Genomic DNA, 57215 nt, shown 5'->3' with positions numbered 1-57215 from the left:
AGATTTCATTTCCCCACCCGCACGAAGCGGGCAAAAATGCGCAGATTGCGCGCAAAAATCGTGCAAAGGGGGATGCGGGGGGGAAATGGTGAGCCGTACAGGATTCGAACCTGTGACCCGCTGATTAAGAGTCAGCTGCTCTACCAACTGAGCTAACGGCCCGCCGAAGCGTGGGCCCTGCATGCGCCTCCGGGCGAGGGATGTCAACCGTCGATCGGCGCGATTGCCGGCCCCGCGTGCATTTGTCGAAAGCTCCCCGGCTTCGCTGCGGTCTCGCTGCGATTTCGCCCGATTTCGGTGCGAGCCTTGCGCCAAACCGAGGTGAGGTCGCCATGTTCAAAACTCTCGTCCTGGCGGGGCTCCTGCTGTGCCCCGGCCTGCTCTTCGCCGGCAAGGCGGGGATTGGCGCTTGGGAAAACCCTACGAAAACAACGCTCAACTGGATCGAGACCACGCCCGAGATCGGCTGGTATTACAACTGGCGCCCCGATCAGATCCGGCGCGGGGGGCGCCGGGGCGCTCGGTCGAATTCGTGCCGATGATCCATGGCCGCGCCGAGGAGGGCAAGCGGATCGTCTCCGACCTGCCGATCACGGCGCTTTTGGGCTTCAACGAGCCTGATCAGCGCAGTGCGGCGGGCGGCTCGAAGCTGTCGGTGGAGGAGGCGCTTGCGCTCTGGCCGCGGCTCGAGCGGCGCGGGCTGCGGGTCGATTTCATCGCGGTGCATTATTACTTGACCGACGGCGATGTCGCGCAGTTCGAGCGCTGGTTGCGGGCGGTTCATGCCGCCTATCGCCGGCCGATCTGGGTCACCGAATTCGCCTATATCGACCGGCGCCGCCCGCAGGCCGCAAGCTATGGGGCCAATGCCGAGTTTGCCGAGCGGGCGATGCGGATGATGGAGCGGCTGCCCTTCGTCGAGCGCCACGCCTGGTTCGCCGCCAACCCCTATGACTGGAACGGCACGCGGCCGAAGATCAATCTGGTGACCGACGAGATGCGGCCGACGCCGCTGGGCGAGGTATTTGCGCGGGTGCTGCGCGCGCTCGGCTCCTCGCGGCTCGCGGCGGAGTGAGCGCGGCGCCTCAGCGCCGCGAACAGCGCGATTTCGAGCCAAAGCCCGAGGGCGAGCAGATCCACTGACCGGTGCCGGGCGCGGAGATCTGGGCGATGCGGGTGGGGGCCGGGGCGGTGCCGGGGCGCAGCCAGTCAAAGCGGGCCTCGCCCTGGCCGGCGGCGGTTTTCACCACGCGCGCGGGGCTTGCGTTCTCTCATACGCCCCGCTTCGCAAATAAAGGGTTTACGCGTCAAGAGAAGCCTTCTCGAGGCAGAAGGATGGCATTCTCGCGGCGGCCGGGGCGCGCCGCACGGCAGGGCCGAAACCCGCAGTCTTTTCAGTGGCTTGGGCCGAAGCCCCGGCGCCATAGCCCCGGCGGCAGGATCTTGCCGGTCGCCGGGGCGCGCGGGCGCGCAGGGCCAGAGGCTCATTTCAGGATCTGGTTTTTCATCCGCCAATCGGGGGCGCCGAAGTTTTCCGGCCAGGGGTAGACTTCGCGCTGGTTGAAATAGGCCACGCCGACGAGCGCGGGGTATTGGGCCTTTTCGACGCGCACGCTTTGCTTCCACATCTCGACATAATCGGCGCTGCCGACATAGCCGAGCTCGGCCATCACGACCGGCTTTTCTCTGCCCTAGGGTCAGGACTCATAACCAATAGATGACGGTTGCTGCGAGGGCGATGGCAGACAGGAAGACCTTCGGACACCTGTCGTATCGTGTCGCAACGCGTCGCCAATCCTTTAGCCTGCCGAACATGATCTCGATCCGGTTCCGGCGTTTGTAGCGGCGCTTGTCGTATTTCACCGCCTTCTTGCGCTGCTTACGGCCAGGGATGCAGGCGCGTATCCCCTTGTCTTTCAATGCTTCTCTGAACCAGTCGGCATCATACCCCCGATCGCCGAGCAGCCAATCGACCTTCGGCAGGCTGCTGAGCAGCGCTCGCGCGCCGATGTAGTCGCTGACTTGTCCGGCGGTGGCGAAGAGGTTGAGCGGCCGGCCCTGGCTGTCGCAGATAGCGTGCAGTTTAGTGTTCATGCCGCCCTTCGTCCGACCGATCAGGCGTCCACGCCCCCCTTTTTCACGCCCAAACTGGTCGCTGTTCGGTGGGCCCTGAGGTAGGTCGCGTCGATCATCACGGTCTTCGTCTCGCTGTGCTCGGCAGCCAGACCGGCCATCATTCGCGCGAAGATGCCCTTGTCGCTCCATCGTTTCCAACGGTTGTAGAGCGTCTTGTGTGGACCGTAGGCGATGGGGGCATCCCGCCACCGCAAGCCGTTGCGATTGATGAAGATAATCCCACTCAGCACACGTCGGTCATCGACGCGTGGCCTGCCGTGTGACTTGGGAAAGAAGGGCTCAAGACGCGCCATCTGGGCGTCGGTCAGCCAAAACAGATCAGACATGTTCACCGCTCGTTTTCGAACCGTGAATCATGCCATCCCTAGGAAATCAATGGGTCCTGACCCTAGTTCACTGGGATTCTCGAACACTCGTCATGCGCTTGATTACCAACGACTTCCTTCCCTCTTGCTTCCACAGTGCTTCCACGTGTGTTGGAAACGCAAACGCCGCCCCGGAGGGCGGCGTTTAAGCGTTTGATAACGCGTAATTTTTTGGTTGCGGGGGTAGGATTTGAACCTACGACCTTCAGGTTATGAGCCACAACCTCATGATTCCATTGAATCATTTCCTTTCAACTACTTAGGAAGCAAGCATTTGAAATCGCGCGGCCTTTCGGCGACGCTTGCCGTTTTTCGACGATCCTCAACGGCTCGAAACGTGTCCAAGACCACAGTCGCGGGTTGACCAGGCGTTGACAAGGACACAATCTCGCAGCGTCTGAATGCAATCAGATCAGCCGGATGAAAAATTGCTTCTGCATTCGTATCACTCTCCTTACAGCGGAACACTTCTAACATCTCTTTTCAAACGGACTTCCCAATTGGTTGAAACCAAAAGTGGGGCGGGAGTGGAATTCGGTGGTGACGGCAAGCAGTCATCAACAACGGTACCAAACCGTGCTGAACGGCTTTCATTTGGTTAATCTGCTGTTGCTCCGAAACGATCGCGTCTATTTCTGCTGATAATGACACGCCAATTCCATCGCTGTCCCGAGTTGCAAGAGGGATCCCGAATCCAATCGTCTCGCCACTCCGCCATATGCAATCATCAGTTTGGTCGCTTGGCACCCACACCTGCTGCGTCATGTGGGGAAGTTCACCGCTCACAACTTCCAACAGCGCCGATAGTTCCTCAGACGCACCAAGACGCTCCAACCCGGCAAGCATGAATGGCACCAACACACTTCCGCATGTGGACTGCTGGAAGTATTCGTCACCGAGGTCAAGTGGATGGCGCGCCAACTGGCGGTAGTCCGTGTAGTGGGTTACCCAGTGCGATCGTCGCACGTACCGAAACAAAAGCCTATTCGCAACCTCTCGAAGATAGTGATCAACGTGCTGTAAGCGACCACAGCCTTGGGCAAGCAGCATCAACAAGCCAATCTCAATGTGATGGTCGTCTCTCATAGGCGCGAGCAATGTTGGATTGACGTTCACCATAGAAATTGCCAGGTCAAGCAGCCGATTGCGCGTCTTCAGGTGCTCTCGCTGACGTTCACCTTCGGTCGAACAGCCTATGTAATGATGCCACAACCCCAGCAGAGCAGCGCGCCCCATTGTCTCGAAAAGAGCGAGATTTACGTCCAGCGCCGACCTCGAACGGACCGCAGCAGAGAGTGCATGCTGCTGTGCCGCATGTGGTCCAATCTTTTCCAGCATGAACTTCTGGCCTACTTTGAAATAGAGCGAAAGAACGTGGTCAAGAATTTCCTTGCGTTCTGCATGTCTTGACTTTGCGCTTTCAGGGCAGCGCCGGAGTGCGTCCCAGGCATGCAACACTGCAAGTTCGCAAGCACGATAAGGTGCCTCAAAATTATCCGCATCGAGACCGTTGCCGACGAGAACCCAAAGGCAAATCATCATCTGCCTCAAGTGGGTCGTACCTCGCTGATCGTTTCCAATGTTCTCCGCCAAGGCGTCCAGCAACGCCCGGAAATTTCTGTAAGATTCCTCGGGCTCGCTCACCAGCGCGATCGCCTTCTGGAAATGCGACCGATGGTCCGGATCGAGCAGTTCCTTTCCGAGGATGCCTGAAAGTATCAAATTGGCGAGACGATCTCCGTTCCATTCGCGAAAGTTGAGCATTTCAGTTGATTGACGCTCAACAAACCCACGCCACTGTGCCCGAATACCCTCTTGAATCTCCCCACCCATACAGACGCATATCGCCACCGGCAGGTCGCGATACTGATGGGGCAATCGATTTGGAATGTAGTCGTCCAAAACCTCCCCCAAAGACGGGCGCACCGCTTGCAGCGTTCCGTCCCAATCGGCGCGGCCGACATCCCCGGACTTAATGACGAATAGCAAAATCGACCTTGTGCCATCTGCATCAGGGTCAGGCCCAACTGCGGCGACATCCACTCCAGCTTGTCGGCCGCCAACCCTTGGGTGATGAACAATCTCATAGCCCAACTCGCTGAGGAGTTGTGGAAGAAGAACATCAAGCTCTCCCCGCTCTTTCATGCCCTGCAAATGCTGCCTTACGAGGAGTTTCATCCGACGGCCCTCTGTTCGTGGCGGAAGGTCTCCAACAGCCACTCTGTGCCGATGGGGTCAAATATTATCCCCTTAGGAAGTTCGCTACTCACGGAAATCTCGGCCATTTTCACCACTTGTGTGCTGCGGTTTCCGTCGCGGTCCCTGCGGCTGAAGCTCGACTGATCGCCGTACAGCAAGGTCTGCGTGGTCACTAGCTGCGCGAAGATCGACTTCTCCCGTGCCCTAACCTGGATCTGATAGGCCTCCTCCGCCTCCTGAAAGCGAACTAGGGCGCGATGAGACGTAGGTGGTATTAGCTCAACTACCACCCGTGCGGCTTCGGCACCCTGCCAGACGGATTCTGCACGCTTCAAGGCACTGGCAATAGCGTCAGCGCCAGGCGCATCGGCCTTTACGACTTCCTCCAGCCAGTCCTTTAAGGCTCCTCCATAATTCAATAAAAGAGGATCAAACAGCAGGTCTGCAACTTCGCTTGCTGCTGCAGCATCATTTCTGCGCAGAGCTGCAACGCACCAGGAGGCGGCAGTCATAGGCGAAATAAACAAGTAGCCAATTGCTTTTCGGCATAAGAAAATCTGATCGATCGCATTCAAAGGAAGATCCTCTGGAAACACATCGACGCAGGGGGTTGACCTGTTGATTTCAGAGAAGAGTGAGGTGAGCGCAGAGCAAACATGGAACTCGCCGCCCATCAGCCAGTCAGTGGCCAATCTCGCAAGTTGTCTTCGATCACCATTCTCTATCGCGGCAAAGAAGCTGTTCAACTCCTCAGACCCTATCTCACCTTCTGAATGAGCAATCAAAGTCTTTGCGGCATGGCCTGCTCGGACTGGATCAGAATCCCAAAGCTGCGCTAGAGCCCAATCAATCTCGCGCACTGTTCCTTTGTTCTTCGGATCAACCAAAAGGATGCCCCTAAGGCAGCTTTGAACTTCAGAATCGGTCATCTCTTTAGAGTGGCCGTGCAAGGCAGTCGCCATAAAATGAACAGCAAGTGGGGTGTTGCTTTCGGAAATCTGATCGAGGGACTTAGCCAGCTCGCTACGGTCGAGACCTGGATGCTTTGCAGCGATATCAATCGCGGCGGTGAGAAATCCTGCACCCTCATCTGCTTCAGTGGCGTCTACCAATTTCAAGATGTGCGCCAACGCCCGTTCAGCCTCTTCTTGCGAAAGCAACATCCGAGAGAGAGCCAGCACGCCAGCAGTGCGCTCCGCACCGTTCGCCTCGGCTGAACGGAACGCCTCTTGGACATCACACTTGGCTTCCAAGGCGAACACCAGATGTCGAAGTGCTAGTGCATTGCCATCTCTTGCGGATCCGATGACGTCGTTGGCTCGACGGCTGTCTGACCCACACCACTTCCGGAACGCAGCATTTGGCTGATTTGCTGCAAGATCTTCGCCACCCTTCTCAACAAGTAGCTCGACCAAGCCCATAACTTCGCTTGGCGCTGATTGAAGCAATGGGATAACTTCGCAGATCAGAATCTGTAACGTAAAGAAATTTGTGCCGGAGACTCGATGTAAGACTTCCATGTCCTGTTCAGAAATGAGCGCATTACGGCTTGAAGCGGCTTCTGCAAACCTCCGAATCAACTCCTCATCCCGACGGTCGGATCGGCTAAGCATTAGCAGCGCGCCGAAAAATCCCTGCTCGGCCACAGCGTAGTGAACTTCATTCGGCTTCATACTTTGGGCACCTCAGTGGGTAGTTATCTACGGTTCGACCCAGACGCAAATTGCCACTAGCACTGTCGAGTGATGTAACTGGCGACTTGGCGGTGGAAAGGATCGATTGTCTGGATGTCAGTATACCCGCTTCCATAGCTTAGGCGTAGCTGTGTTCGGTCTTGCTTCATGTTTGCTGTCTGTGCCTGCATGCCGGAGCGGCCGCTGCAGTTAACACATTGATACTATTGGTCGGAATACCCCCACTCACGCCAATTCCACCTTCCACCTGTATTCCGGTCCCGGCCCTGTGGTCCGACTTGATAGTGGCGCGGGTCTACGCCTGTGTCGTCGGGCAAGGAGGCGTGATGGATGTTCAAACGACTGAAACTGAATGAGAAAACCCTGCGCGAAGCGGAGCCGAAGCCCGGCGTCAGCTATCAGATCTTCGACACGGAGGTGATCGGCTTCGCCGCGCGGGTGCAGGCATCGGGCGCGCGCACGTTCACAATCGACTACCGGCATGCCGGGCGGCAGCGGCGGATGACCATCGGGCGCTGGCCAGAGTGGAGCGTCACGGCCGCGCGGGAACGCGCCAAGGAACTGCGCCGCGCCATCGACGAGGGGCAGGATCCTCTGGCGGCGCGCGACGGGTGGCGCGGGGCCCCGCGCATCACGGACATGATCGACCGCTACATCGCCGAGCATCTGCCGAAACTGGCCAAGACCAACGCGGGCGACCAAGTCTCGATGCTGAAGAAGATGGTCGAACCCGCCTGGGGCAACCGGCTGGTGACGGAGATCACCAAGTCCGACGTCGCGAAGTTCCTCGATTTCGTGGCCGAGGGGCGGCCGCGTCCGTGCAAGGCAAAGCCGAACAACCGGGCCCGGAAGCTGCAGGGTCAAAAGCCCACCCCGATCCGCGCCAACCGCATGGGCGAGGTGCTGCGCAAGATGTTTACGCTGGCGGTGGAATGGGAATGGCGGGCAGACAACCCCGCGCAGGGGTTCCACCGTCGCATCGAACACGCCCGCGAACGGTTCTTGTCGCCCGAAGAACTGACCCGGCTGGCGGCCGTGCTGGATGAGGCCGAAGATCAGCGCGCCGCGGCGATCATCCGCATGTGCATGTTGACCGGCGCCCGGGTGGGCGAGGTCCGGACCGCGCGGTTTGAACAGTTCAACCTCGACTATGCCATCTGGTCGAAACCCGCCTCGACCACCAAGCAGCGCAAGATCCACCGCGTGCCGATCTCGCAAGACGTCGCTGCCATCGTGCGGCTGCGCCAGCAGGCGGTGCCGAGTGGCAATCCATGGCTGTTTCCCGGCGACACCATCGGCCAGCCCGTACGGGAAATCCGCCGCTTCTGGGCCAAGGTGCAGAAGGATGCCGGTTTGGCCGACGTCCGCATCCACGACCTGCGCCACACCTTTGCCTCGTTGCTGGTCAGCGGCGGCGCGTCGCTGGAAATGATCGGCAAGCTCTTGGGCCACAGCCAGGTGCAGACCACGCAGCGCTATGCACACCTGATGGATTCCCCCCTGCGCGCGGGCGTCGACACGGTGGCCAGCCTCCTGCGCCCGCGGCCGCGCCTTGTGCATGACGCGGCGCAGGACCAGGCCGACCTGCCGAAATCCGCCTGACCCTCACGCGGCATCCTCGCCGCGCAACCTGCGCCAGAGCGAAGACAGCCGCTTGCGGATGGTGCTTTCATCCGGCACCTCGCCCGACTTCGAGTTCTGGACGAACCAGTCCTGCACCAGCGTGACCAGCGCGGTCTGGGTGTCGGGCACGCCCTTTTCGAACAGGAACCACGTCAGCCAAGCGTACATCGCGTCCCAATCGTAGCGCGGGCTGGCCCCGATGGTGGAGGCCGGGCGCCGCAGCAGATCGCGCTCTTCCTCGAAGGCCTGCAGCGTTCCGGAATCCAGCAGCAGATCGGAGGACCGGACCAGCAAGCCCTCGGCCGGATCGGTGATCTTGAGCCAGGTCTTGCTGCCGAGCGGCATGACCCGCTTGAGCCTAGCCTGATCGTCGCTCGGCCCCATCCGCCGGAACATCCCCATCAGTTCCGCCATCGGCACCCGGACCATCCCGGCCACCGTCTCGTCACCGCAGAGGACCGGAGGAATGCCCGCCACCACATGCAGATGCCCCGCCGCTGCCCAGCCCGCAACATCGGCCGGAGGGCAACCCCAGCGCACGGCGATTTCGTAGATCGAGAAGAATGCGACAGGCGGCAGAGGCATTGGGAAACTCCTTTCGGGCATGCGACATCGTTCGGCCAGAGCCGTCGACGCGCGTGTTGAAAATCCCGCGGCACAAGGCACGCGGGAGGCTGCAGGTCAGAGCGCGTCGTCGAGGGAAATCGCCTGTAAGCCAGCGCTGCGCCCATTTGGACACAGGGTCTGGCGGTTTTCTTTTTTCGATTCTTTTGGACTGCTCAACCATGAATCTACGCAGCCGCAGAGCGAGTCTGCAACAGCAATCCCATGCGGTTCGACCTTCATCGGCGGGGTTCCCCAGGATATCGTCGAGCCCCTCCGGAACCCGACCGGAACGCCCGTTTTCGCCCATTCCGCACCCGGCAAATCCGTCCGATCTCCCTGTGTCCCGACCAATCAGCCCAGTCCGGAAGGATCAGGAACATCCGCACGAGGATTACCGCCAGGAAGCGGCGGCCAGAGGTTCAGACATCAGGCCTGGCAGTGACCGACTGAACGCTCCGCAATGGCAGAAACCCCAATGAAATAAGAGCGGAATTGATCGGCGACGCCCAATTCCACCTTCCGCCTGTCTTCCGGTCCTCGCCCTCTGCTTCGCTGACACCGCCCCCGGCCGAGGGGCGCCACGCGAATGGAGCAGCCCATGAAGGACATTCAGACCGAACTTGACGAGGACATCCCCGACCTGCTGGCTGACTGGATCAGCCGCGAGCAGTTGGCCTGGGCGCTGGGCCTGACCGCCGACACGTTGTCCCGGTGGGAAGCCCGCCGCCAGGGGCCGCCCTGCACACGCATAGGTCGAAAGACCTTCTATCGCCGCGCCGCCATTCAGGAATGGATCCGCGCGCAGGAACAGGCCCATCCGGTGCGCAAGACGCGGGGGCGGTCATGACCATCCAGCCCCGCACATCAGCCTGGCCCGCCGACCGCGTGGCCGAGGCACGCGCCGTGATCGCCGATGTCGCGCATCACAGCGATCTCCTCATCCGGCTCGCCTGCAATGTGCTCGTCCAGCATGGCGAGACGTCGGCCGAGCGAACAGAGGCGCAGCGCCTGCTGGTGGTCGTTGACGCGCGGCGGCCGGTGCGACTTGCCCAGCGCGAGGACCAGGGGAGGGCCGCGCGATGATGCGTCGTGGCACCCCCGAGGCCGATCTGCAGCGCGCCGTGGTGCAGGCGCTGCGCATCGCCCTGCCCCGCACCGCGATCATCCACCACTGCGCCAACGAAATCACCGAGGCCGGGCCCCGAGGGGCCAAGCGCCAGGCGATCCTTGTCGGCATGGGCGTCCACGCCGGGTTCGCCGATCTGATGGTCCTGTGCGAGGGCCGTGTCCTGTTCCTCGAGTTGAAGGCCCCGAAGGGACGGCTGCGACCGGAACAGGAGGCATTCCGCGATGCTGTTCTGGCACAGGAGTTCGGCTGGGCGCTGGTCCGCAGCCTCGATGACGCGCTGGGCGCGCTGGCCGATCACGGCTTCACCACGCGCATCGCCCCTCCCCCGCGGAGGTCCGCGCCATGAGCCATGAGGCGACCAACTGGGCCATCAAGCAGCGCGGGCTGAGGCCCACGACCAAGATCGTGCTCTGGCATCTCTGCGACCGGTTCAACCCCGACTACGGCTGCTTCCCCTCGCAGGACAGGCTGGCGCATGACTGCGAGATCAGCCGGTCGACGCTGAACGACCACCTCGGCCAGCTCGAGGCCGTGGGCCTGCTACGGCGGGTGCCGCGGCTCGATCCCGTCACCAAGCGCCAGCTGCCGACCCGCTACATCCTGGGGTTCGAGCCGGGCTTCACACCTGTGGCTGTGGTGCCGTGTCCGGCAATCGGACGCGGGGAGCATGAAGGCGCAGAAAGCGCCGTTGATGCCGATGGTTGTGGCGTCGATGGAAGGGCCGATACCGTGCCGTGTCCGGATTTCGGACACGGGTTTGGCGGGGAAGCCGTGTCCGATTTTCCGGCTGACCCGTGTCCGGAAAATGCCGAAAGCCGTGTCCGGATTTCGGACACTAACCCTGTAAGGGAACCACTAAGTAAACCAGTAAAGGAGGAGGAGGGCGCGCAGGCGCGTGCGGCGATTTCCGATGAGGTTTTCGGGGACCTGCTGGCAGCGCTGGGCCTCGACCCTGCCGCCCTGCCCGGTTGGTGGCAAGGCTGGCCGCCCCGTCTGCACGTCCAGCGCTGGCGCGACGAGCTGAGGCTGACCGTGGCCGAGATCATCGCCACGGCCGAGGCCTCCCGCGAGGAGCACCCTGAACCGCCCGACGGGCCGAAGGCGCTGGACCGGGCGATGCAGCGTGCTGCCCAGCGCAAGGTCGAGGATGCCGGGCGGAAGCACCGAAAGCCGAAGGCTACGCCGGCCCCAGCCTCGCAGCCGATCACCGACCTGGCGGCCTTCTACGCCGATCTGATCAACTCCGACCGCTACCTGCCGGTCAGCGCGATCAGCAACACGATGCGCGACGCCATGCTGGCGCGGGCGCTGGTGACGCCGGAGCGACTGCGCGAGCGGGGTGTTCGATGACCCTGCAACGACCGATCGCCCGTGCGGGCAGTCGATCCGTTAAACGCGCACTGGGCGTGCAGGCGGCGCTGGAATGGGCATTCCGGATCGAACAGGCGCAGCTGGAATTGCCCCTGCCCCCGGACGTCACCGAGGAAGGTTTCGGCTTCGGCCTCGAATATGTCCTGCTGCAAAGGGCCGTCTTGGGCTGCAAGATCGACGGCGGCCAGCACAAGATTGGCGGCTACACCCACGAGGACGCCGAGGCGATCGCCGCCACCGTCGCCGGGATACCCGACAGCCTCGGCGGCAAACGCATGGCGATCCGGGTCGCCGAACTTGCCAGGTCCGGGCTGACCCCCGACTGGATGCCCGGCGCCATCCCGCGCTGCGTGCCGACCATCGTCAAACAGAACCAGCATGGCACGCATGCAGGCACCATCGTCGTGGGAACCGAGCGCGTCCGCGTGCGCGGCCTGGGCGATCGTGCCAAATGGAAAACCTTCGACATCCTCGCATGCCCGGTCACCTTCTCCCCCCATCCCCATCAGATCGAGGCCGCACGGCGTGGCTATGACGACTGGTGCCAGGCGCTGGGCTGGGTCCGGGAGGGGCTGATCGCGGGCGGGATGCTGCGAGATGTCGTACTGACGGCTGCGATGCCGAAGGCGCTGCCTTGGAAAGAGAGCCGGTGACATGTCAGACCTACCCACATGCGGCAGCTGCGGTCTTCCCGACCCACGCCCGGCTCATTCAGGTCTGGTTCGACACGACCGAGATGCTTCTCTCATCCTTGGGCGCCCCGATGTCCTTCTCGCCCATCTCGAGCTCTCGCCCACCACCTTGGAGCCATCGCGAAACGGTGTCGCCCACGGCCGTAACGCCAGTCTCGCTTCGCAATGCGCATTCCCAGATCGTTGCGACCCGCCATCCAGCCGCCAACAACTCGGATCGAACGGTAGTGTCCCGCATCACATTCGCGCTGAACTTCGACTCCCAGAATTCCGGGCGCGTTGCCGGAGTGCTTGCGTAGCGGCATTCCGGGTGCCTGTGCCAGAAGCACCCGTGCACGAAGATGACGGCCTTGAATTTCGGCAGCACAAGATCAGGCTTGCCGGGTATTCCCTTGGCATGCAGGCGGTAGCGCAAGCCCAGCGCGTGCAAGGACCGCCGGAGGGCCAGTTCCGGCTTCGTGTCCTTTCCGCGGATCCCGGCCATCATCCGGGAACGGGTCTGGCTGTCGACGATGTCGGTCATTTGCCTCCTGGCCTCGGCCGATGGACTTGGTATACAGCCAATGATCCGAATTCGAGAGGTCTCTGATTTGCCAGCCACTTTCGGCATTGTCGATCTGTTTGCAGGTCCAGGCGGCCTTGGAGAGGGGTTCGCTTCGCTCGAGGCTGGCGGTCAGCATCCCTTCCACATCGGGATTTCTGTTGAGAAGGAGACGTCAGCACATCGCACGCTGAGTCTGCGCGCCTTCCTGCGTGCCCAGGTTTCGCGACACGGTGCCCTGCCGGAAGCCTTCGTGAGGTTCCATGCCGGTCTGACGGAAGAACCTGACTGGCCCGAGGTAGACGCCGCAGCATGGACCGAGGCGACAGCCGAAGCGCGTTGTCTCGAACTGGGCAGTGAAGCGGCCGCAGCCGCCATCGACGAGGCCATCGGTCGGCTGAGAAAGAGCTTCGACGACACGATCCTGATCGGCGGTCCGCCCTGCCAAGCCTATTCGCTGGTCGGTCGGGCCCGTTCGCGTGGCAAGGCGGACTACGTCCCAGAGGAAGACCACCGGCATTACCTTTTCCGCGAATACATCCGTGTGCTGGATCGGCTGCGACCAGCTGCCTTCGTCATGGAAAACGTCAAGGGCATGCTGTCCTCGACCGTCGAAAGCCGCCTTGTATTCGAGATGCTGATGGAAGACCTGGCCTCGCTTGGCACGGGTCACGGTCATCACTACGAGCTGCGGGCTATCCGTCTCGCGGACGGAAGGGCCACCCTGCAGGAAGCCGCAAAGCCATCCGATTTCATTGTTCGTGCTGAGGAGTTCGGTGTCCCGCAGCGCCGCCACCGCGTCATCATCGTCGGCATCAGGTCAGATCTGGCGGCCCGGGCGGTCGGCGCAAGCGTTGCAGTATCGGGCGCCACCCGAACGGTCGAGGAAACCATCGGCAACATGCCCCCCCTGCGCAGCGGCATCAGCCGCGCGACCGATACCCCAGCAGCATGGCAAAGGGAGGTCGCAGGATTCGCAAAGCTACTCGCGAGGATTTCGAAGGGCGATGAGGACGGTGCACTGCAGTCCGAATTCCGCGCGATTGTGGATCTCCTTAAGCAGGGCGCCGAAACCCGACGCTCCTCTGGCATGCTTCCTGCGGGCTATGGGACATCGAATGACGACCTGATGCGCTGGCTGGAGCGTCCCGGTTTGCGCGCGCTGGCCCAGCACGAAACCAGAGGCCACATGGCCACTGACCTCGGCCGCTACCTGTTTGCCGCGGCCTTCGGCAAGGTGCGCCGCTACAGCCCCAAGGCGGCTGACTTCCCGCTGGCCCTCAGCCCGGATCATCGGAACTGGCACACCGGCGTCTTCAACGACCGCTTTCGCGTCCAGCTTGCACATGAGCCTTCGACGACAGTGACCAGCCACATCTCGAAGGACGGGCACTATTTCATTCATTCGGACCCGTTGCAGTGTCGGAGCCTGACGGTGCGCGAGGCCGCGCGGCTGCAGACCTTCCCCGACGATTACCTTTTCCTCGGCAACCGAACCCAGCAATACGTCCAGGTTGGAAACGCGGTACCGCCGTTCCTTGCCAGACAGATTGCAGCTCTGGTCTACGCATCCCTGACAGAAGCTGACACCCTCGACGTCTGAGCCCCATTTTTGCCTCTTGCGTGCCTTGTGCCACCCACTTGTTCGCGTCAAGGTGGAGCAAGTTGGTCCGATCATGGGTTCGCATGCAGGAAATTGTTGTTTCAAGACGGGCAGATGCCACTCCTCACGCCGCAGCATTGATCGAGGGGCTGCGGGATATCGGTTATTCTCTAGAGACGGCCATTTCAGACATCATCGACAATTCGATTACCGCTGGCGCCCATCGGATCGAGATCGTCACGGAGACCTATTCGGACGAGCCCTACATCGCGATCATCGACGATGGCGAGGGCATGACGGAAGACGAACTTGTTGCGGCGATGCGACCAGGCAGCAGGAACCCGCTGGCCACGCGTGATGAACCCGACCTCGGTCGGTTCGGTCTCGGGCTCAAGAGCGCCAGCTTTTCCCAGTGTCGTCGGCTCACGGTCGTGTCTCGTCGTTCAGGGCAAACCAGCGCAGCCATCTGGGATCTTGATGATGTGGCCGAACGGAACGAATGGGCGGTGCAATTGCCCGATCATTTCGATCTCATCCCCGGCATCGAAAAGCTGGGGCAGAAGGGCACACTCGTGCTCTGGCAGAAACTCGACCGACTGACAGGCGGCTATTCCCACAATGCAGCCAAGCGCGCCGAGGTCATCAACCAGAGGATCGCGGAAACAGAGCGCCACCTGCGCCTCGTGTTTCATCGGTTCATGGAGAACGCCAAACCGCTGCGCATTCTCCTGAACGAGCGACTGCTTCGTCCCCTTGATCCGTTCGCTCGAAAGAACCCCGCGACGATTTCAGACCCGGAAGAAAAGCTGACCCTGATCAGGGGCGACGTGGAGATCCAGAGCTTCACGCTTCCTCATCACAAGCAGATGGGAAAGACGGAATGGGAGGATATCGGCGGGCCGGAAGGTCACCTGAAATCGCAGGGGTTCTATCTCTATCGCGGCAAGCGTCTGATCCTGCACGGCACGTGGTTCGGTCTATGTCGCCAATCGGAACTGACTAAACTGTCCCGGGTCAGGATCGACATACCCAACAGCATGGACGCGGACTGGAAGATCGATGTCAAGAAATCCTCGGCCCAGCTTCCGCCAGTCGTACGCGATCGCCTGAAAAAGGTCATCGAACGCATTCTCGCCGGTTCAAAGCGCACCTACAGCAAGCGGGGACAGAAGCTCGTCGATCATGAACGGCTGCCGATGTGGCACCGGATCCAGGCAGATGGGCAGATACGTTACCGCCCGAACATCGAGCATCCCGCATTTGCCGATTTTGCCGATAGCCTGCCCCCGGACCTCCGGCGGGGCTTCTTCAACTGTATTGCTCTGGTCGGGGCGTCATTGCCCATCGAAACGTTGCACGCCGACATGGCAGGCACAGCCGAGCAGATCGTTCCGGATCGGGTGGACGAAGACACGCTTGCCCAAGCCGTGCAGGCAACCCTCTCCGTCCTTCTTGGCGCGCGCAAGGATATCAAGGAAATCAAATCGCTCATGAAGGATGTCGATCCTTTCCGATCGGCCTGGGAAGATACGGAGCGCATCATTGCAGCGACGATCGAGACGAAGGAAGACAAGTGAAGCAGATCCTGAGCAGCCTCGAGGGCATGACGTCCATGTACATGGCGTCGCAGCCCGGCCCCCATACGGCGCAGTCGATCCGGGAGATCATCGCCCAACTGCGTGTCATGCCGATGTTCGCGGGCCAAGTCGAAGATGATGACGCAGAGGAACTCGCACGCCTGATCGAGGAGAAATACGGCATCAGCATGGGCTTTGGCGCCATTGTCGATGCAGAGGATTTCCGTCCCTGGCTGCATGACGCCCGGATCAACGGCGAGATCGGGGACTTCTATTGGGGCCGGTACCGCAAACTTCTGAACCTGAAGGGACTGCCGAAGTCGGTGATCGACGCGACGGACGAGGTGACGGATCGTGTGCTGGATCGTCTTGGCGATCCGCGCAATTTGAGCCCCTGGAGCCGCCGCGGGATGGTGGTGGGACATGTGCAAAGCGGCAAGACCGCCAACTACACGGGGCTGATCTGCAAGGCGGCAGATGCAGGCTATCGTCTGATCGTCGTGATCGCGGGCATCCACAACAACCTTCGCAACCAGACACAGGCGAGGATCGACGAGGGCTTCATCGGCCGGGATACCGGGCGACTGGCCCACGCAAACAAGGCGCAGCGTCAGAAGATCATCGGGGTCGGCCAATTCGACCAGCGCGAGTTTCCAGTGTCTCTCACAAACACCCTGCGCGACTTCAACAAGGCGACGGCGACCACGAACACCAGCCAGATCGGGCAATACAACGTTCCAGTGGTGCTGGTGATCAAGAAGAACACCAGTACGCTGAAGAACCTGCTGGAGTGGCTGAAGGAACATTCCGTTCACCAAGGCACCCAGATGGTCAGCCAGCCGATGCTGCTGATCGACGACGAGGCTGACAATGCCTCGATCAACACGGCCTATGCGCGTGACGAGGTGACCCGCATCAACGGCCAGATCCGCGAACTCCTCTCGCTTTTCCACCGCAGCTGCTACGTCGGCTACACGGCGACACCCTTCGCCAACATCTTCATCGATCCGGATACCGACGACGAGACGCTGAAGCAGGACCTTTTCCCGCGGCACTTCATCATCGGCCTCGACGCGCCGTCGAACTACTTCGGGGCGCAGAAGGTGTTCCTCGACGCCCGTGACCAGCACGTCCGCCTGATCGACGACAATGAGGACATCCTTCCGATGAAGCACAAGATCGACCATCCGGTCGACGTGCTGCCGGAAAGCCTGATCCGGGCCGTGCGCGCCTTTGTCGTCGCGCGGGCGATCCGGAATGCCCGCGGCCAGCAGGCCGCCCATGCCTCGATGCTGATCAACGCCTCACGCTTCACAGATGTCCAGGGGCGGTTGCGGTCTCGGGTGGCCGATGTGGTCGACAAGATGCGGGACGCGGTCGCGGTCGATGGGGCCAAGGGCAAGGTCGCTTTGCGCAACCCCGAGATTGCTGCCCTGCATGCGGTCTGGGAGTCCGAGTTCGCCGAGGCCGAGGGCGCGGACTGGCCCACCGTCCAAGCTCGCCTGCACGAGGTTCTGGTTGCAGCGCGTGTTGTCGAAGTCAACGCGTCGAAACGGTCGCAGCCGCTCGACTATGACCAGACCGGGGAACATGGCGTGACGGTGATCGCCGTCGGCGGCTTCTCCCTCTCGCGCGGCCTGACGCTGGAAGGGCTGACGATCAGCTACTTCCTGCGGAACTCCATGATGTATGACACGCTCATGCAGATGGGCCGGTGGTTCGGCTACCGGCCGGGCTACGAGGATCTGTGCCGGATCTGGATCCCTGCCGATGGTGTCGGCTGGTATGCCCATATCCACGAAGCGATGGACGACCTGCAGACCCAGCTGAAGCGCATGGAACTTGCCAAGGCCACGCCAGAGCAGTTCGGCCTCGCCGTTCGCAGCCATCCGGAATCGCTGATCGTGACGGCGCGGAACAAGATGGGGACGGGGCGCGAGTTCCCGATGAAAGTCGGTCTAGCAGGAAAGCTGGTCGAAACGACACGCATCCGCACAGATCGCGATCAGCTGGACCGCAACCGACAGGCCGGGCAGGCACTGGCGGCGGCAATCCAGGCCAGCGGGCTGGCACCGCAAAACCCTTCCCGCGGAACCCTCTTCAGCGGCGTCTCGGTCGATCTGATCCGCGATTTCCTGCGTGCATTCCGAGCCGATGCTTCTGATCCCCTCACCGATCCGAGGCTGATGTCGGACTACATAGATGCACGCGCCGACACCGAGCTCAGGGAGTGGGATGTCCTCTTCGCCAGCGCACAGAAGGCGGATGCGACATCCGCCAATCTGTCCGGGATCGACATGCGGGCCTTCGGCCGATCGGTCGGTGAGCCGGATCTGCGGCAGGGCGTCCTCGCAATCAGCGGCACCAGCAGACGCGTCGGTTCGCCTGGCGACGAGCGTGTCGGGCTGACCAGGGAACAGATCGACGCGGCCACCAATGCCTTTCGCGAAGAGCGGATTCGGGACGGAAAGCCCGTTCCGGAAACCCTTCCGCCCCGCATCTTCTGCGAGGTCAAGGGGCGCCGCCCGTTGATCATCCTCCGGTTCGTCGAACCTGTGGTTCCAGAAGAGCTGAAGGCAAAATCGCCATATCTGGTCTTGGCATGGAGCATCTGCTTCCCGCCATCCGAGGTTCAGGGTGGCACCGTGGAATACATCGTCAACACCATCCGGATGCGCGAGATGTTCGGCGAGGAAGAGATCGAAGAGGAGGCGCTCGGTGATACCGAATGACACGCCGTGGTCCGGCCTCGAGGCCGGGAAGGTGGATACGCGCCGGGTTTCGGCGTCGGCACGTTGGAACTGGTTCTGGGCGGTCATGCCCCGCGCCGATGTGGCCCTTGTCCTGCAACTGGCTGACCTGCCGAAACCCGCCCCGGAACTGCCCAAGCTCCGGAACCTCGAAATCCGGTTCCAGACGCTGCCAGGTGGTCCGATCCTATACATCCGTCTCAAGGACAACGCCCAGCTTGAACTGTTCGAGACCCTGTGCCGCGATGTGATGGCGGCGGGCGAGCTTGCCGATACCGAGGCTGAAGCCCTCGAACGCGCCATCGGCCGCACCTTCCGCTGGCACTACCTGCTTCGCGGCGGAAAGCTCGAAGTGCTTTCGGAGGAAGCCCAGAAGGGCCTGATCGGCGAGATCGAAGTCCTGAAGCTGCTGATTTCCACGCTCGGTGCCAAACCGGCGTTGACCGCCTGGACGGGGCCTTCTGGCGCACCAAAGGATTTCGAGCTGAAGGCCGACTGCATCGAGGTCAAGGCGAGGCGCGGGGCTTCGCAGCCCTTCGTGAAGATTACCAACGAGTTCCAGCTGGCAGATGTGCCGGATCGACGCCTGTGGCTGGCGGTGCTGGCCGTCGACAAGGTGCAGCCGCCGCACGGCCGCACGTTGACCGAGTATGTCTCGGAAGTCACCGAGCTTCTGGAACAGACCGAGCCTTCAGCGATCATGGACTGGGATCTGCACCTGGCTGACGCCGGATTTGACATCGTGCACGACTATTCGGCCTGGCGCTGGATCGTCTCGGCTCCCGATTTCCATGCTGTGACCGAGGACTTTCCGCGGATTGCCGCCCCCGTGCCACTCGGGTTGTCTGCGGTTTCCTACGCCCTTGCCCTTTCTGCCTGCACTCCATTCCGTACGGATTGGGGCGCGGTGCAAGAGAAGTTGAACGAAGCAGATCAGACATGAACGAATTAGAAGAATATCACCAGAACCTGATGGCCGATATCCGCCGCGAAGCGGACGCCAGCGGAGTCTTTCCTGTGGAAGCCTTCTTCGACCGGATGACCGAGCGGTTGACCGAGGCCGGTGAACTGGAAGTCGCAGATCGCGCCTATTTCCAGAGCGGTGAGGGTGCACAGAGACTGAGGATCGACGGCTATGCGGGTGATCCGCGGGACAGCGAAGGGGTGTTGGGGCTGATCGTGTGCGACTTCGCCGACAGCGACACCGTCCAGACCTTTGGCAAAGGGGATGTGCCCCCGATCCTGAACCCCCTGATCCGATTTCTGAAGAAGGCAAAGACCGAGGAATTCCGCGACTCGCTGAACGAGGCCAACCCCGCCTTCCAGGTCTCGGACCTGATCATCACGACCTGGTCGCAGGTCACAAAGGTCAAGTTGATCCTCATTTCCAACCGACAGTACATCGGCCGCGACGATACGGTGAAACTGGCCGACATCGGCGATGTGCCGATCACATGGTCAGTCTGGGATCTGGCGCGCTTCGAACGATTCGACAGGTCGGGACAGGCCCGCGAGGACATGGTCATCGACTTTGCCCGGGATTTCGGGGCGCCCCTTCCGGCGCTCAAGGCGTCGCAGACGGGAGCTGCCCTCGAAAGCTACCTCCTGATCGTGCCGGGGGAGCAGTTGGCCGCAATCTACGACAAGTGGGGCGCACGCCTTCTCGAGGCCAACGTCCGGTCTTTCCTTCAGGCAAGGGCCAAGACCAACAAGGGCATCCAGAAGACCATCAAGGAGGAACCCGAGCTCTTCTTCCCTTACAATAACGGCCTGTCAGCCACTGCCGATGCTGTGTCCTGCGTAAGGACGGATGACGGGATGGCCGTTGCGTCGATCAGCAACCTGCAGATCGTGAATGGCGCTCAGACAACCGGGTCAATCCACGCTGGGCTGAAGTCCGCGAAGGAGCAGCTCCCGCAAGTCTTCGTGCAGATGAAGCTGACTGTCGTTCCTTCCGACAGGTCTGAGGACATCGTGCCGAAGATCTCGGAATACGCGAACACCCAGAACAAGGTGAACGCTGCCGACTTCTTCTCGAACCATCCCTTCCATATCCGGATGGAACAGTTTTCGCGCAGCGTTCTCTTTCCGGCGCGTGCTGGCGAGCGTCATGATACCAAGTGGTTCTACGAGCGTTCCCGCGGTCAGTTCGTCAACGCGCGGCCGAAGGTGAAAGGGAAGGCCCAGACCGATTTCGACATCCAGTTCCCCAAATCACAGCTCTTCAGCAAGACCGATCTCGCCAAGTTCGAGTTCTCGGCGGCCGGCCAGCCGCACATCGTTTCGCGCGGGGCCCAGAAGAACTTCGCCGAATTCGCCAAGGACATCGGTGAATCATGGTCCAGGAGCGACGCCAAGTATGACGAGCTCTGGTACAAGCGGCTTGTCTCGAAGGCGATCGTGTTTCGCTGGCTCGAGACCGAGGTTCCGAAGCAGCCGTGGTACGAGGGCGGCTATCGCGCCAACATCGTCACCTACTCTATGGCGAAGGTGTTTCACGATGCCAACGGCGAGAAGCAGGTCCTCGACCTCGACGCGATCTGGAGACGGCAGTCTGTTCCGGAGGCCCTCCAGCGCGCTCTGCTTCTGGCAGCAGCAGAGGCACATGACGTCATCACCCACCCTCCCGCAGGTGTCCGCAACATGTCGGAATGGGCAAAGCAGCAGGCCTGCTGGAACGGGATGAAGGGTCGGACGCTGAACTATGGCGATGACTTCGAGACCTGCCTGACCCTCGTGGATACCGCCAAGGCGGCAAAGCGCGACGAGAAGGCAAAGAAGGCAATGACCGAAGGCATAAATGCCCAAGCGGAGGTCGTGACCTTGGGCGCCGAATTCTGGAGCGGAGTCTTGGCTTGGGGGCGCGAGCGGAAACGCCTGACGCCGAAGGACATGCAGATCCTCGAGGTCTGCGCATCCATGCCGCGCCGGATTCCCTCGGACCTGCAGGCACGCCATGCCCTTGATGTGCTCGGGCGCATGAGAGATCAGGGGTTCGGCGAGTCCTAGACTCCCCCCACCTATGGTTCCTCCCCGGCCCTGAACGTATGCGGGGGGGCGCAGCGCGGCGTTTCGCTAGCGTGAGGCATTTTCACCGGGGAAGCCAGGCGGAAGCCACCTTGCGCGCCGACGCCGGAAATCTTGAGTCAGATCAGCGGCTTGCGGAATCACGATCTGGCCGGGGTGGATTCCCGGCGGGAAGCCAGGGAAGCCACCTTCGGGGAAGCCAGGTGGCCAGAAGTCACCCCGGCAAGCCAATTCGTCAGAAGCTGTTGAATCCGCTTCACTTTTCGGGTTGACAGACCTGCCCCCATTGACCTACCCCTTGATCATCGAAGAATTGCGCCCGGAGGAACCCCCTCGCGGGCGCTTTTCATTTTCTTCCTCCACATATCCCGAGCCCCGCCCCATGGACCTCGTCTTCGCGCCGAGCCAGGTAGAGTCTTGGCCGATTGCCCGGCTGCGCCCCTATGCCCGAAATGCCAAGATGCACGGCGACGACCAGGTGGCGAAGATCGCCGCCAGCATGGCCAAGTTCGGCTGGACCGTCCCCTGCATGGTGGCCGACGATGGTGAACTGATCGCGGGCCATGGACGGGTGCTGGCTGCGACCATGCTCGGGTTGACCGAGGTGCCGGTGATCCGGCTCAGCCACCTCGACGAGGCGGAACGCCGAGCCTACCGGATCGCCGACAACAAGCTGACGGAGCTCGGCGAATGGGACGAAGCCCTGCTGCGCGACGAGATTGCGGGGCTGCTGGCCGAGGATTTCGACCTGACGCTGCTTGGCATCAGCGACGATGAGCTTGACGCGCTGCTGCGGGATCCCGACGCGCTGGGCGACGATGATCCGGTCGAGGGCGAGGACGATGTTCCGGAGCTTCCGGTCACGCCGGTGTCGGTGCCAGGCGACCTCTGGCAGGTGGGCGCGCATCGTTTGATCTGCGGCGACAGCACTGCGGCCGATGTCGTTGGGCGGCTGCTCGGTGATGTCCGTCCCCTGCTGATGGTGACCGACCCGCCCTATGGCGTCGAATACGATCCCTCCTGGCGCAATCAGGCTGGCGCGGCCAAGACGAAACGCACGGGTAAGGTGCTGAACGACGACCGGGCCGACTGGCGCGAGGCTTGGGCGCTGTTTCCCGGCGACGTCGCCTATGTCTGGCACGGCGCGCTGCATGCCGCGACAGTGGCCGAGAGCCTGGCGGCCGCGGGTTTCGCCATCCGGTCGCAGATCATCTGGGCCAAGGACCGGCTGGTGCTCAGCCGGGGCGATTACCACTGGCAGCACGAACCCTGCTGGTATGCGGTGCGCGCCAAGGGCAAGGGTCACTGGGCGGGGGACCGCAAGCAGACGACGCTGTGGCAGATCGCCAACCGGGATCAGGATGCCGATACGGTCCACGGCACGCAGAAACCGGTGGAATGCATGCGGCGGCCGATCCTGAACAACTCGAGCCCCGGCCAGGCGGTCTATGAACCCTTCATGGGATCCGGCACCACGCTGATCGCGGCCGAAACCACAGGGCGGGTCTGCTTCGGGATCGAGTTGAACCCGGCCTATGTCGATGTCGCCATCGAGCGCTGGCAGTCCTTCACCGGACTGGAGGCCGTGCTGGCGGAAACCGGCGAGACCTTCGCCGCCCTCAAGGCAAAGCGGCTCGCGGCATGAACGCGCCCCTCCTGCCCGGCCGGATCGAACACTGGCCGCTGGCCCGTCTTCGCCCCTATGCGTGCAATGCCAAGACCCATGACGCCGATCAGGTCGCGAAGATCGCTGCCAGCATGGCCGAGTTCGGCTGGACCGTGCCGGTGCTGGTCGCAGCCGATGGCGAGCTGATCGCGGGCCACGGCCGCATCCTGGCCGCGGCCCAGCTCGGGATTGCCGAAGCGCCGGTCATCATATTGGGCCATCTGACCGAGGCGCAGCGCCGCGCATATCGGATCGCCGACAACAAGCTGACCGAACTGGGCGGGTGGGACGAGGCGCTGCTGCTCGAGGAACTGCGCGGGCTGATGGCCGAGGACTTCGACCTCGGGCTGATCGGCATCCCCGAGGACGAACTGGACGCGCTGTTGCACGATGCCGATGACCGCGCGCCCATCGACGACGACACGGCCGACACCATCCCCGAGGCCCCGACCGAGCCGATCACCCGCCCCGGCGACATCTGGGCGCTGGGCGATCATCGCCTCATCTGCGGCGATGCAACCGACCCGGCCGTGGTGGCGCGTCTGATGGAAAGGGCGCAGGCCTCGCTCCTGTTCACCTCGCCGCCCTACGCGCAGCAGCGCGACTATGGCGCGGCGAAGGAAAAGGTCGGCGATTGGGATGCGCTGATGCAGGGCGTCTTCTCCGCAGCGCCGGTCACCGTCGATGCCCAGCTGCTGGTGAACCTCGGCCTCGTCCATCGCGATGGCGAATGGATCCCGTATTGGGACGGCTGGCTCGACTGGATGCGCGCGCAAGGCTGGCGCCGCTTCGGCTGGTATGTCTGGGACCAGGGGCCCGGCCTGCCCGGCGACTGGAACGGCCGCCTGGCACCTTCCCATGAGTTCATCTTCCACTTCAACCGCCAACCCCGTAAGCCGAACAAGACCGTGGAAAGCAAGCACGCAGGCGAAACCCTCGGCGGCGGTGGCCTCCGCGGCGCCGACGGCACGGTCCACCGCAAGACCGGCTACGGCAACGCGATCCAGAGCCACCGCATCCCCGACAGCGTCTTCCGCATCATGCGCCACAAGGGCGGGCTGGGTGCCGCCGGATCGCACCCGGCCGTCTTCCCGGTGGCGCTGGTCGAGGCTGTGCTGGAGGCCTTCACCGGCCCCGGCGACCTGGTGTTCGAGCCCTTCTGCGGCTCCGGCACCCAGCTGATCGCCGCGGAACGCACCGGACGGCGCTGCTTCGCGGTGGAACTGGACCCGGTCTACTGTGACGTCGCTGTGCGGCGGTGGGAGATGGCGACAGGGCGGACAGCTTGCTGGGAGAATAAATGAATTCGCGCTACGATTCGACCTGTCTCGCTATCAAGCACCTAATCTTCCTATGTATTTCTCTTGTTCTTCATAGTCGATCTGTGTCCACTCCTCTGCCCCTTGAAACCCGGGATATGCCGTGTTCCGCTTTGGACCGATCGAACGGATCAGAAGTGCTTCAAGGTCACCTATCGTCGTTCGCGTATCGTCGGTCAAATTCTCGTCGGGCTGGTTAAGTTGAAGAATTCTGCTTCGCGGGTCAGGATTGCCAATGGGGTGAAAACCGAACCAAGAGAAGCGATCCCACTTGTCTTGAAGGTGGTCGGTGAGATGGTCTTTCAATCGCTTCCCAAGCCCTTGAGCGCGTGTCAGACCGACGTAGGCTGGACCATACTCGTCAAAAAGGATGTAAATGCCTTGCTGGTGCCGGAAATCAGCTACGCGGATGTTTCCCCGGTTGGCACCGATCCGCCCGAGTAACCGAAACCCATTTCGATTGCCTTGCCCAGGATTCCAGTCAATCTCGCTCGCACGCCAAAACAACCCAAAGCTCGTCACTTTCAAAGCATGTCTCCTGATGTTTTTCTGAGACTTGCAAGATCAGCGCTTGAAAACAAGAAGCTTCGCCGCCGCTCGGTTGAGACGGCGGTGCTGTGTGACAGACTCTGAAGGCTCAGGCGGGCATCTTGTAGACCGTCCCCCGGCCCTCGACCTTCTCGGCGGCGATGGGCAGACCCAGCTTCTTCTTCAGCGCCCCCGAGATGCAGCCGCGGACGGTATGGGCCAACCATCCTGTCGCCGCGACCATTTCGGCGACCGTCGCGCCCTCGGGGCGCTGGAGCATGGCGATGATCTGCGCCTGCTTGGTGCCGGCGCGGATGGCGACGGGTTTCGCGGTGGCGGTGTCGTCGGGTATCTGTGCCGGGTCCGGCTTCGGCTTGGCCTTCCGCACGCTAGCGACGGCGCTGGCCGTCAGCGGCTCGATCCCGATGGCCTCCAGCCCGGCCTCGGTGGCGATCAGCGTGGTGCCGTGGCCGTCGCCGGTTTCGCGCCACAACGGCTCGCTGCGGCGCAGGTTGGCCTCGACCTCCTCGAGCCAGCCGCGGGCGATCATCTTGCCGACGACCATCTTGGCGGCGGCGCCGACCAGCCCCTCGGGCAGCGGCAGGGCGAGGTTGCCGGGACGTGTCGCGGCGCGGGACAGGATCAGGGACTGGGTGTCGGACGGGGTGGTCATCGGGGCCTCCGTGGCTGTGGGCGCGCGGTGTGCGCGCCTTCTACGGAGGCAAGCCCCGTCCTCGAACGGGGCGGCCTTCGCGCCGTGGGGGCGCGTCAGGCGGCGTGTTCGCCTTCCTTGAAGGCGCTGTCGGAGATCTGGCGCAGCAGGCCCGCGTAGTGCTCCAGCGTCCCGACATGGCCCCAATGGATCTCGTCGGGGTGGGTCTCGAAATGGTCGTCGCTGAGGGCCTTCAGGCGCTCCAGCATGATGTCGATCTCGGCCTTGGCGGCGATGAAGGCGTCGATGGCTTTGGAGTTGTCGGTGGCGCGGCGGGTAGTCATGGCGGGGCGTCCTTCGGTGAGTTGCATCGTTCCGGTGCCAACACCATCGCTCTGTCGGGCGAATGATCGTAGGCAAATCGCAGCAATATCAGCGCTTTCTGATCATTCCGGTCAGATCAGCCGCATCTCCGCCAGCGTGCGGCTGGCGGCACCAAGCTGGGCGGTCGGCAGTTCGATCTTGAGGTGCGACAGGACGTCGGTGGCCTCGGCCGGGATCCCGCTCTCGCGCAGCGCCTGCTCGATAACCTCGGCGATGGCGTCCGGGCGGCTCAGATCAAAGCCCTCGGGAAGGGTGGAATAGTCGATACGGATGGTGGTCGTGGTCATGATGAAGCCCTCCTGGGGTCGGCGCGATGCGGCCTGCTGATGGACGACAGAATCGCTCCAGAGGGGGAGACAATCAACGGGAATGATCTTCTTTTTCTGTTTATTTTCAATATACTAACAGGCTTCACAGCGCCATGAAAGGCATGAGCGAACGCGAGTACGCGGCCCATTCCGGCCTGTCTCGCGGCGGGGTGCAGAAGGCGCGCAAGAACGGGCGGCTGGTGGTCCACGACGACGGGTCGATCAACGCCACGGCCTCGGACGTACGCCGGGCGGAGATGACGGATCCCGACCAGCAGCGCCGGTCCCTCGGTGGTGACGGGCTGGCAAGCGGTCCCGGCGACACGACATCCTACATCAAGGCCCGCACGGCGCTCACCGTCTACGCGGCGCAGGAACGCCAACTGGCCGTGCAGAAGAAGAAGGGCGCGCTGGTCGACCGTGCGCGGGCGGAAACACTGGTGTTCCGCCTGGCGCGGCAGGAACGCGATGTCTGGGTCACTTGGCCCGGACGGGTAGCCGCGCTGATGGCGGCGCAGATCATGGCGGAGGTGGAACGGCAATCCGGGGCATCGGTGACGATCGAGACCGCGATCATGCAGAGGGTGCTGGAAACCCATGTCCGCGAACAGCTCGACGCCCTCGCCGACCTCCGGGTCTCGCTTGCATGATGAGGACGATGACAACGACCTGACCGAGGGTCTCGACCTCGGATTCGACGGGGCCGAGGACCTGCTGAGGGTCTGGCGGCAGGGAATGCGCCCCGATCCGAACCTGACGGTGTCGGAATGGGCAGATCAGCATCGCTGGCTGTCGTCGCGCGGCGCGGCCGAACCGGGGCGCTACCGCACCGCCCGCGCGCCCTATCTGCGCGAGATCATGGATGCGCTCTCGCCCGGCCATCCGGCGCAGCGCATCACCTTCATGAAGGCGGCGCAAGTCGGCGCGACCGAGGCCGGGAACAACTGGATCGGCTTCGTCATCCATCACGCGCCGGGGCCGATGCTGGCGGTGCTGCCGAGCCTGGAACTGGCCAAGCGCACATCGCGCGGCCGTCTTGATCCACTGATCGCGGACAGCCCCGCCCTGCGCGAACGGGTGAACCCTGCCCGGTCGCGCGATGCCGGCAACTCGATGCTGTCGAAGGAATTCCCAGGCGGCATCCTGGTGCTGACCGGTGCCAATTCGGCGACCGGCCTGCGGTCGATGCCCGCGCGCTATGTGTTTCTGGACGAGGTCGACGCCTATCCGGCCTCGGCCGACGAGGAAGGCGATCCGGTCACGCTGGCGGAAGCGCGGACCACGACCTTCTCGCATCGACGCAAGGTGTTCATGGTCTCGACGCCGACGATCCGGGGTCTGAGCCGGATCGAGCGGGAATTCGAGGCTTCTGACCAGCGGCGCTACTTCGTGCCCTGCCCGCATTGCGGGGCGATGCAGTGGCTGCAGTTCGACCGCCTGCGCTGGGCGAAGGGGAAGCCGGAAACCGCCGCCTATCACTGCGAGGGCTGCGAGCGTCCCATCGCCGAGCACCACAAGACCGAAATGCTGGCCCGCGGCGAATGGCGGGCAACAGCGGTTTCCAGGGATCCGAAGGCCATCGGCTTCCATCTCTCGGCTCTCTATTCGCCGCTCGGGTGGAAAAGTTGGTCCGACGTCGCGCGGGAATGGCTGGCGGCCCAGGGGTCGGACGAGACGCTGCGCGCCGCACGCAACACGCTGCTTGGCGAAACATGGGTCGAGTCGGGCGACGCGCCGGAATGGCAGCGACTGGCGGATCGGCGCGAGGCGTGGAAGCCGGGCACCGTGCCGATGGCGGGGCTGTTCCTGACGGCCGGTGCCGACGTCCAGAGAGACCGGATCGAAGTCGACATCTGGGCCTGGGGCCGGGGCATGGAAAGCTGGCTGGTCGATCACATCGTCATCCCTGGCGGCCCCGATGATCCGGCGGCCTGGGACAAGCTGACAGCGCTGTTAGGGAAGAGCTGGCAGCATGCCAACGGCGCCTTCATGACCGTGGCGCGGCTGGGCATCGACACCGGGTACGAGGCCGCGGCGGTCTACGCCTGGTCGCGCAAGGTCGGGTTCGAACAGGTCGCGCCCCTGAAGGGGCTTGAGGGCTTCAACAGGGCGGCACCGGTCTCGGGCCCTACCTATGTCGATGCAACCATCGGCGGCAAACGCCTCCGTCGCGGCGCGCGGCTGTGGTCGGTGGCCACGGCGACCTTCAAGGCGGAGACCTATCGGTTCCTGCGGATCGAGCGGCCAAGTGATGAGGACCACGCGCTCGGCGCGCTGAACGCCCCAGGCACGATCCATCTTCCTGGCTGGGCCGACACCGAATGGCTGAAGCAGCTGGTCGCCGAACAGCTGGTCACAATCCGCAACAAGCGCGGCTATGCCCATCAGGAATGGCAGAAGATGCGCGAGCGGAACGAGGCGCTGGACTGCCGGGTCTATGCCCGCGCCGCGGCGTGGATCCTCGGCGCCGATCGCTGGGACGAGGCCACCTGGCGGCGCCTCGAAGCGCAGGCGGGCGTGGAAACGCGCATGCCAACGACCATGGCGGCCGAATCCACTCCGGACCCGGCCCAACCCAAGGCCGGAACACTGACGACGCCGCGCCGGAAACGGCGGGCCTATACCCCGAACTTCATGAGGGACTGATGGATCTCGACCGCATGCAGGCCCTGCTGACAGCATTGCAGGAAGCCCGCTTCGCCGGGCTGCGCAGCGTCAGCTACGACGGCAAGACCGTGACCTACGGCTCGGACGCCGAACTGGCCGCGGCGATCCGGGATCTGGAAGGGCGGATTGCAGCAGCCTCGGCCACGCCCCGTCGCCGCCGCTGGGGCACCGTGGCCACGAAGGGTCTGTGACCATGGTGCTCGACGCCTTCCGCGCGCGCCTTGGCTCGATCATCGGCGGGTTTGACGCCGCACAATCGCATCGGCGCATGCGTGGCTTCCGCGCGAGCCGCGCCCATGTGAACACCCTGATCGCGGCCTCGGGCGAGACCATCACCGCCCGCGCGCGCTGGCTCGTGCGCAACAACGGCTATGCCGCGAACGCCGTTGATGCCTTCGCGAACCATGTCGTCGGTGACGGGATCAAGCCCTCGTCGAAGATCGCGGATGCGGCGAAGAAGGAGGCGCTACAGAAGCTCTGGCTCGCCTGGACCGACGAGGCCGATGCCGAGGGCCTGACCGACTTTTTCGGCCTCCAGCGCCGGGCGGCGCGCGAGGTGTTCCTGGCAGGAGAGGTGTTCCTGCGCATCCGCACACGGCGGCCGGAGGACGGGCTGACCGTCCCGATGCAGCTGCAGATGCTGCCATCCGAGATGCTGCCGCAGGACATGACCCGCGTCCTGCCCGGCGCGGGATCGATCCGGCAGGGGATCGAATTCGACGGCATCGGGCGGCGGGTGGCCTACCACTTCCTGCGTCGCCATCCGGGGGACATGACCGATCCGGGGCTGGCTGGTGAGACGGTGCGCGTGCCCGCGTCCGAGGTCATCCACATCCTCGACCCTGTCGAGGCGGGCCAGCTGCGCGGCGTGTCGCGCTTTGCCGCGGCCGTGGTGAAGCTCTTCACGCTGGACCTCTACGACGATGCAGAACTCGAGCGGAAAAAGACCGCGGCGATGTTCGCGATGTTCATCACCTCCCCCGCCCCGGAAACCGCCCTCGATCCGGCCGAGGACGATCTGGAGGTGGAACCCGGCCAGGTGGTGCGACTGGATCCGGGTGAGAACGTCACGACGCCATCGACGCCGGATTCCGGGTCCACCTATGAGCCGTTCCAGTACCGGACGCTGTTGCAGATCGGCGCCGCGCTGGGCGTGCCCTATGGCTATCTGACCGGCGACACCGCCAAGGGGAACTTCTCGAACACCCGGATCGCGCTGGTCGACTTCCGCCGCCGCATCTCGGCCTTCCAGCATTCGGTCATGGTCTACCAGCTATGCCGTGCCGTCTGGACGCGCTGGATGGACATGGCCGTGCTGGCAGGCGCCATCGACCTGCCCGGCTATGTCACCGACCGGCGCACCTGGCTCGCCTGTGACTGGCTTCCCACGAAATGGGACTGGATCGATCCGGCCAAGGATGCCTCGGCCGAGATCCTGCAGATCGAAGCGGGCCTGAAATCCCGCACACAGGCCATCGCCGAGCGCGGCTATGATGCTGAACAGGTTGACCGGGAAATCGCTGCGGAACGCAAACGCGAGGCCGAGCTGGGTCTCGACTTCCGGCGGCCGGGGTCACCGGCGCAGGCGGCGGGTGGCGGCGCGGGGCCGGGTGATGCCGAGCGCCAACGACAGGATCAGCAGGAAGAAGGCAATCAGGACGATGTTGACGAGGATCGGGAACCCCGGCCTGCGGAGGAAGGATGATGCATCACACCCAGATCGCCCAGCGCGTCTTCAACACCCCGCTGATGGTCGATCCCGCCAAGGCACTGGCCTTCCTGACCGGCCTTGGCCCGCGGATCACCGGCCGCGAGATCAGCGTCGAGGGAATGGCTGTGGATCCCGAGGATCAGGTCACCGGAACCCTTCCCGCCCGCGCATCGCTGTTCGGCGACGAGCTGACCAGCCGTCAGGCACGCAATGGCGGCCAGCCCTTCGCGGTCGTGGACGGGATCGCGGTCATCGAGATCGCTGGCACGCTGGTGCATCGCGGGGCATGGATCGGGCAATCCTCCGGCCTGACCTCCTACGAGGGGATCGCGGCCCAGCTGCAGGCGGCCCTCGCCGATCCAGCCATCCGTGGCATTGCGCTCGACATCGACAGCTTCGGCGGCGAGGTCGCCGGGGCCTTTGACCTCGCCGACCGCATCCGCGCAGCGCGTCAGGTCAAACCCGTGCAGGCCTTCGTCGCCGACCACGCGCTCTCGGCCGCCTATGCGCTGGCCTCCCAGGCCGACCGCATAATCCTGCCCCGCACCGGCGCCGTCGGCAGCATCGGCGTCGTGGCCCTGCACAGCGACATGAGCGGGGCACTGGACCAGAAAGGGATCGCCGTCACGCTGATCCACGCAGGCGCCCGCAAGGTCGATGCAAACCCTTACCAGCCGCTTCCCGAGGCCGTCCGCAACCGGATCGCGGGCGAGCTGGAAGACCTCCGCCAGCTCTTCGCGGAAACCGTCGCAGAAGGTCGTGGACGCCGTCTCGACACCCAACGCGCGCTGAGCACCGAAGCCGCCGTGTTCCGCGGGGAGGCCGCAGTCTTCGCCGGTCTCGCGGATGAGGTCGCCGATCCCGTCACTGCCTTCCGCGCTTTCGCCGCCGCACCTCGCGGCACAATCACCCCCAGAGGAAAGGGCCCAATGATGTCCACTGCCCCCGAAGACCATGCGCAGCCTGCGGTCGCGCCTGCCGCCAGCCCCGCGCCGGAACCGACCCCGACCACGGCAGTCACACCGCCGCAACCCACGGCGGCCGCGATGTCGCCCGAGGCGATCCGCGCCGAGGCGGCAGAGGTCGCGCAAGTCTGCGCACAGGCCGCGCGCCTGGGCATCCAGATCGATGCTGCGGATGCCGTCTCCAAGGGCGTGAAGCCCGAGGCGCTGCGCGCGAAGGTGCTGGCCGATCTCGCCGCGCGCAGCGATGCCGCGGGCATCATCGCCACCGCCCCGGCGGCGGGTGCCAAGGAAAGCCCCATTGTCGCGGCCGCGAAGAAATCGGCCGCCGCCTCGCGCTGACGCGCACCGCCCGGATCGGGCGCCCCCACCCCCAACATCCTGGAGACTGAACCATGCCCGTCCTGACGGAACCGCCCAGCATGGGCGATGTCCTCAAATATGAGGTCAACCCGAACTACACCCGCGAGGTCGTGACGCTGCTCGCAGGCACACCCTACCCCGTGGGCGCCGTCCTTGGCCGCATCACCGCCAGCGGCAAGTACAAGCTGGCGACCAGCGGCGGCACCGATGGCGCGCAGACTGCATCGGCCGTCCTGCTCTATGCCGTCGATGCCACGCTGGCGGACGCCGTGGGCATCGTCGTCGCCCGAGGCCCGGCCATCGTCTCGCGTGCGGGCCTCGCCTACGACGCCACTGTCGATGACGGGGCGAAGATCACCACCAAGATCGGCCAACTCGCCGCAGCAGGCATCATCGCCCGCGACGGCGTCTGACGCAGCCCACCCGGCCGCGCCCATCCCCTCATTCCCCGGAGCCCCACCATGACCCTCGTCCGCAATCCCTTCGACGCTGGCGGTTATTCGCTGGCCGAGATGACGCAGGCCATCAACATCCTGCCCAACCTCTACACCCGCCTCGCCCAGATCGGCCTCTTCCGCTTCGAAGGGGTCAGCCAGCGCTCGGTCATCATCGAGCAATATGAAGGCGTCCTGAGCCTTCTCCCCTCCGTCCCCCTCGGCGGCCCGGCCACGGTCGGCACCCGCGAGGGCCGGTCGATGCGCAGCTTCGCCCTGCCGTGGATCCCGCATGACGACGTGATCCTGCCCGCCGACATTCAGGGCCAGCCCGCGCTGGGCGGCGCTTTTGATTCCGCCGATCCCCTCGTAGAGGTGATGAACCGCAAGCTGCTCCTCATGCGGCGCAAGCATGCACAGACCCGCGAATATATGGAGATGAACGCGCTGCGCGGCATCGTAAAGGACGGGGCCGGGACGACCCTCTACAACTACTTCACCGAATTCGGTCTGGCGCAGATCTCGGTAGACTTCGTGCTGGGCACGGCCGGAACGAACGTGCAGGGCAAGGTGCGCGAGGTTCTGCGCGCCATTGAGGACAACCTCTTGGGCGAGGCCATGACCTCGGTCCACGCGCTGGTCAGCCGGGAATTCTTCGACAAGCTGATCGCGCACCCGAAGACCGAAGAAGCCTACAAGTTCTACGCCTCGACCGGCGCCCAGCCGCTGCGAGAGGACGTCCGCCGCAACTTCCCCTTCGGCGGCATCCTCTTCGAGGAATACTCGGGCACCGTCACCCTCTCGACCAAGGCCACCGAACGGCTGGTCCCGGCGAACGAGGGCATCGCCTTCCCGCTCGGCACGATGGACACCTTCACCACCTATGGCGGCCCGGCGAACCTGCTCGAGACCGCCAACACCATCGGGCTGCCCCTCTACGCCCGCCAGCATCTCGACGAAAAGGGCCGCTGGATCGACGTGATGACAGAGGCCTCGATCCTGCCCATCAACAAGCGACCCCGGCTGGCGATCCGCCTCCACACGTCGAACTGACGGACCCACCCATGTCCGTCTTCGCCACCGCCATGTACCGCATCTTCACCCATGCATCCATGGCGGCCCCGGCCCTCTGGATCTCGGCCACCACGTCCGAGGAACGCCCGATCCGCATCATCCGCCGCGCGCCCGACCGAGTGACCGACTTCGGCGCTGGCCGGTTCGTCAGCGACACGACGGTGGTGGATGTGCGTGTGGCAGACCTGCCCGCCCCGCGCCCGGGCGACGTCATCGTCATCGGCGCGGACAGCCATGTCATCCAGGGAGAACCGCTGCGCGACCGGGAACGGCTGATCTGGACCCTCGATCTCCGCCCGGCGTGATCCGATGAAACTGAAGCTCACCATCGATCCTGACATCGTTGCGATAATGCAGGCGGAAATCGCTGCGGGCCAGAGGGCGGTCACCACCGCCATGCGCGAGGCAGGCGCGGGCCTCAAATCCGCCTGGCGCAGCCAGATCACCCGCGCGGGGCTGGGCACACGGCTTGGCAACTCGATCCGGCTGGCCACCTATCCCAGGGGCAGCGAGAGCCTGAACGCCGCGGCGCTGGTCTGGTCGAACGCCCCGGTGATCGTCGGCGCGCACGACGCCGGACCACTGATCCGGTCGCGCAACGGCTTCTGGCTGGCAATCCCAACCCCGGCGGCGGGGAAAAGCACCCGCGGTGGTCGCATCACCCCCGGCGAATGGGAACGCCGCTCGGGGCTACGTTTGCGGTTCATCTATCGCCGCCGGGGCCCAAGCCTCCTGGTGGCCGAGGGGCGGCTGAACAGCAAGGGCCGCGCTGTGGCGTCAAGAGCTAAGACAGGCCGCGGGCTGACCACCGTGCCGATCTTCCTTCTGGTGCCGCAGGTCAAGCTGCGCAAGCGGCTCGATCTGGCGCGGGATGCCGAGAGGGCCATCGACGGCGTACCGGGGCGGATCGTGGCGGGGTGGCGCGAATGAAATGGAGCTACTCCTCAAGTTCAGATCACGAAAGGGATTGTCATTTAAGCCAGCTAGCCTTTTGAATAGCCTCAAGAAGGTCTCGCATGTGTCGAGTCGCGCCATCTAAGTGAGGCCAAATGAAAGAGCTTGAGATTTTCCTTCAAGAGCATTTTTCAGAGTCCGATTTCGTGTACAAGCCTGAGCATCCTCTACTCTTGCGAGGGCCTGATGCTCTCGTAAGTGGTACAGGAAATCTATGCGCGGTCTTCGTACCAAACGGATGGGAAATTGATAACCCAGCTCACTTGGCGACTCGATTGATATCTTCGAGACTAGCGCTTCCCGAGCACTGCAGAACAGTCCTGTTGGCAGATGGTGTTGGAGGTGATTTCTTTCTTCTTGAGCGCGACTTTGGTTTATTCACAAGCTTGGACGACTCGGCACTCCCAAAATTCATAAGTGATAGTAGCGATTTCGGAGCATCAAGACGGATGGAACGAAAGATACAAGCTGGCGTACTGAAGACCTATGACATCGCACTCACCTTGACCGAACAATCCTATCGGATCACCAGGACAAGGAGGTCTAGCTCCTCGCCTGAACCATCACGACGAGTTCATTCGAACAATAAGAGCTCACCGCTGGAAAGCGGATTCCTTAAGTACTCGCCAAGGAATAGAATTGAGATCGAAGGACGCCCGATGTCCTTTCTATCGGGAAGGAATAGGAACAACGTAATCCAGCAGCTGATGTTTGCGGCAAGCGGCGCCATACTTGAGCGCTACACCCTGGATACGGGAATACCTTACCCAAAGGAAAAGCCCGTACATGTCGCTATATCCCCTACTGCAGCGGAAACTATCGACATGAGAGGCAGGTATGCCCACGGTGCCGCATTTTCGGGAACGTCACTGATTCCCACTGATGACTTGGAAACCATTCAGTCAGTGATTGAATCGAACAAATACGTTTCAGAATCCTTTTAGAGGAAGGCGGCGCCCATGAAAGCTTTTGAGAAGCAAGCAAAGACCCTAGCACTGATTGTGAAGTCATCGACCAAGATTTCCAACCCAGCGACGCAATCAGCCATACTCGATGAAATCAATGAAACCGTCCGTGTGGCCAAGATAATGCCAGAGAGGCGTAAGCAGCTCTTGCGAATAATGCACCTCGCCAGAGGACTAGAGACCTCCGCTCGAGCGATTGTTGACGCAAACGGGATTGTTCTTTCTAACGATAAAAAGAACCTTGGAGGATACTTGTCAGCTCTCGCAAATCACGGAACCCCGATCATCCCACAGAACATGAAGAAGGAATGCTACGACCGCGTAGCTAGGCTTAGAAATCGAGTCGCACACGGCGCGGGGCAGTACCCAACCGGCAATCTGCAAGTCGACAGCGCATTCACTTCTGTGTATAATTGCTTGTCAATTATGCTCAGATAATGACCGACTACTTCTCAGTGGCTCGCCATCGGTTACGCCAATTCTTGGGTTGATTCTGGTAAGCGCAGGCACATGCTATCTGCATGATAATTCTGGACGGAATCGATTTATCGTTTCAGCTAGAGGCTCTTGATCCACTAATTTGGTCGGGTCTAGTTCGGACAATTGACGTTATGCCCACCACCCGCGAATACGTCCTCGCCGCGCTGCACGCGCGGCTGCAGCCGCTTGCCGCCCTCACCCTGCGCGATGAAGTGCTGCCCGAGCGGATCCCCACTGCCGGTCTGATCATCCTGCGCGACGGCCAGCCGGGCGAGCCGGAGGTGACTCTGTCGCCCCTGCGCTATCACTACCAGCACAGGGCCGAGCTGGAGGTAGTCGTCCAGGCGGGCACCGGCCGGGCCAGCGCCTTTGATGACCTGATCGCCGCAATTGGCGCGGCACTTGAGGCGGACCGTACGCTGGGCGGCCTCTGCGACTGGGTCGAACCCGAGGCCCCGGCGACGGTCGACCTGCCCGTCGAGGGCGCGGCGGCCTTGAAGGCGGCGCTGATCACCGTCGTCCTGCATTACACCACGACCGGCCCCCTGGCCTGACATCCCCCGCAAAGGAGACCCCCATGGCACGCGCACACGGCGCGCGGGCGCAGATGGCGCTTGCGTTTGAGACGGTTTACGGCACCCCGCCCGCCAGCGGCTATCGGCTGATGCCCTTCGCCCGCACCACGCTGGGCGCGGAGCAGCCACTCCTGAACAGCGAACTGCTCGGCTACGGCCGCGATCCCTTGGCCCCGATCAAGGACGCCGTCACCGCCGATGGCGAGGTGGTGGTGCCGATCGATGTGGAGGCCTTCGGCTTCTGGCTGAAGGCCGCCTTCGGCGCGCCGACCACGACAGGGACCACGCCCAAAACCCACACCTTCCAGTCGGGCAACTGGACCCTGCCCTCGATGGCCATCGAAGTGGCCATGCCCGAGGTGCCGCGGTTCGCGATGTACGCTGGTTGCGTGATGGACCAGTTGTCCTGGCAGATGAACCGCTCGGGCCTGCTGACCGCCACGGCACGCTTGATCGCGCAGGGCGAGGCCATCGCGGCCGCCACCGCCGCTGGCACGCCGACCGCGCTCGGCCTTCAGCGCTTCGGCCATTTCAACGGCGTGGTAAAGCGCAACGGCTCCGCCTTGGGCAACGTCGTCTCGGCCGAGATCACCTATGCCAACGGTCTCGACCGGATCGAGACCATCCGCAACGACGGCAAGATCGAGGGTGCGGATCCGGGCATGGCCGCGCTGACCGGCCGGATCGAGGTGCGCTTCGCCGATAGCGCCCTCGTCACGCAGGCCATCGACGGCACGCCCTGCGAGCTCGAGTTCGCCTACAGCCTCGGGGCGAACGCCAGCTTCACCTTCACGGCCCACGCCGTCTACCTGCCGGTCCCGCGGATCGAAATCCCCGGGCCGCAGGGCATCCAGGCGACCTTCGACTGGCAGGCCGCCAAGGCCACCAGCCCCGCCCGCATGTGCACCGCCGTCCTCGTCAACACCGTCACGGGATACTGATCATGATCCGCCTGAACCTGTCGAACCGGCCCGAATGGCTGGAGCTGCTTCCCGGACTGCGCATCTTCGTGGCCCCTCTCACCACCGCGCTAATGGTCTCGGCGCGCGCCGATCCCTTGATCGACAATTTGTCGGAGGCATCAAGCCAGGAGGACATGGCGCTGGCCATGGCCAAGGCCGTCGCCCGCCGCGCGGTGCTGGAATGGGAAGGCGTCGGCGACGATGACGGCAACCTCGTGCCCGTCAGCCCGGCCGGGATCGACGCCCTTCTCGACATCTGGCCGGTCTTCGAGGCCTTCCAGGCGCAATACGTCGCCCGCGGCCTGATGCTGGATCAGGAAAAAAACGCCTCCGCGCCCTCGCCGACTGGTCCTTCGGCGGGGGCGACGGCTACTGCGCGGCCTGCGCAGGCCCCTGCCCCGACTGCCCCGCAAGACTGAACCGGCCGCAAACCGTTGAGGGCTGGCAGGTCTGGGACCTGACCCAGCGCCTTGGCGGCCAGCTGCGCATCGCGCCGGGTGCCGTCATCGGTTGGGACATGGGCGCGGCGCTGGCATTGGCGCAAGCGCTGGGCGTTAGCGCACTGATCACCGCCGAACTGCTGCCCGAGATCGAGGCGGTGATGGTGCGCAAACTCAACGAGCAGATGGAAGGACGCCGGAATGGCTGAGAAGAAGGTCTCCGTCCGCCTCGTGGCGGAGGGCGGACGCCGCGTGCGCGCGGAACTGGAGGGCGTGGGCGACGCCGGTGCCCGCGGCTTCGGCCGCCTGTCACGCGAGATGGAACTGGCGAACACTCGGCTTGCGGCCTTTGCGCGCCGGGCCGGTCTTGCCCTCGGGGCCGCAGCCGCAGCGGCGACAGCCTCGCTCGGCCTGATCGTCCGCTCCACCGCCGAGAGTGCCGCGCAGATCCGTCAATTCGCGCAGGTCGCCAATGCGACGCCCGAGGCGCTGCAACGCTGGTCGGCCGGGGCTCGGACGGTCGGGATCGAGCAGGAGAAGCTGGCCGATATCCTGAAGGACATGAACGACCGGGTCGGTGATTTCCTGCAGACCGGAGGCGGGCCGATGGCGGATTTCTTCGAGAACGTGGCCCCGCGCATGGGCGTCACGGCCGACCAGTTCGCCCGCCTTTCCGGCCCCGAGGCGCTTCAGCTTTACGTCGACACGCTGGAACGGGCCGGGCTCAGCCAGCAGGAGATGACCTTTTATCTGGAGGCCATGGCCTCGGACGCGACGCGATTGATCCCCCTCCTGCGGAACGGCGGCGCCGAGATGGCCCGACTTGGGGATCAGGCATCCGATCTCGGCGCAGTGCTGGACGGCGATGCGCTGGAAGCCCTGCGTCGCACCCAACTCGCTCTGGGCACCGTATCCCTCGCGTTCGATGGCCTCCGGAACCGCATCGCCGTGGCCATCGCTCCGTCCATCGAGGCGTTGGCGAACGTGTTCGTGACCCTTGCCTCGGATGGCGGGATCCTTCGCTCGGCTATCGACGGACTGATCGGCAACCTCGGTCGTCTCGCCTCCTACGCCGCGACCTTCGCTGCCGTCATGGCCGGGCGCTGGGTGGCGGGCCTTGCCGCTGCGGCCCTCTCCTTGCGCGGACTTGCAACGGCCTTGGTCTTCCTGCGTGGCGCCCTCATCCGGACCGGCATCGGCGCGCTGATCGTCGGCGCAGGCGAGCTGGTCTATCAGTTCTCGCAGCTTGTCGCCCGGCTCCGTGGCGTGGGCGAGGCCTTCCGGCTGCTCGGCGATCTGGCTCGCGAGGTCTGGTCGCGCATCGCTCTGTCGCTGGATGCGGCCCTCGCGCGGATGGCCGCTGGATGGGAGGGGCTGAAGGCGGCCGGTCTTTCGGCGCTGGAAGGCACTATCGCAGGCGTGGTCAGCTTCGGCGACCGGACAGCCGCGATCTTCCAGGGGGCCTATGACGCGGCGGTCGCAATCTGGGGCAGTCTGCCCGCGGCCATTGGCGACTTTGCCTTCCAGGCGGCGAACGGGCTGATCTCGGGCGTCGAGGCGATGCTGAACGGCGTCGTCACCCGCATCAACAGCTTCATCGAGACCCTGAACGCGGCACTCGCGCTTCTGCCCGAATGGGCTACCGGCGAAGGTGGCGTGCGGATCGGCATCCTCGATCCGGTGGAACTCGGCCGCATCGGCAACCCCTTCGAGGGCGCGGCTGCGGGCGCTGCCGCTGCAGACGCCTTTTCGGCTGCGCTGTCCCGCACCTACCTCGACCCGCCCGATCTCGGTCTCGGCGCGATGGCCGATGACGCCTTCGCTCGGGCCGACGGGTACCGCGAAGCGGCAGGCATGCTCGCAGATGCTGCCGGTCGGCCACTCGCCAGCTGGCAGGCCCTGAAGGATGCCGTCACCGGCACGGGGACCGAGGCAGAGACCGCGCTGGCAGATGCCGCCGCCTCGGCCGATGCCTTGACCACGGGGCTGAACGACACCGCCACCGCCGCCGAGGGCGCAGGCGGTGCCGCGCGCGACGCCGGGGCGGCTGCCGCCGAAGGCGCGGACACGGCCCTTTCCGGCTGGCAAGCCGTCACCGCCGCACTCGCCGACTACGCCGCGAAGGCGCGCGACATCGGCGGGGATATTGGCAGCGCGCTGGTCGGGGCCTTCCAGAGCGCGGAGAACGCCATCGGCGACTTCGTGAAGACCGGCAAGCTCGACTTCCGCGATCTGGTCACGTCGATGATCGCCGATCTCGCCAAGCTCGCCGCCCGGCGCTTCATCCTCGGCCCCATCGCCAATGCCCTTTCCGGCGCGCTGGGCGGAGCGGGCGGGATCTTCGCCAACATCCTGCATGCGGGCGGGATGGTCGGCGCCCCCGGTCCCGGCCGGATGGTCCCGGCATTGGCTTTTGCCGGTGCGCCGCGCATGCACAATGGCGGCTGGGCTGGGCTGCGGCCCGACGAGGTGCCAGCGATCCTGCAACGCGGGGAGCGGGTCCTCTCGCGCAGGGAAGCCTCGGGCTACGGCCAGGCGGGCACCTCGACCGTCAACGTCACGATCAACGCCCGGGATGCTGAGAGTTTCCGCCAGTCCCGCACGCAGGTCGCCAGCGACATCGCCCGCGCTGTGTCGTTGGGCCGGAGGGGGATGTGATGGCCTTTCACGAGGTCCGGTTTCCGGACAACATCAGCCGTGGCGCGCGCGGCGGCCCCGAACGCCGCACGCAGATCGTCGAACTGGCAAGCGGGGCCGAGGAGCGCAATGCCAGCTGGGCCAATTCGCGCCGCCGCTATGATGTCGCCTACGGCATCCGCCGCGCTGACGATCTGGCAGCAGTCGTCGCCTTCTTCGAGGCGAGGAATGGCCGCCTCCACGGTTTCCGCTTCAAGGACTGGGCCGATTTCAAGTCCTGCCTGCCATCGCAGTCACCGAGCCCGACCAACCAGCCCATCGGCACCGGCAACGGGGCGGCGACTCTGTTCCAGCTGACCAAGCGCTACAGCTCCGGCGCGCAGTCCTGGACGCGGGCGATCACCAAGCCAGTCGCCGGGACCGTCACCATCGCCCTGAATGGTACGCCGCAAGCCTCCGGCTGGTCGGTCTCGACCGCGACCGGCCTCGTCACCTTCACCACCGCCCCGGCTGCAGGCGTCGCCGTCACTGCGGGATTCGAGTTCGACGTCCCGGTCCGCTTCGATACGGACGCCCTCGACGTCACCCTCGACATCGAACGCCTCGGCTCGATCACCTCGATCCCCCTCATGGAAATCCGCACATGAAGTCCATGAACCCCGTGCTTCAAGCCCATCTCGACGACGGTACCACCACCCTGTCCTGGTGCTGGCGCATCACCCGCGCCGATGGCGTGACCTTCGGCTTCACGGACCACGACCGGACGCTGTCGTTTGACGGCACCGAGTTTGAACCGGAAAGTGGGTTGACCGCCTCCGAAGTCCGATCTGGCTCCGACCTCTCCGTGGACGCGCAGGACGCGCAAGGCGTGCTGTCGTCGGACCGGATCACCGAGACCGACATCCTCGATGGCCAATGGGATAATGCAGCGGTCGAGGTCTGGCGGGTGAACTGGTCGGCCCCTTCGCAGCGCGTGCTGCTGCGTCGCGGGGCCATCGGCCAGATCAGGCGCGGGCGGCTGGCCTTCGTGGCAGAGGTGCGGTCGCTGGCCCATTTCCTCAGCCAGACGGTCGGGCGGACGTTTCAGGCGAGTTGCGACGCCGCGCTGGGAGATGCGCGCTGCGGCGTGAACCTTGACGCCCCGGCCTTCAAGGGGACCGGCGCAGTGATCGATGTGCTGCGGGACCGGGCGTTCACCGCTTCCGGCCTTGGCACCTTTGCTGCGGGCTGGTTCGGCTTCGGGCTTGTCGAATGGACCAGCGGCGCGAATGCCGGGCGGCGGGTCGAGGTGCTGTCGCATGACCTCGTCGATGGCGTTGCGATCCTGACCCTGCTGGAAGCGCCAGTGCGGCCGATCACGGCCACGGATGCCTTCGTGGTGCGGGCGGGCTGCGACAAGCGGATCGCGACCTGCGGGACGAAGTTCGCCAATGTCGCAAACTTCCGGGGCTTCCCGCACATCCCGGGCCAGGACGCGGTCCTGCGCTACGCCACCAAGGACGGCGGCCATGAGGGGGCGGTGCTGTGAAGACCGCCGATCCCGCTCTTGTCATCGCCGTTGCGCGGTCATGGCTAGGCACGCCCTATCACGACCAGGCCAGCCTGCGCGGGGTCGGCTGCGATTGCCTCGGCCTCGCGCGTGGCGTCTGGCGCGAGGTGATCGGGCCGGAGCCGTTCCCGATCCCGCCCTACAGTCGGGACTGGGGCGAGACCGGGCCCAGGGAAGTGCTGGCAGAGGGCGCACGCCGCATGATGCCGGAGATAACACCGGCCGACGCCCCACCCGGCGCGCTGGTCCTGTTCCGCATAATGCCCCGCGCCATCGCCAAGCATGTGGGCATCCTCACCGGGCCCGACACCTTCCTTCACGCCTACGAACGCCTCGGCGTGATCGAGGAACCGCTGACACCGACTTGGGCGCGCAAGATCGCCTTCGCCTTCCTGTTCCCCGCACTCTGAGATTTTCCCATGGCCACGCTTGTCCTCGGTGCTGTCGGCTCCGCCATAGGCGGGGCCTTTGGCGGCGCGATCCTCGGCTTCTCTGGCGTAGCCATCGGTGGCTTCATCGGCTCCACCATCGGGTCGGTGGTGGACAGCTGGATCGTGTCCTCGCTGGCCCCCGCGCAGAAGATCGAGGGCCAGCGCATCGACAGCTTGCGCATCACCTCGGCTACGGAAGGCGCAATCATCCCGCGCCTCTACGGCCGCATGCGCATCGGCGGCAACATCATCTGGGCGACCGATTTCCGGGAGGAGACGAAGACCACCACGCAAGGCGGCGGCAAGGGCGGGGGCGGCGGCCGGGTGCAGACGACCGAATACCTCTATTATGCGTCCTTCGCGGTCGCCCTCTGCGAGGGGCCAATCACCGGCATCGGCCGCATTTGGGCCGACGGCAAACCACTCGACATGACCGGCATCACCTGGCGCTGGTATCGAGGCGACGATACCCAGACGGCCGATCCCTTCATCGCGGCGAAGATGGGTGCCTCCAATACGCCCGCCTACCGCGGCACCGCCTATGTCGTCTTCGAGGAACTGCCGCTTTCCACCTACGGCAACCGCCTGCCGCAGCTTTCGTTCGAGGTCTTTCGGCCGCTCGCGGATCCCGACACGGCCGAGGGGCTGGTCAAGGCCGTGACGATGATCCCGGCCTCGGGCGAGTTCACCTATGCGACCGAGGCTGTCCGCAAGACAGTCGGGGCCACGACCACCATCTTCGGCCAGACGACCGGCGGCACCACCTCGACCGAGAACCTGAACGCCTTGCCGGATGAAGCCGATATCGTCGTGGCCCTCGATCGGCTGCAGGCCATGGCCCCGGCTGTCGAGAGCGTCAGCCTCGTCGTCGCGTGGTTCGGCAACGACCTGCGCGCGGGCAACTGCACCATCAAGCCCGGCGTGGAGGTGGCGACCAAGGTCACCAGCCCCAAGGTCTGGGCGGTCAACGGGGTCTCCCGCGCTGAAGCCCATCTCGTCAGTCGCGACGTCGAGGATAGGCCAGTCTATGGCGGCACGCCTGCCGACTTTGCCGTGGTGCAGGCGATCCGCGAGATGAAGGCGCGCGGGTTGCGCGTCACCTTCTATCCGTTCCTGCTGATGGATGTGCCGCCCGGCAACACGCTGCCGAACCCATACAGCGCGAATGCCGCCACACCGGGCCAGCCCAGCTTCCCCTGGCGCGGGCGGATCACCTGTTCGCCTGCGGCGGGCTATGCCGGGACCGCGGACAAGACCGCCGCCGCCGCGACGCAGGTCGCCAGCTTCTTCGGCGCGGCCACTCCCGCGCAGTTCGCGATCTCTGGCGACACTGTCAGCTGGACCGGCCCCTCCAGCGACTGGGGCCTGCGGCGGATGATCCTGCACTACGCCCATCTCTGCGCGGTGGCAGGCGGGGTCGATGCCTTCCTGATCGGCACCGAGATGCGCGGGCTGACCACGATCCGCTCCAGCGCCAGCGCCTATCCGGCCGTGACGGCGTTCAAGGCGCTGGCGGCCGATGTGAAGGCAATCCTCGGGGCGGGCACCAAGGTAGGCTACGCCTCGGACTGGTCGGAGTATTTCGGGCACCAGCCCGGCGATGGGACCGGGGATGTGTTCTTCCACCTCGATCCGCTCTGGTCGGACGCGAATGTCGATTTCATCGGCATCGACAACTACATGCCGCTTTCCGACTGGCGCGACGGGTTTGACCACGCCGATGCGCTGCAAGGTTGGCCCGCGATCCATGATCGGGGTTACCTGCAGGCCAACATCGCTGGTGGCGAAGGCTTCGACTGGTTCTATGCCAGCGCAGCCGACCGGTCGGCGCAAATCCGCACGCCGATCACCGATGGATCCGCAGGCAAGCCTTGGGTGTTCCGCTACAAGGATCTGCGCGCCTGGTGGTCGAATGCCCATTTCAACCGGCCGGGCGGGGTCGAAAGCGGCACGCCCACGGCATGGGTGCCGCAGTCGAAGCCCGTGTGGTTCACGGAACTGGGCTGCCCTGCCATCGACCGGGGCACGAACCAGCCGAACGTCTTCTTCGATCCGAAGTCGTCGGAGAGCTTCACCCCGTATTTCTCCCGCGGCTGGCGCGATGATGCGATCCAGCGCGCCTATCTGGAGGCCAGTTACCTGTGGTGGGGATCCCCCGCCAACAATCCGGTGTCCGCGATCTACGGCGGCCGGATGGTCCATGTCCCCGAATGCGCCGCCTGGACCTGGGATGCGCGACCCTATCCCTTCTTCCCCGAACTGACCGGCGTCTGGACCGATGGCCCGAACTGGCGGCTCGGGCACTGGCTGACCGGGCGGCTCGGTGCGGTGTCGTTGGCTGCCCTTGTGCGTCATCTCTGCCTGAGCGCTGGGCTTGATGAGGCGTTGATTGACGTCACCGGCCTCTGGGGCGCGGTCGAGGGCTATGTGATCGTCGCGCTGGAAAGCCCCCGCGCGTCGATTTCCACGCTGGCCCGGCAATTCGGCTTCGATGCCATCGAGACCGAAGGCGTGATCCGTTTTGTCATGCGCGGCCGCGCCTCGGTCGCCACACTGGCCATCGACGATCTGGTGGCCAGTCGTGAGGGTGAGGCTTTTGAGCTGACCCGTGGTCAGGAGACCGAACTGCCTCAGGCGCTGAAGTGGCAGGTCGCGCGCGCGGACGAGGATTATGACGCCGCGCTGGTGGAAGCGCGGCGGATCACCGTCGACACCACCCGCATCGCCTCCGAGTCCTTCCCCATGGCGATCCCGCCCGAGGAAGCCGAACGCCGCTGCCGCCGCGCACTGATGGAAGGCTGGATCGGACGCGAGAGCGCGACCTTCCGCCTGCCGCCCTCGCGGCTGGCGCTGGACCCGGCCGACGTGATCCGGCTGGCGCATGACGGCCGCGAGGTCGAGTTCCGCCTGGTCTCCGTCGCCGATGCCGAGGCGCGCGGGATCGAGGCTGTCCGCCAGGACCGCGCCGCCTACGATCTGCCGCCCGGGGATCCCCGGCCCGCCTCGCTCTCCAGCCCCGTCGTCTTTGGCACGCCCGAGGTGGTGATGCTGGACCTGCCGCAGATCAGCGAAGACCAGCCCGCACATCGGCCGCTGATCGCGGCCCATGCCAGTCCCTGGCCGGGCGAGATCGCCGTGTTCCGCAGCGCCTCCACGGATGGCTTCGCGTTGCTGACGACCTTCGGTAGTCGGGCGCGGATCGGCACGCTGGCCTTCGACTTCTTTCCGGGGCCGACCTCGCGCTTCGATCTGGGCAACGCGCTGGTCGTCGATCTGCTGTCCGGAACGCTGGAGAGCGTGACGGACGTTGCGCTGTTCGGCGGGGTCAATGCGCTGGCGGTCGAGGCGGCAGCAGGGGTGTGGGAGATCATCCAGGCAGGCGCGGCTGAACTCATCGCCCCCGGCCGCTATCGCCTGACCCGCCTGCTGCGTGGCCAGCGCGGGACGGAATACGCGATAGGCACCCCGGCACCGGCTGGGGCGCGGATTGTGGTCCTGGACACCGCGCTGTCATCGCTGCCCATCGCCGAAGCCGACCTCGGTCTGCCTTGGAACTGGCGCATCGGCCCTGCGGCACGGGCCGTCAGTGACGCAAGCTATGCCGCGCTGGGCTTCGCCCCCTCCGGCCGGGGGCTTGTCCCCTTCGCGCCGGTGCATGTCGAACAGCCGTGGCGAACGGCCCGCAACACGGGCGATCTGACCATCCGCTGGACACGGCGGTCCCGCGCGCTGGTCGCCGATGCCTGGGAGCAGGTCGAGGTACCCTTGGCAGAGGACCTGGAAAGCTACGACGTCCAGATCCTCGACGGGGCTACGATCAAGCGCACTCTGACCAGCAGCACGACCTCCGTCCTCTACGCCGCCGCCCAGCAGACCACTGATTGGGGCGCGCCGCTCGGGCCGGGGCAGACGCTGGCCATCCGCATCTTCCAGCTCTCGAACCGCCTCGGCCGCGGCACGCCCGCCGCGGTCACGCTGCAATTCTGATCCCAATCCACGGGAATCCCCATGTCCGACACCACGACCCATCTGGGCCTGCCGTATCTTCTGGCCGCCCAGGCGCAGAAGCACGTCACCCACAACGAGGCGCTGCGCCTGCTCGACGCCATGGTGCAGCTCTCGGTCCTCGACCGCACGCGCACCGCGCCCCCGGCCAGCCCGGCCGACGGCAACCGCCATCTGGTGGCCTCCGGCGCGACCGGCCTCTGGGCTGGGTGGGACTTGAACGTGGCCTTCTGGGTTGACGGCGCGTGGATCCGGCTTGTGCCGCGCACCGGCTGGCTGGTCTGGGTCGCGGCCGAGGGGCTGTTTCTCGTCTGGACGGGCAGCGTCTGGGGGGTCGTGGGCGAGCCGCGCGACGTCTCCGATGCCGTGTTCAGCCTGGTGAACGATGCGGACCCAACGAAGAAGGCGACATTCTCGCTGGCGGGGATCAGCACCGGCACCACGCGGAGTTTCACCCTGCCCAACACCTCCTCTGAACTGGCAATCCTTGCAGGCACCCAGACCTTCACGGGCAACAAGACGTTTTCGGGGACTCTGACCGCCTCGGGCACGGTCACCGTCTCGGCAGCGTCCGCCAGTATCGGGACGGCCACGACGACCGCGACCTACGGAATGGGCACCGGGGCGACGACCACCGGCGTCACCAAGACCGTGAACCTCGGCACCGGCGGCGCCTCCGGATCGACCACGGTCGTGAACATCGGCTCTGCGACGGCTGGCGCAGGCGGCACGACGGTGGTGAACACGCCCACGGTCACCTTCGCCAATGCGGTCACGCAGGTCGGCATGCCGCAGGCGAACCTGACAGCTCAGCTTCTCGGCCTCGGCGGGGCCACGGCGGACAGTTACAACCGGGTTTCGGTCAACACTCCGGCACTGCTGTTCAACAACGTAGGCGCAGGCATCGAGGCCACCGTCAACAAGGCGGCCGCCGGAAACGATGCAGCTTTCGCCTTCAAGACCGGGTTTTCGGCGCGGGCGCTGATTGGCTTGCTCGGCAACGACGATTTCAGCTTCAAGGTCAGCCCTGACGGATCCACGTTCTTCGACGCGATCCGGATCGACCGCACCAGCGGCCAAGTGGAACTGCCGCAGCCGACGGTATTGCCGGGACTGGCGGCCGCGCCAACCCCGCCGCCCTCAGGCAAGGCATCGGTCTATGCCCGCAACCGCGCCGGAGCGCCGTGGATCGACGTCATGCGTCCCTCGGGACGGGACTTCCCCTTGCAGCCGCACTTCGGGGTGAACCGGATCGCAAACTGGTCGCCCTCGGTCAGCACCACGATCACGACCGAAGGCCTGCCGATCACCTCGGTCGGCACCGTCTCGCACCCGACCCTCGCCGCGACGAACCTCGCCGCCTCGATGCGGCGCTGGCGTCTGACCTCGGCGGCCGTCGTGGACTCGGTCGCCGACCAGCGCTCCGCAGGCTGGGCCTGCTGGCGCGGCAACGCGGCGGGCTTGGGCGGCTGGACCTTCGTCACCAGGATTTCGCTCACGACACTGCAGGCGACGGGCATGGGCTTCTTCGGCCTCTACGGTTCAACGGCAGCCCTTGCCACCACCCAGACACTGGCCGCAGCCATCAACTGCATTGGCATCGGCTTCCAGCGCGGGACGCACACCCGTTGGCAACTGGTCGCGAATGACGGCACCGGGGCGCCGACGCTCACCGACATGGGCGCGAGTTTCGCCATAGCGACGGGCGGGGTGCTGACCCTGTTCATCGCGGCCCCGCCGAATGGGTCATCCGTCTGGGTGCGCGTGGTCGATGAAGTGTCTGGCGCGGTCTTTGAGCAGGAGATCACCGCTGACCTGCCCGCCGCGACGCAGTTCCTGTCGCCGCGGCTGTTCCTGAACACCGGCGCGACGGCCGCCGCCGTCGCCTACGACTGCGCCGGTGTCTACCTCGAAACTGATTTCTGACCAACCGCAGCCTGCGGCAATGAAAGGACCATCATGAACGACCAGACCACTCTCGCCGGGGAGGTCGCGCGGGCCTTCCGGGATCACGGGATCACCGCCGCGCTGACCGCCCTGATCGGTGGCACCATGGCCTTGATCGCGGCGATCACGCGCAAGGCCTTCACCAACGAGGCCCTGCTGGACCGGCTCGACCGGGAACTCATTACCGAACGCGACCGCACCGACAAGCAGCGCAGCGAAGATCGCAAGGTGGATGGCGACCGCCTCGACCGGATCGAGACGGACATCCGATCCATGCGGGACATGCTCTTCGACGCCTTCCAGCGCGGCCGATCCGACTGATCGTCGACGACATCACCACCACGACCACATCCCCCGCCCCAGAGGCGGGTTTTTTCATCTGGAGGATCCACCATGCCGACCCTGACTTACCCCCACTGGCGCGATGTGCCCGCGTCTGCATGGCGTTGGCCGAACTTCTCGGCCGCCGAGATCGCCTGCCGCGGCACCGGCGCGATCAAGATCAACACGGAAGCCATGGACAAGCTGCAGGCCCTGCGCGACCGGCTGGGCAAGCCGCTGATCATCCGCTCGGCCTATCGCAGCCCGGAACACAACCAAGCCGTGGGCGGGGCCCCGGCCTCGAAGCACATGCAGGGCACGGCCTTCGACATCGCCATGTCGAACCACGATCCTGCCGCCTTCGAGGCGGCGGCGCGGGCAGTGGGCTTCCTCGGCTTCGGCTATTACCCCCGTTCCGGCTTCATGCACATCGACCTCGGACCTGCCCGGTCCTGGGGCGATCCCTTCCCGGCGCGGCCCGTGCCCTTCGCGCCGGAACTGACGCCTGCGCGCGAAGTGCTGTCGGAAAGCCGCACGCTGCGCGGTAGTGGCGCGGCTGGGGCGGCCACCGTCGGCGCCGCCAGTGTTGAAGTGCTGCAGGACATCCTCCTGGAAACCCAGTCCACCATCCATCCATTGGTGCCCTACCTCGACACCTTGCGCTGGGTGCTGATCGCCATCGCGCTGATCGGCATCGCCGTCACGATCCATGCTCGGCTCGACGACTGGAAACGGGGCCAGCGGTGATTGGCTGGCTCCTCAGCCATGGCCCGGCGCAAAAAGCGCTGGGCCTGATCCTCACCGCCGCAGCGATCCTGCTGTTCCTCATGAACCTGCGCCGCGCAGGCGAGCGCGCCGGGCGCGCCGCCGAACGGCTTGATGCCCGAGAGAGAAACGATGCCATCCACCGCCAGATGCTCGACGCCGCCGCCCGCCGCCCTGCTGATCGCGATGCTCTGGCTGACCGGCTGCGCGACGGTAAGTTCTGAGACCAGCGCGCCCTGCCCGCCTGTGGTCGAGTACACCGCAGCAGATCAAGCGCGGGCCGCCGATGAGGTCGAGGCTTTGCCGGGAGAGGCTGTCATCGTCCGGATGCTCGGCGATTACGCCGTGTTGCGCGATCAGGCACGGGCGTGCAGGTGAAATCCGAGCCGGGCGAAGCCTGCCACGAGGCAAGCGCCAGACGCCTCGACCGCGGCGCATCGCCCGGCCCGGTTCATGGATTCACGATGTCAACGAGCAGCAGGGATTCGCTGCGAGTTGATGATGTCAGGTGCTGCCCTGCTTGTCTCACGGAGTGATGGGCACAATTGTGCACCTCGCAGGGGCTGGCCGTTCGCCCTCACGGGAGTGAGGGGGACATTTCTTCGAGGCCAGTGAGTATCCGAGCACGAATGCGGTCCAGCAAGTCGGCGCCAGCGGAGATATCAAAGCTCGCAGTTTCCAGCAGTGTTTCCTGCCCCGTCACCCGGAACCGCGCACGGATCCCCTCTTCGTCGCCCAGGCCAGCGTGGTGGGGATAGAGCAGCGTCAGCCGCGGGGCCTTGTAGAGGTGGGCATAAGCCATCATCTGATAGACGTCCGCTTGGGAGACCCCTTGCTTCGGATCGTCGATCCGGTCGGAAATCCGCTTCCATTTGGTGTCGATCACATGGGCAACCTGATCGCCAAGCTTGATGAGGATGTCGGGCTTGGTCTGGAAAACCGCACGTTCGTCATCGACCGACGTCAGACAAAATAGGCGGCCACCCTGCAGGGTCACGCGGAATTCGGACCCCGCCAGCGCCCGCGTCACCAGACGGCCGATGTACTCCTCGAACAGGGCATTCATCTCGAAGAGCAGGGCCGATCCCTGCCCCGACCCAGCACTGGTCGTTTGGTACCGGTTGCGCAGGAACAGCTGCGCCATTCCAAAGAGTTCCTGCCAAGCACTGTTGGTGCGGTCGATGACAACATCGTCCCACCGCAGGGCCGGGAGCTGCACTTCCGCAACCTCGGCATAGACGAAGGCCAGTTCCCGCAGGCGCTGGACGTTCGTCGCGTTGCGCGACATGCCCGCCAGATGCGCGATGGTCGCCTTCATGATGCGGTTGAGGGCGATATCCTCGGACAACTCGTCATAGCGGCACGCGAGACGGCCCGGGTTTGCGAGATGGCGGGTAAACTGGCGCGGGATATCCAGCGATCCCCGCAAGGTCGGCAGGTCATCATCGTGCAGGGTGTAGCGCCGCGGCATGCCCCGTCGCACCGCCTCGGTCAGCTTGTCGCAAAAGATGCGGATCAGGATTTCCAGCAGCGTTTCGCGCTGCCAGTCGAGGTCGGTCATGCGCCCGGTCTGTATCTTCAGGTCGAGAGCCACCGCCAGCATGTGGACAAGGCGCTTGCGGATTTCGCGCGTCTCTTGTGCCGATCCTTCCTTTTCGCCGACATCGATCTTCGGCAGGATTTCCAGCGTGCAGCCCGGCACCGCCAGAACGCCGACCACGCCCTGCGCCTTTATCCGATCATCCTCACGTTTCAGCACACCACCGCCGCCACGCCCGGCGAAGGGGGATGCCTTGGCCAGTGCAAAAAGGCGCTGGGCAAGATGCGTTGGAATGCATCCCTCCTCATCGCCATAGGGCACGGCCTCCCATTCGCGAACCGACCAGGGGGGCATCAGGCTTTGAACTCGGAGAAGTCGAATGCTTCCTTCACGCGCCAGCGCAGCCGCTCGCCGCTGAAATCATCATCGGCAATTCCCGGCGGCGCAGTCAGGCGGCGCGCCTCCAGAAACCGGGACGGCCCCTGCGGGCCATCGCCCAGAACAGCGGCGACCTTCGACCAATCCTCGTAGAAATATTCGGACAGAAGCGGAATGACCTTGTGCCGCATGACGACCTCGACCTCTTCGGCAGACTTGCAACCAGTGAAATAGGCGTGCCCGATCTGGTGTTCGCGGTCGAAGAGATACTCGATGCGATCGTTGATCGTGGCCAGCAGCTTCTGCAGGTTGATCCCGCCGACATTCGGGGACAGGACTGAGGGGTTCGGCATCAGTTCCTTGAAGGTAAACCGACGGCGCAGGGCCGTATCCAGCAGCGCAATCGAGCGGTCGGCCGTGTTCATGGTGCCGATGATGTGCAGATTGGGCGGCACGCCGAAGGGCTTCTTCGAGTAGGGCAAGGTCAGCTGGATTTCGTCGCGCCGCCCGAGGCGCTTGTCCGGTTCCAGGAGCGTGATCAGTTCGCCGAAGACTTTCGAGATGTTGGCCCGGTTGATCTCGTCGATGATCAGGACATGCGCAGATGCGGTACCCTGCTCAACCCTGACCGTGGCGCCCGACGTCTGCAAGTCGCCATCCATTGGAGGGTTCCGCACCGCGGCAGTTGCGGAAGTCGCGTCTGCAGGCACCAACCAAGCCTGGTCCGGATGACTAGCCCATGTGGGCATGTTGTGTTTTTCCCAACCACCGGTCGGCTCAATACCCGTCTCTCGACCTGCTCGCACGAGGGCTTCACGATATTGCTGGAGGGAGAAACCCTGCGGGTGTTCCTCCGCCAGCTGTTGCGCGACATCCTGGGCAAGTTTTCGGAAGGTGCCATCGCGCACAGGCGGCAATTGCCCCACGGTGAACAGGCCTTTTTCCAAGGCGCGTTGGGGCTGAAAATCATTGTTGTCTGTGGCTTCTGTCGCGGGCGGTGCAGACGGAGCGACATCCGGCTCTTGGGCATCAGGCATCCCTGCAGTTGCATCTGCATCCTGCCGGTGGCTCGCAACATCCCTTGCACTGGCCTCTGCACGCCGAGCAACTCGCTGGAAAATCCCGGCAACAGGTTCAAGTCGAAAGCCTGCACTGTTTTCCGACGGCACCTCTCCGTCAACAGCGGGCCTCAACCCCTCGACGAATTCCTCGTATGACATCGACTGGTGGAAGGTCACGAACTCGATCCGGCCCTCGGACATCAAGCGCCGGTATTCCGCCATCAGCCGGTCGCGGTTCTTTTCACCTGAGAGGCCAGCGGCGACGTCCTCGCCCAGACAGAGGCGAACCGCCTCCCACGCCGTCTGGTAAGTCTTGCCGGTGCCGGGAGGTCCGTAGAGGATCAGGTTGGTCGTCTTGACCGCCGTCCAGGCAAATTGGTCCTGCGAGCGGGCTTCTGAATCTGCCATCGCGTTACCCTCTTTGTCCCCGGTATCGAGGGTGAATGTGAAAGTCGTCGTGCTGGACGGATTGGGCGTAGTCGACTGAAGCGTTGAGTAGCCCGCCATGTCTTTGAACTTCTTGCCACCCAAGGCGCTGCAAATTGTCGGAAAGGCATCTTGCTCGGAAATGTCGCGAGCTACGTCCCGCGCACGGATGGCCACTGAAGACATGTCAGCTTCGCGGGCAGGTGCGATGTAGTAATTGAGTGCGACCAAACGCACGCGGTCTGCCCCGCGCATCAGGTGGGTGTACTGCTCTGGCAGCGGCAGTGGTACGTCGTCTTGATCGACAATAATGTAGCCTGCCGCGTGGAGACGTGCGGCCGCATCATGTGGCTGACTCCATCCGCCAGTGAGTGCGTTTGACGCCTTGGACAGCAGGTACCCTACAATCGGCTTTGTCGGAAAGCGCCTGTCCTGGCGCGGGCGGGTCGACCGCACCCAATACTCGGATGGCGTGCCGAAGCTTGAGAACGCATCGGCATGGGCACCGGACGTGCGGAACTGGTCGTAGGCGTCCATCGCACCCTCGATCCGGTCGCGAGAGAAGGCTTCATCTCCGCCATTGGCACCCTTGCGAAGGATCTCATACCCAAGAGCCTCGAGTTTGGCGAAGGATTGCGCCTCCCCAAAACCGTTGAAGAATTCCTTGGCCGCGAGAGCACGACCATCGGGAAGATGCCCCACAGCTGCTGCGACAGTCGCCTTCGCCGGATAGGACTGCTCATTGCCCTCGTCGCTGACCCAGACCTGAGGGCTGGCAAAGCCACCGCGGGCGAGGAAGGCCTTAAGGCCCAAGCTATCACACTCCCGCATCGCCGCATCGATCTCCTTGCGGGTCAGGCAGTCGACCAATGCCTTGTGTTCTGCCTTGTCGGGCACATTGGACTGTTCGGTCAGGAAGGAATGGTAGAGTTTCAGGGCCTGCTGGAGGCTGGCCAGCCCCGTGCGCAAGACACCATCGATGGGGACGGGTGACGGGTTGGGGCGGTCTGCGCGTTCATCCTCGGCCGTGTAGGCAAACCGGTTGAGGATGCTGTCCCTATCCTCCTGCGCGAACAACTCATCTAGATCGCCCAGATACTGCTCCACGCGCTTGGCACTGCTCACGCGCGACGAAGCAGTCGCATCCGTTTGCCCCTGCGCAACCAACCACTTCCGGAACTCGTCCTGCTTCATCGCCTGCCCGTCCGTCTGCCTGAGAGGTGCTGATCCGAGGTCAGGAAGCCAAGGGCAAAATCCTTCGTCGTCAATTCACCGTCTAGAGAACCACGGGGGGATGATGGCGGGAAGCGGAATCGCACGCAACTGCGAGTTGCCTGCTGCTGCCTGCGACTGCGTGATTATCCGTGCTGGTGCGGTTTTTCTGGTGTCGTGTTGATGTGGCGTTGATGTAGAGGGGAACACCAAAAACCCGACGGTTTGCGTCGGGTTCTAAGGGTCTGATATCTTGTGATATTTTGGTTGCGGGGGTAGGATTTGAACCTACGACCTTCAGGTTATGAGCCTGACGAGCTACCGGGCTGCTCCACCCCGCGCCGGGTGTATATTGCCCCGAGGGCTTTATGGGCTGACGGGGTATTTTTTGTTATCGTTCTGAGAGATTGGCTTCTTTCTAGGTTTGGCGGTGACCTACTCTCCCACGTCTTGAGACGCAGTACCATTGGCGTGTTGGCCCTTAACGGCCGAGTTCGGGATGGGATCGGGTGTTTAGCCAGCGCTATGACCACCAAACCGAGGAAGAAGCCTGTCCAAGTCTTGTATGTAACCAGTGTATACTTGCTTTTGATCGTGAGCCTTGCTGCTACTGGATCAAATCAAGCCAATCGGGCAATTAGTACCGGTCAACTGAATGCATTGCTGCACTTACATCTCCGGCCTATCGACGTGGTGGTCTTCCACGGCCCTCAAGGGATACCTAGTTTTGAAGGGGGCTTCACGCTTAGATGCCTTCAGCGTTTATCCTGTCCGCTCATAGCTACCCAGCACTACCGTTGGCACGATAACTGGTCCACCAGTGGAGCGTTCACCCCGGTCCTCTCGTACTAGGGGCAACTCTTCTCAAGTATCCTACACCCACGGCAGATAGGGACCGAACTGTCTCACGACGTTCTAAACCCAGCTCACGTACCTCTTTAAATGGCGAACAGCCATACCCTTGGGACCTGCTCCAGCCCCAGGATGAGATGAGCCGACATCGAGGTGCCAAACGATGCCGTCGATATGGACTCTTGGGCATCATCAGCCTGTTATCCCCAGAGTACCTTTTATCCGTTGAGCGATGGCCCTCCCACTTGGGACCACCGGATCACTATGGCCGACTTTCGTCTCTGCTCGTCTTGTCAGACTTGCAGTCAGGCTGGCTTCTGCCATTGCACTCAACGACCGATTTCCGACCGGTCTGAGCCAACCTTCGCGCGCCTCCGTTACGATTTGGGAGGCGACCGCCCCAGTCAAACTCCCCACCATGCAGGGTCCCGGACCCGGATAACGGGCCGCGGTTAGACATCAAGAGTGCGAAGGGTGGTATCTCAAGGGAGGCTCCACGGGAACTGGCGTCCCCGCTTCAAAGCCCACCACCTATCCTGCACATCACAATCCTGATGCCAATGCAAAGCTAGAGTAAAGGTTCATGGGGTCTTTCCGTCTAACCGCGGGTAGTGTGCATCTTGACACACAGTTCAATTTCGCTGAGTCCACGTTTGAGACAGCGGGGAGATCGTTACGCCATTCGTGCAGGTCGGAACTTACCCGACAAGGAATTTCGCTACCTTAGGACCGTTATAGTTACGGCCGCCGTTTACTGGGGCTTCAATTCGGAGCTTGCACCCCTCCTTTTAACCTTCCAGCACCGGGCAGGCGTCAGACTGTATACGTCGCCTTACGGCTTCGCACAGCCCTGTGTTTTAAGTAAACAGTCGCCACCCCCTAGTTTGTGCCCCCCACCGATACTTGCGTACCAATGGGGCCTCCTTCTCGCGAACTTACGGAGGCATTTTGCCGAGTTCCTTAAACGTGGTTCTCTCAAGCGCCTTGGTATACTCTACCTGTCCACCTGTGTCGGTTTAGGGTACGGTCTTATGGAGGGTTATTTCCAGGGACCTCTAAGCAGCCCGTTCAATCCGATAAGAACGAACTACCCTCGAGATCCGTCACATCCTCCTGGCCCAGGAATATTAACCTGGTTCCCATCGACTACGCCTTTCGGCCTCGCCTTAGGGGCCGGCTTACCCTGCTCAGATTAGCTTTAAGCAGGAACCCTTGGACTTTCGGCGAGAGGGTCTCTCACCCTCTTTGTCGCTACTCATGTCAACATTCTCACTTCTGATCACTCCACCGGATGCCTTACAGCCCGGCTTCACAGTCAGAACATTGCCTCCAATCTCCCCGAGGGGATGAAGGAGGCAGCGTTCTATATCACAGAACGCTCCGCTACCACGCACATCGCTGTGCATCCAAAGCTTCGGCTCGTGGCTTGAGCCCCGTTACATCTTCGCCGCAGGACCTCTTAACTAGACCAGTGAGCTGTTACGCTATCTTTAAAGGATGGCTGCTTCTAAGCCAACCTCCTGGTTGTTTTGGAAGTCCCACATGCTTTCCCACTTAGCCACGAATTGGGGGCCTTAGCTGTTGGTCAGGGTTGTTTCCCTCTTCACGACGGACGTTAGCACCCGCCGTGTGTCTCCCGGATAGTACTCTTGGGTATTCGGAGTTTACTTAGACTCAGTAAGGCTGTGGGCCCCCATCATCCATGTAGTGCTCTACCCCCCAAGGTATTCGTCCGAGGCGCTACCTAAATAGCTTTCGCGGAGAACCAGCTATCTCCAGATTTGATTGGCCTTTCACCCCTAGCCACACGTCATCCGGACCCTTTTCAACGGGTGTCGGTTCGGACCTCCAGTTGGTGTTACCCAACCTTCATCCTGCACATGGCTAGATCATCTGGTTTCGGGTCTGATCCATCGAACTCGTCGCCCTTTTAAGACTCGCTTTCGCTGCGCCTACACCTAACGGCTTAAGCTCGCTCGATAGACCAAGTCGTTGACCCATTATACAAAAGGTACGCCGTCACCGCTCAAGGCGGCTCCGACTGCTTGTAGGCGTCCGGTTTCAGAAACTGTTTCACTCCCCTCGTCGGGGTGCTTTTCACCTTTCCCTCACGGTACTGGTTCGCTATCGGTCAGTAAGGAGTACTTAGCCTTCGAGGGTGGTCCCCCGATCTTCAGACAGGATTTCGCGTGTCCCGCCCTACTTAATACGTCCAATCAAACTTCGCATACGGGGCTGTCACCCATATTGCTGGCCTTTCCAGACCATTCTGCTCGTCATCATGGCTCGGCTGGTCCGCGTTCGCTCGCCACTACTAGCGGAGTATCTATTGAT

Annotated in this window: 53 protein-coding genes, 2 tRNA genes and 2 rRNA genes (1 of these 57 cut by a window edge); 39 read left to right on the top strand and 18 right to left on the bottom strand. The window is 63.7% G+C overall.

What is annotated here, in order from left to right; genetic code table 11:
• Positions 1-86: 86 nt before the first annotated feature.
• Positions 87-162 (bottom strand) — tRNA-Lys (locus LPB142_RS07190).
• A 170-nt stretch (positions 163-332) separates the two neighbouring features.
• Between LPB142_RS07190 and LPB142_RS19370 the strand changes: the two genes are divergently transcribed.
• On the top strand, positions 333-542 hold the full coding sequence (locus tag LPB142_RS19370; RefSeq protein ID WP_071165953.1) for a hypothetical protein: 210 nt from the start codon (positions 333-335) through the stop codon (positions 540-542).
• Positions 539-1075 (top strand): glycosyl hydrolase, encoded by a 537-nt coding sequence (locus tag LPB142_RS07180; RefSeq protein ID WP_071165952.1) that lies wholly within the window; start codon positions 539-541, stop codon positions 1073-1075. The genes LPB142_RS19370 and LPB142_RS07180 overlap by 4 nt, the downstream gene beginning before the upstream one ends.
• Before the next feature lie 10 nt (positions 1076-1085).
• Here LPB142_RS07180 and LPB142_RS19005 read toward each other — a convergent pair whose 3' ends face one another.
• From LPB142_RS19005 to LPB142_RS18995, 5 genes are all read right to left on the bottom strand, one after another.
• Entirely contained in the window at positions 1086-1247 is a 162-nt protein-coding gene (locus tag LPB142_RS19005) for a hypothetical protein (protein ID WP_156506763.1), read from the bottom strand.
• A gap of 237 nt (positions 1248-1484) precedes the next feature.
• Positions 1485-1673, bottom strand: a complete 189-nt coding sequence (locus LPB142_RS07175; RefSeq protein WP_156506762.1) for a hypothetical protein — start codon at positions 1671-1673, stop codon at positions 1485-1487.
• A 31-nt stretch (positions 1674-1704) separates the two neighbouring features.
• Positions 1705-2462, bottom strand: a protein-coding gene (locus LPB142_RS18425; RefSeq protein ID WP_156894336.1) for an IS5 family transposase whose coding sequence is annotated in 2 segments (ribosomal slippage) — positions 1705-2141 and positions 2141-2462 — 759 coding nt in all. Because the reading frame shifts where the segments join, the coding sequence is not laid out codon by codon here.
• Positions 2463-2984: 522 nt separating this feature from the next.
• Entirely contained in the window at positions 2985-4679 is a 1695-nt protein-coding gene (locus LPB142_RS19000; protein WP_071165950.1) for a hypothetical protein, read from the bottom strand.
• A complete protein-coding gene (locus LPB142_RS18995) occupies positions 4676-6373 on the bottom strand; it encodes a hypothetical protein (protein WP_156894335.1) in 1698 nt (565 codons plus the stop codon). Before LPB142_RS18995 ends, LPB142_RS19000 begins: the two co-directional genes overlap by 4 nt.
• Positions 6374-6724: 351 nt before the next feature.
• Between LPB142_RS18995 and LPB142_RS07145 the strand changes: the two genes are divergently transcribed.
• A complete protein-coding gene (locus LPB142_RS07145; RefSeq protein ID WP_071165947.1) occupies positions 6725-7996 on the top strand; it encodes a tyrosine-type recombinase/integrase in 1272 nt (423 codons plus the stop codon).
• Between the two features lie 3 nt (positions 7997-7999).
• Here the strand turns inward: LPB142_RS07145 and LPB142_RS07140 are convergent, their stop codons facing one another.
• Both LPB142_RS07140 and LPB142_RS18990 read right to left on the bottom strand, forming a co-directional pair.
• Positions 8000-8602, bottom strand: a complete 603-nt coding sequence (locus LPB142_RS07140; RefSeq protein WP_071165946.1) for a hypothetical protein — start codon at positions 8600-8602, stop codon at positions 8000-8002.
• Between the two features lie 96 nt (positions 8603-8698).
• Entirely contained in the window at positions 8699-8863 is a 165-nt protein-coding gene (locus tag LPB142_RS18990; RefSeq protein WP_156894334.1) for a hypothetical protein, read from the bottom strand.
• Between the two features lie 358 nt (positions 8864-9221).
• Between LPB142_RS18990 and LPB142_RS07135 the strand changes: the two genes are divergently transcribed.
• The 5 genes from LPB142_RS07135 to LPB142_RS07115 are packed head-to-tail and all read left to right on the top strand — an operon-like array spanning position 9222 to position 11776.
• On the top strand, positions 9222-9470 hold the full coding sequence (locus LPB142_RS07135) for a helix-turn-helix transcriptional regulator (protein WP_071167164.1): 249 nt from the start codon (positions 9222-9224) through the stop codon (positions 9468-9470).
• Positions 9467-9706 carry a hypothetical protein gene (locus LPB142_RS07130; RefSeq protein ID WP_071165945.1) on the top strand — a complete coding sequence of 80 codons (240 nt, stop codon included), beginning with the start codon at positions 9467-9469 and terminating at the stop codon, positions 9704-9706. Before LPB142_RS07135 ends, LPB142_RS07130 begins: the two co-directional genes overlap by 4 nt.
• Positions 9703-10098: a VRR-NUC domain-containing protein gene (locus LPB142_RS07125; RefSeq protein ID WP_071165944.1), complete on the top strand. Its 396-nt coding sequence runs from the start codon at positions 9703-9705 to the stop codon at positions 10096-10098. Before LPB142_RS07130 ends, LPB142_RS07125 begins: the two co-directional genes overlap by 4 nt.
• Positions 10095-11102 (top strand): helix-turn-helix domain-containing protein, encoded by a 1008-nt coding sequence (locus LPB142_RS07120; protein WP_071165943.1) that lies wholly within the window; start codon positions 10095-10097, stop codon positions 11100-11102. The genes LPB142_RS07125 and LPB142_RS07120 overlap by 4 nt, the downstream gene beginning before the upstream one ends.
• A complete protein-coding gene (locus LPB142_RS07115; RefSeq protein WP_071165942.1) occupies positions 11099-11776 on the top strand; it encodes a hypothetical protein in 678 nt (225 codons plus the stop codon). The genes LPB142_RS07120 and LPB142_RS07115 overlap by 4 nt, the downstream gene beginning before the upstream one ends.
• 58 nt (positions 11777-11834) lie before the next feature.
• Here the strand turns inward: LPB142_RS07115 and LPB142_RS07110 are convergent, their stop codons facing one another.
• Positions 11835-12338, bottom strand: a complete 504-nt coding sequence (locus LPB142_RS07110) for a very short patch repair endonuclease (RefSeq protein ID WP_071167163.1) — start codon at positions 12336-12338, stop codon at positions 11835-11837.
• Between the two features lie 67 nt (positions 12339-12405).
• On the opposite strand from LPB142_RS07110, the gene LPB142_RS07105 reads away from it, so the two are divergent.
• The 7 genes from LPB142_RS07105 (at position 12406) to LPB142_RS07075 (ending at position 24283) form a co-directional block, all read left to right on the top strand.
• Positions 12406-13959 (top strand): DNA cytosine methyltransferase, encoded by a 1554-nt coding sequence (locus tag LPB142_RS07105; protein ID WP_156894434.1) that lies wholly within the window; start codon positions 12406-12408, stop codon positions 13957-13959.
• 83 nt (positions 13960-14042) lie between these two features.
• Complete coding sequence (locus LPB142_RS07100) at positions 14043-15536, top strand: ATP-binding protein (protein WP_071165941.1); 1494 nt, start codon at positions 14043-14045, stop codon at positions 15534-15536.
• Positions 15533-18268, top strand: a complete 2736-nt coding sequence (locus LPB142_RS07095) for a Z1 domain-containing protein (protein WP_071165940.1) — start codon at positions 15533-15535, stop codon at positions 18266-18268. Before LPB142_RS07100 ends, LPB142_RS07095 begins: the two co-directional genes overlap by 4 nt.
• Positions 18255-19229 carry a PD-(D/E)XK motif protein gene (locus tag LPB142_RS07090; protein ID WP_071165939.1) on the top strand — a complete coding sequence of 325 codons (975 nt, stop codon included), beginning with the start codon at positions 18255-18257 and terminating at the stop codon, positions 19227-19229. Before LPB142_RS07095 ends, LPB142_RS07090 begins: the two co-directional genes overlap by 14 nt.
• Positions 19226-21295: an AIPR family protein gene (locus tag LPB142_RS07085; protein ID WP_071165938.1), complete on the top strand. Its 2070-nt coding sequence runs from the start codon at positions 19226-19228 to the stop codon at positions 21293-21295. The genes LPB142_RS07090 and LPB142_RS07085 overlap by 4 nt, the downstream gene beginning before the upstream one ends.
• A gap of 400 nt (positions 21296-21695) precedes the next feature.
• Positions 21696-22958, top strand: a complete 1263-nt coding sequence (locus LPB142_RS07080; RefSeq protein ID WP_071165937.1) for a DNA methyltransferase — start codon at positions 21696-21698, stop codon at positions 22956-22958.
• Entirely contained in the window at positions 22955-24283 is a 1329-nt protein-coding gene (locus tag LPB142_RS07075; RefSeq protein ID WP_071165936.1) for a site-specific DNA-methyltransferase, read from the top strand. Before LPB142_RS07080 ends, LPB142_RS07075 begins: the two co-directional genes overlap by 4 nt.
• 30 nt (positions 24284-24313) lie before the next feature.
• Here LPB142_RS07075 and LPB142_RS18400 read toward each other — a convergent pair whose 3' ends face one another.
• From LPB142_RS18400 to LPB142_RS07060, 4 genes are all read right to left on the bottom strand, one after another.
• Positions 24314-24826, bottom strand: coding sequence for a GIY-YIG nuclease family protein (locus LPB142_RS18400; RefSeq protein ID WP_083392612.1), 513 nt, complete (start codon positions 24824-24826; stop codon positions 24314-24316).
• Positions 24827-24935: 109 nt separating this feature from the next.
• Positions 24936-25499 (bottom strand): DUF3489 domain-containing protein, encoded by a 564-nt coding sequence (locus LPB142_RS07070; RefSeq protein ID WP_071165935.1) that lies wholly within the window; start codon positions 25497-25499, stop codon positions 24936-24938.
• Between the two features lie 95 nt (positions 25500-25594).
• Positions 25595-25822, bottom strand: coding sequence for a hypothetical protein (locus tag LPB142_RS07065; RefSeq protein WP_071167161.1), 228 nt, complete (start codon positions 25820-25822; stop codon positions 25595-25597).
• Between the two features lie 111 nt (positions 25823-25933).
• Positions 25934-26149, bottom strand: coding sequence for a hypothetical protein (locus LPB142_RS07060; RefSeq protein WP_071165934.1), 216 nt, complete (start codon positions 26147-26149; stop codon positions 25934-25936).
• Positions 26150-26283: 134 nt separating this feature from the next.
• Here LPB142_RS07060 and LPB142_RS07055 point away from each other — a divergent pair, with 134 nt between their 5' ends.
• From LPB142_RS07055 to LPB142_RS06955, 24 genes are all read left to right on the top strand, one after another.
• The gene (locus LPB142_RS07055; protein ID WP_071165933.1) at positions 26284-26820 is read left to right on the top strand and encodes a hypothetical protein; all 537 of its coding nucleotides are present in this window, start codon (positions 26284-26286) and stop codon (positions 26818-26820) included.
• Positions 26768-28816 carry a phage terminase large subunit family protein gene (locus LPB142_RS07050; protein WP_071165932.1) on the top strand — a complete coding sequence of 683 codons (2049 nt, stop codon included), beginning with the start codon at positions 26768-26770 and terminating at the stop codon, positions 28814-28816. The genes LPB142_RS07055 and LPB142_RS07050 overlap by 53 nt, the downstream gene beginning before the upstream one ends.
• Positions 28816-29028 (top strand): phage head-tail joining protein, encoded by a 213-nt coding sequence (locus tag LPB142_RS07045; protein ID WP_071165931.1) that lies wholly within the window; start codon positions 28816-28818, stop codon positions 29026-29028. Before LPB142_RS07050 ends, LPB142_RS07045 begins: the two co-directional genes overlap by 1 nt.
• A 2-nt stretch (positions 29029-29030) precedes the next feature.
• Positions 29031-30542 carry a phage portal protein gene (locus LPB142_RS07040; RefSeq protein ID WP_071165930.1) on the top strand — a complete coding sequence of 504 codons (1512 nt, stop codon included), beginning with the start codon at positions 29031-29033 and terminating at the stop codon, positions 30540-30542.
• Positions 30542-31852, top strand: a complete 1311-nt coding sequence (locus LPB142_RS07035; protein ID WP_071167160.1) for a S49 family peptidase — start codon at positions 30542-30544, stop codon at positions 31850-31852. The genes LPB142_RS07040 and LPB142_RS07035 overlap by 1 nt, the downstream gene beginning before the upstream one ends.
• Before the next feature lie 53 nt (positions 31853-31905).
• A complete protein-coding gene (locus LPB142_RS07030) occupies positions 31906-32286 on the top strand; it encodes a head decoration protein (protein WP_071165929.1) in 381 nt (126 codons plus the stop codon).
• A gap of 48 nt (positions 32287-32334) precedes the next feature.
• The gene (locus tag LPB142_RS07025) at positions 32335-33360 is read left to right on the top strand and encodes a major capsid protein (protein ID WP_071165928.1); all 1026 of its coding nucleotides are present in this window, start codon (positions 32335-32337) and stop codon (positions 33358-33360) included.
• 11 nt (positions 33361-33371) lie between these two features.
• A complete protein-coding gene (locus tag LPB142_RS07020) occupies positions 33372-33686 on the top strand; it encodes a head-tail joining protein (protein WP_071165927.1) in 315 nt (104 codons plus the stop codon).
• 4 nt (positions 33687-33690) lie between these two features.
• A complete protein-coding gene (locus LPB142_RS07015; protein ID WP_071165926.1) occupies positions 33691-34311 on the top strand; it encodes a DUF6441 family protein in 621 nt (206 codons plus the stop codon).
• Between the two features lie 119 nt (positions 34312-34430).
• Positions 34431-35279: a hypothetical protein gene (locus LPB142_RS18985; RefSeq protein WP_156894333.1), complete on the top strand. Its 849-nt coding sequence runs from the start codon at positions 34431-34433 to the stop codon at positions 35277-35279.
• Positions 35280-35294: 15 nt separating this feature from the next.
• Positions 35295-35738, top strand: coding sequence for a hypothetical protein (locus LPB142_RS18980; RefSeq protein WP_156894332.1), 444 nt, complete (start codon positions 35295-35297; stop codon positions 35736-35738).
• 173 nt (positions 35739-35911) lie between these two features.
• Positions 35912-36334 carry an acyl-CoA transferase gene (locus LPB142_RS07010; protein WP_071165925.1) on the top strand — a complete coding sequence of 141 codons (423 nt, stop codon included), beginning with the start codon at positions 35912-35914 and terminating at the stop codon, positions 36332-36334.
• 23 nt (positions 36335-36357) lie between these two features.
• Positions 36358-37296, top strand: coding sequence for a phage tail tube protein (locus LPB142_RS07005; protein WP_071165924.1), 939 nt, complete (start codon positions 36358-36360; stop codon positions 37294-37296).
• Between the two features lie 2 nt (positions 37297-37298).
• Positions 37299-37736 carry a hypothetical protein gene (locus LPB142_RS07000; RefSeq protein ID WP_071165923.1) on the top strand — a complete coding sequence of 146 codons (438 nt, stop codon included), beginning with the start codon at positions 37299-37301 and terminating at the stop codon, positions 37734-37736.
• 98 nt (positions 37737-37834) lie between these two features.
• Positions 37835-37966 carry a DUF7697 family protein gene (locus LPB142_RS19785; RefSeq protein WP_269635468.1) on the top strand — a complete coding sequence of 44 codons (132 nt, stop codon included), beginning with the start codon at positions 37835-37837 and terminating at the stop codon, positions 37964-37966.
• Positions 37959-40415, top strand: coding sequence for a phage tail tape measure C-terminal domain-containing protein (locus tag LPB142_RS06995; RefSeq protein ID WP_071165922.1), 2457 nt, complete (start codon positions 37959-37961; stop codon positions 40413-40415). Before LPB142_RS19785 ends, LPB142_RS06995 begins: the two co-directional genes overlap by 8 nt.
• Entirely contained in the window at positions 40415-41041 is a 627-nt protein-coding gene (locus LPB142_RS06990) for a DUF2460 domain-containing protein (RefSeq protein WP_071165921.1), read from the top strand. The genes LPB142_RS06995 and LPB142_RS06990 overlap by 1 nt, the downstream gene beginning before the upstream one ends.
• Positions 41038-41922, top strand: a complete 885-nt coding sequence (locus LPB142_RS06985; protein ID WP_071165920.1) for a DUF2163 domain-containing protein — start codon at positions 41038-41040, stop codon at positions 41920-41922. Before LPB142_RS06990 ends, LPB142_RS06985 begins: the two co-directional genes overlap by 4 nt.
• Complete coding sequence (locus LPB142_RS06980; RefSeq protein WP_071165919.1) at positions 41919-42353, top strand: NlpC/P60 family protein; 435 nt, start codon at positions 41919-41921, stop codon at positions 42351-42353. The genes LPB142_RS06985 and LPB142_RS06980 overlap by 4 nt, the downstream gene beginning before the upstream one ends.
• A gap of 9 nt (positions 42354-42362) precedes the next feature.
• Positions 42363-46361 (top strand): baseplate multidomain protein megatron, encoded by a 3999-nt coding sequence (locus tag LPB142_RS06975; protein WP_071165918.1) that lies wholly within the window; start codon positions 42363-42365, stop codon positions 46359-46361.
• 21 nt (positions 46362-46382) lie between these two features.
• Positions 46383-48305 carry a DUF2793 domain-containing protein gene (locus tag LPB142_RS06970; protein ID WP_071165917.1) on the top strand — a complete coding sequence of 641 codons (1923 nt, stop codon included), beginning with the start codon at positions 46383-46385 and terminating at the stop codon, positions 48303-48305.
• A 33-nt stretch (positions 48306-48338) separates the two neighbouring features.
• Positions 48339-48647 carry a hypothetical protein gene (locus LPB142_RS06965; RefSeq protein ID WP_068767754.1) on the top strand — a complete coding sequence of 103 codons (309 nt, stop codon included), beginning with the start codon at positions 48339-48341 and terminating at the stop codon, positions 48645-48647.
• Positions 48648-48719: 72 nt separating this feature from the next.
• A complete protein-coding gene (locus LPB142_RS06960) occupies positions 48720-49394 on the top strand; it encodes a YcbK family protein (protein ID WP_071165916.1) in 675 nt (224 codons plus the stop codon).
• Positions 49391-49636, top strand: coding sequence for a hypothetical protein (locus LPB142_RS06955; RefSeq protein WP_394328608.1), 246 nt, complete (start codon positions 49391-49393; stop codon positions 49634-49636). Before LPB142_RS06960 ends, LPB142_RS06955 begins: the two co-directional genes overlap by 4 nt.
• Positions 49637-49989: 353 nt before the next feature.
• On the opposite strand, the gene LPB142_RS06945 is transcribed toward LPB142_RS06955, so the two are convergent.
• From LPB142_RS06945 to LPB142_RS06925, 5 genes are all read right to left on the bottom strand, one after another.
• Positions 49990-51273, bottom strand: a complete 1284-nt coding sequence (locus tag LPB142_RS06945) for an McrC family protein (protein ID WP_232230989.1) — start codon at positions 51271-51273, stop codon at positions 49990-49992.
• Between the two features lie 32 nt (positions 51274-51305).
• Complete coding sequence (locus tag LPB142_RS19360) at positions 51306-54011, bottom strand: McrB family protein (RefSeq protein ID WP_071165913.1); 2706 nt, start codon at positions 54009-54011, stop codon at positions 51306-51308.
• A gap of 282 nt (positions 54012-54293) precedes the next feature.
• A tRNA-Met gene (locus tag LPB142_RS06935) sits at positions 54294-54370 on the bottom strand.
• An 81-nt stretch (positions 54371-54451) separates the two neighbouring features.
• Positions 54452-54566 (bottom strand): 5S ribosomal RNA (rrf, locus tag LPB142_RS06930).
• Between the two features lie 79 nt (positions 54567-54645).
• Positions 54646-57215 (bottom strand): 23S ribosomal RNA (locus tag LPB142_RS06925) (it continues 259 nt past the right edge of the window).

Origin of the sequence: Rhodobacter xanthinilyticus, from assembly GCF_001856665.1 — a bacterium.
Classification (GTDB): Bacteria; Pseudomonadota; Alphaproteobacteria; order Rhodobacterales; family Rhodobacteraceae; genus Rhodobacter; species Rhodobacter xanthinilyticus.
Note: the sequence above shows the minus strand (reverse complement) of the source record. Positions and strands in the feature narration are given on the sequence as shown.

Bases quoted from the DNA above. Each gene is read 5' to 3' on its own strand.
- LPB142_RS19370 (WP_071165953.1), top strand. From the start codon at position 333: ATGTTCAAAACTCTCGTCCTGGCGGGGCTCCTGCTGTGCCCCGGCCTG.
- LPB142_RS07180 (WP_071165952.1), top strand. From the start codon at position 539: ATGATCCATGGCCGCGCCGAGGAGGGCAAGCGGATCGTCTCCGACCTG.
- LPB142_RS19000 (WP_071165950.1), bottom strand. From the start codon at position 4,679: ATGAAACTCCTCGTAAGGCAGCATTTGCAGGGCATGAAAGAGCGGGGA.
- LPB142_RS18995 (WP_156894335.1), bottom strand. From the start codon at position 6,373: ATGAAGCCGAATGAAGTTCACTACGCTGTGGCCGAGCAGGGATTTTTC.
- LPB142_RS07145 (WP_071165947.1), top strand. From the start codon at position 6,725: ATGTTCAAACGACTGAAACTGAATGAGAAAACCCTGCGCGAAGCGGAG.
- LPB142_RS07140 (WP_071165946.1), bottom strand. From the start codon at position 8,602: ATGCCTCTGCCGCCTGTCGCATTCTTCTCGATCTACGAAATCGCCGTG.
- LPB142_RS18990 (WP_156894334.1), bottom strand. From the start codon at position 8,863: ATGAAGGTCGAACCGCATGGGATTGCTGTTGCAGACTCGCTCTGCGGC.
- LPB142_RS07135 (WP_071167164.1), top strand. From the start codon at position 9,222: ATGAAGGACATTCAGACCGAACTTGACGAGGACATCCCCGACCTGCTG.
- LPB142_RS07130 (WP_071165945.1), top strand. From the start codon at position 9,467: ATGACCATCCAGCCCCGCACATCAGCCTGGCCCGCCGACCGCGTGGCC.
- LPB142_RS07125 (WP_071165944.1), top strand. From the start codon at position 9,703: ATGATGCGTCGTGGCACCCCCGAGGCCGATCTGCAGCGCGCCGTGGTG.
- LPB142_RS07120 (WP_071165943.1), top strand. From the start codon at position 10,095: ATGAGCCATGAGGCGACCAACTGGGCCATCAAGCAGCGCGGGCTGAGG.
- LPB142_RS07115 (WP_071165942.1), top strand. From the start codon at position 11,099: ATGACCCTGCAACGACCGATCGCCCGTGCGGGCAGTCGATCCGTTAAA.
- LPB142_RS07110 (WP_071167163.1), bottom strand. From the start codon at position 12,338: ATGACCGACATCGTCGACAGCCAGACCCGTTCCCGGATGATGGCCGGG.
- LPB142_RS07100 (WP_071165941.1), top strand. From the start codon at position 14,043: ATGCAGGAAATTGTTGTTTCAAGACGGGCAGATGCCACTCCTCACGCC.
- LPB142_RS07085 (WP_071165938.1), top strand. From the start codon at position 19,226: ATGAACGAATTAGAAGAATATCACCAGAACCTGATGGCCGATATCCGC.
- LPB142_RS07080 (WP_071165937.1), top strand. From the start codon at position 21,696: ATGGACCTCGTCTTCGCGCCGAGCCAGGTAGAGTCTTGGCCGATTGCC.
- LPB142_RS07075 (WP_071165936.1), top strand. From the start codon at position 22,955: ATGAACGCGCCCCTCCTGCCCGGCCGGATCGAACACTGGCCGCTGGCC.
- LPB142_RS07070 (WP_071165935.1), bottom strand. From the start codon at position 25,499: ATGACCACCCCGTCCGACACCCAGTCCCTGATCCTGTCCCGCGCCGCG.
- LPB142_RS07065 (WP_071167161.1), bottom strand. From the start codon at position 25,822: ATGACTACCCGCCGCGCCACCGACAACTCCAAAGCCATCGACGCCTTC.
- LPB142_RS07060 (WP_071165934.1), bottom strand. From the start codon at position 26,149: ATGACCACGACCACCATCCGTATCGACTATTCCACCCTTCCCGAGGGC.
- LPB142_RS07055 (WP_071165933.1), top strand. From the start codon at position 26,284: ATGAAAGGCATGAGCGAACGCGAGTACGCGGCCCATTCCGGCCTGTCT.
- LPB142_RS07050 (WP_071165932.1), top strand. From the start codon at position 26,768: ATGTCCGCGAACAGCTCGACGCCCTCGCCGACCTCCGGGTCTCGCTTG.
- LPB142_RS07045 (WP_071165931.1), top strand. From the start codon at position 28,816: ATGGATCTCGACCGCATGCAGGCCCTGCTGACAGCATTGCAGGAAGCC.
- LPB142_RS07040 (WP_071165930.1), top strand. From the start codon at position 29,031: ATGGTGCTCGACGCCTTCCGCGCGCGCCTTGGCTCGATCATCGGCGGG.
- LPB142_RS07035 (WP_071167160.1), top strand. From the start codon at position 30,542: ATGCATCACACCCAGATCGCCCAGCGCGTCTTCAACACCCCGCTGATG.
- LPB142_RS07030 (WP_071165929.1), top strand. From the start codon at position 31,906: ATGCCCGTCCTGACGGAACCGCCCAGCATGGGCGATGTCCTCAAATAT.
- LPB142_RS07025 (WP_071165928.1), top strand. From the start codon at position 32,335: ATGACCCTCGTCCGCAATCCCTTCGACGCTGGCGGTTATTCGCTGGCC.
- LPB142_RS07020 (WP_071165927.1), top strand. From the start codon at position 33,372: ATGTCCGTCTTCGCCACCGCCATGTACCGCATCTTCACCCATGCATCC.
- LPB142_RS07015 (WP_071165926.1), top strand. From the start codon at position 33,691: ATGAAACTGAAGCTCACCATCGATCCTGACATCGTTGCGATAATGCAG.
- LPB142_RS18985 (WP_156894333.1), top strand. From the start codon at position 34,431: ATGAAAGAGCTTGAGATTTTCCTTCAAGAGCATTTTTCAGAGTCCGAT.
- LPB142_RS18980 (WP_156894332.1), top strand. From the start codon at position 35,295: ATGAAAGCTTTTGAGAAGCAAGCAAAGACCCTAGCACTGATTGTGAAG.
- LPB142_RS07010 (WP_071165925.1), top strand. From the start codon at position 35,912: ATGCCCACCACCCGCGAATACGTCCTCGCCGCGCTGCACGCGCGGCTG.
- LPB142_RS07005 (WP_071165924.1), top strand. From the start codon at position 36,358: ATGGCACGCGCACACGGCGCGCGGGCGCAGATGGCGCTTGCGTTTGAG.
- LPB142_RS07000 (WP_071165923.1), top strand. From the start codon at position 37,299: ATGATCCGCCTGAACCTGTCGAACCGGCCCGAATGGCTGGAGCTGCTT.
- LPB142_RS19785 (WP_269635468.1), top strand. From the start codon at position 37,835: ATGGGCGCGGCGCTGGCATTGGCGCAAGCGCTGGGCGTTAGCGCACTG.
- LPB142_RS06995 (WP_071165922.1), top strand. From the start codon at position 37,959: ATGGCTGAGAAGAAGGTCTCCGTCCGCCTCGTGGCGGAGGGCGGACGC.
- LPB142_RS06990 (WP_071165921.1), top strand. From the start codon at position 40,415: ATGGCCTTTCACGAGGTCCGGTTTCCGGACAACATCAGCCGTGGCGCG.
- LPB142_RS06985 (WP_071165920.1), top strand. From the start codon at position 41,038: ATGAAGTCCATGAACCCCGTGCTTCAAGCCCATCTCGACGACGGTACC.
- LPB142_RS06975 (WP_071165918.1), top strand. From the start codon at position 42,363: ATGGCCACGCTTGTCCTCGGTGCTGTCGGCTCCGCCATAGGCGGGGCC.
- LPB142_RS06970 (WP_071165917.1), top strand. From the start codon at position 46,383: ATGTCCGACACCACGACCCATCTGGGCCTGCCGTATCTTCTGGCCGCC.
- LPB142_RS06965 (WP_068767754.1), top strand. From the start codon at position 48,339: ATGAACGACCAGACCACTCTCGCCGGGGAGGTCGCGCGGGCCTTCCGG.
- LPB142_RS06960 (WP_071165916.1), top strand. From the start codon at position 48,720: ATGCCGACCCTGACTTACCCCCACTGGCGCGATGTGCCCGCGTCTGCA.
- LPB142_RS19360 (WP_071165913.1), bottom strand. From the start codon at position 54,011: ATGAAGCAGGACGAGTTCCGGAAGTGGTTGGTTGCGCAGGGGCAAACG.